A 57671-nucleotide genomic window follows, 5' to 3' on the forward strand; every position below is an offset into this window, starting at 1 on the left:
TCGGCCACTTTTTTCCTGATTTCGGAATGGCGCTCAGGCCTGTCGGTGACGGATTTATCCGCTTGATTAAAATGATTGTCGTGCCGATTGTATTTTCTACCATTGTCATCGGAGCTGCTGGAAGCGGAAGTATGAAAAAGATGGGCAGCCTCGGCGTAAAGACCATTATCTGGTTTGAAGTGATCACCACTTTGGTGCTGGGCCTGGGACTTTTATTGGCAAATGGCTTAAAACCAGGCGTCGGGCTGGATCTTTCTCACTTAGCGAAAAAAGATATTCATGAACTTTCCGGCTATACAGAGAAAGTCGTGGATATCAAACAAATGATCCTTGATATTATCCCGACAAACATTATTGATGTCATGGCCAGAAACGATTTACTCGCTGTCATTTTCTTTGCGATTTTATTCGGTGTTGCCGCCGCTGGCATCGGCAAAGCCTCTGAACCAGTGATGAATTTTTTTGAATCGGTCGCTCAGATTATGTTTAAACTGACGCAAATCGTCATGGTGACCGCTCCTATCGGCGTGCTTGCCCTGATGGCCGCCTCTGTAGGCCAATATGGCATCGAGCTCCTCCTCCCCATGTTTAAATTGGTCGGTACTGTTTTTCTTGGTCTGTTTCTGATCCTCTTTGTCCTCTTTCCGCTTGTTGGTCTCATCTTTCACATTAAGTATTTTGAAGTGCTGAAAATGATATGGGATCTGTTTCTGATTGCGTTTTCTACAACCAGCACCGAAACCGTTCTTCCTCAGCTTATGGATCGAATGGAGAAATACGGCTGTCCGAAGCGGGTGGTATCATTTGTCGTTCCCTCCGGCTTATCGCTGAATTGTGACGGATCAAGCCTATACTTATCGGTTTCCTGTATATTTTTGGCACAGGCCTTCAATGTAGACATGACGCTGTCACAGCAGCTTCTCATGATGCTTGTGCTTGTTATGACCAGCAAAGGCATCGCCGCTGTTCCGTCGGGCTCCCTTGTCGTTCTTTTGGCGACTGCAAACGCTGTGGGGCTGCCTGCCGAAGGCGTCGCCATTATTGCAGGCGTGGACCGCATCATGGATATGGCCCGAACAGGTGTTAATGTACCGGGACACGCGGTCGCCTGCATCGTGGTTTCTAAATGGGAAAAGGCCTTCCGCCAAAAAGAATGGGCCGCCGCAAACGGACAAACGGAAAGCATGTAAAAAAAGAACACCTCTCTGCATGAGAGGTGTTCTTTCCATATTATTCAGCAGCAGCGTGCTCTTCTTTTTCAATCGCTGCAAGTCTGGCGCTAACTTCTTCCGCAGTCATATTGTGTTCTTGTACATATAAGTTTCTTGGGTTCGTGCGGCATTCGTGGCTGCAGCTGCGCATATATTTGTATTCATTTTCCGGTGTGCATATGATTTTCTTATTGCATGATGGATTTGCACAGTTGACATACCGTTCACACGGTTCACCTGTAAAGTAGTCTTTTCCGACAATGACATGCTCGACACGGTTGACCGGCACGCTGATTCTTTCATCGAATACGTAGCATTGGCCGTCCCAAAGCTTTCCTTGCACCTCAGGATCTTTTCCGTATGTGACGATTCCGCCGTCAAGCTGTGATACATCTTCAAAGCCTTGTTTCATCAGCCAGCCTGAGAATTTTTCACAGCGCACGCCGCCCGTGCAGTATGTCAAAATCTTTTTGCCTTCAAGCATCTCTTTATTTTCTTCGATCCATTCTGGCAATTCACGGAACGCCTCGATGTCAGGACGGACAGCTCCTCTAAAATGGCCGAGATCATATTCATAATCATTACGCGCATCAAGGACGACTGTATCAGGATCCTGCATCTTTTCAAAGAATTCTTTAGGCTTCAAATGCTTTCCTGTTGTTTCATTTGGATCCACATCATCCTCAAGGCGAAGCGTCACAAGCTCTTTTTTATGACGGACGAACATTTTCTTGAACGCATGATTTTCTTCTTCATCAATCTTGAACACCATATCCGCAAATCGTGGATCAGCTTTCATGGCTTGCATATATTGTTCAGTCTGCTCAAACGTACCTGATACCGTACCGTTAATCCCTTCAGCTGATACAAGAATACGGCCTAACAAACCAAGCTCCTTACAAAAAGCCAGATGCTGCTCTCTAAACACCTCCGGCTCTTCAATCGGAACATATTTATAGTAAAGTAATACTCTGTATTGTTTTTCCATGATATAAACACCCTGTTCAATGATATAGTTAGTTGTTATGCACACTCTTACTATATCATACAGGAAAACACCTCAAAGATGAACACATCCGCCCAGACTGATAAAAATATCCAAACTCTTACAAACCCAAGAGGCGAGCGGGTTTGAGGAAAACCAATAGTATTTTCCATTCATTCACTAATAAAATTGCATGTATTTTTCAGATAACTACACTTATAATTCTTCCTCAAACGATAAATTAACAGGCTCATCTAAAAGCTCTCCCGGCATTTCAAGATTTGTTGAAGGAACGCTCTCATCTACCTCTTCAAAAACAACATGATCCATCCACACTTGGCCTGGTCCCGATAACTGAACGCCGAATGAAATGACAGCACTATTTTCAGGAACATCCAAAACAACAGCGTAATGATTCCAATTGGTTGTTCCTGTAATTGGCCTGTTGCTCATATTATCAAATTGAAGAACATCTTCAGCCGCACTGTCAACCCGCATCCAAAGCGATGCGAAATGCTTTACGCCTTTTGTTTTGATAAAACATGATAGACGCAATCTTTTCCCGAGATAACGGTCCGCCTTAAATTGCTGCATCATCGTCGCAAATTCCCCGATGTCATGCACCATTGTTGATTTTAAATACCCCGACGCCTTGCCCTGATGCACATTTTCCCGATCAACCCCTATTTCAAATTGAAATGGATGACTGCCGCTTAATACCCAGCCCTTCATTTTTTTCTCCATCCAAGATTCCTCCTTTTTTGCAGTAAAACGTTTCATAAATGTTCGATATGCTCCCGGCGGCATGTGATACATTTTTTTAAATGCCCGAGTAAACGCCTCTTGAGATTCAAACTGATAATGCAAAGCAATGTCGATGATGCGAACATCTGTATAAAGCAAAGCAGCTGCTGCATTCGCAAGACGTCTTAAACGAATATAAGAAGCAACCGACATGCCAACTTCTTTTTGAAAAATCCGATGAAAATGAAATTTAGAAAAGCCTGATACGTTTACAATATCCTTGCCAGATATCGGCTCATGCAAATGTGATTCAAGCCAATCAATGGTTTGCTGAACAGCTTTTTCATAATACATGGAACACTTTAATCTCCTTTCTGTTTCAGAATAAAAGATCCCGCCTTAAATGTTTTGATTATTTTTGCGATATGTAAAAATCCCCTGTGTGTTTACACAGGGGATCTTCTTTCCTCACTTTATAATAACAGAAGGCGTTATATGCTCCAGCCAAATTACACCGTCATATTGTTCCTTCAATATCATTTGCTCCTCCTTGAAACCCCAATACAGCGCTGTACGCGGCGTATACATCCATGAAGTTCCTTTGCTTTTTTTGGTATGGAGAAAATCAACAAAGACCGATGGATGGTTCGCAGCTTTCAGCAAGTCTTCAAGACTTCCAGTCGGCGGCGGGCTTGTTACCGGATTAACGGTCTTATTATCGGAGCTATCCAGACTGGCTCCAGAGTACGCATAGATTCCAATGGTATAGGTCTGTTTTTTCAGCCGCTCAGGCAAATAATCACCCATGTTAGGTCCGTTTAGCTGTACCCAGTCCTTTATCATTTTGGTATTCTGTTTGCGAAGATGGTAATTGTGCCCCCAGACGATAATCTTCTTTTTTGGATAAAGCGTTTCTGCAACCCACTGAAATTGTTCAGCCATCATGCGGTCTCTCATAAAGAATGAAAAATCCTCCATATTCTCCGGATAATCCATTAGCTTTTCTTTCATTTCTTCCAGCATGTATGTTTCCATTACGTCAATTCTCAGCTGAAGGGAATGCACAAAGATCTCATAAGCTTTCGGCTCTTTCGGAAGGTGCGCTTTTAGCGTTGAAGCATGTGTGTCAGCGAACTTGATAAGCTCCCTGTAGTTTGTCACAAGCGCTTCTTTCTTTTGCGTAAATTCTTCCATCGTTTTGCTGTTTGACACTAAGCTGAAAAAATCATTTTCTGATTGGGAAAGCAGCTCGGCTTTTTCAGGGTCCACCGCCTTTATCCATTGATTCGCAGCACCGTCGAATGAATTCTTCAGGCTTTGAATATCAAATCCAGTGAGAATAAGCGGATCACCTTTCTCTTTTTGCTCTTTCATATAATCAAACAGTTCAACCACATCTTCTGTGTGCCATATGGGGTAAATGGATTGTTTCATCATGCTCTTCGGGGTTAATTGATCCATGTGAAGGTAGGATGCATTTGCTTCGGGAAAGCCAGACTCAAAGGCCAGTACATCATATCCCAGTTCTTCGTGGAGGTATTTGATCATGCGGACCTTTGTTGCATTCATCTCACCTGAGCCATGTGTGGTTTCTCCTAACTGGACGATTCGTTTTCCTTTCAGCACTTTCTTCAGAAATCGAAGATCTTTGTTTGAAGCATCGGAAGAATCCAGCGGATGGGCATTCCGTTCAATCCAGCGATCCCAATGTTTTTCTTCAGAAGCAGCACGGGCGGGCGCCGCAAAAGAAGAAAACGCCAGACAGACGATCAGCAGCGGCAAAGTCATTTTTACTAACTTATGTTTCAATTCTATCTCTCCTTTTCTGCTAGGTTCTCTAGTGGTTACGAGATAGTTATAGAAAAAGTTTCCTTTTTAGTTATAAAAAAAAAAGCTTCTGCTGATAGAAGCCATTTTTTTAAGAGCCTTTCATTGCCTGATGAAAATAAAACCGATACGTATTTCTCAAAAACGTTTCAACCGGAAGCTGCACATCCGATTGGTATTTGCTGATGATGAATGGAAACCGCTCCAATCCTTTTTGGCGCAAATCGTTCACTTGCTCTGCATCAGTTGCCGCCTCTTGCAGAACTGTTTCCACAATCGGCCAGCACGCTTCCTGCACCTTGTGAAGAGCCGCTCCATCTCCGGTTTGCTGATAATGTGTGATCCAGCTGACGATTTGTTTTTCCATCACTCTCACCTTTCTTCAAAAAAAGAGGCGCCGCTTCCATTTGCGAGCTCCTCTTCTTTACTCTCCATAACCTATCAGTTGCCCGACTTGGACTTCTTGGCCTTCTGTTACATCAGCAGACGGCCGGAACGCGTCTTTTTCAAAGATCAAAATGACGGTTGAACCAAATGAAAAGTACCCCAGCTCCTCGCCGATCTTCAATTGATCACCTGTGCTGGTCTGCACGATGGAGTTAATATTCATCGCGCCGACAGGAATCATCAGCACGTTTCGATTGCCGCTATTCAACTCATAAACAACTCGGTAATTTTTCGACAGTACATCTTTTCCGTATTTTAATCCTAACTGATTCACCGGGTATGAACGGTTCCCGAGTTCTGCCAGCTTTTGATATGTGCAGCTGATCGGGGAATGAAAACGGTGGTAATGCCGCGGGCTTAAGTACAGCACGACGAAATATCCACCGTTGTATTGATGATCAGCGCTTTTACAGCCGGTCAATTCAGCAAATGAGTAGTCTTTTCCCTTTACCGTAAAGGTTTGATTATGATTGATAGTCCCTATCGTCTGAACGACACCGTCAACGGGGCTGACCACAGCATGCGCCTCTTTTGAAACAGGGCGCCGCTCCAAATTAATATTCCGAATAAACAATTCGGAAAGCGAACCGTAGTCAGCAGCCGTTCCGTCTACATCATTCCAGTTAATCTGAAAGTGTTTAGAGAAGAGCGGAATGACCGGCTTACTGATTTTCGATTCGCAAAATCCTTTGATCAGGCAGGATGATAATCGATGGTTTGTCAGTTCTATCAATGATCGGTACAGAATCTTTACAGCCGTATTAAACATGAATAATCCCTATAACCCTTCCGATTGTAATAAAAATAAAGCACCACAAAAAGGCGCCGATCGCCGCGTACGCGATATACGTTTTCAGCTCCATTTTGCCGATTCCCGAAAAGTAACACGTCACATGCCGGACGCCTGGAATAAAATAACCTAATATAAGAGAATACGGTCCGTATTTCTTCATCCATTTTTCTACTTTCAGCATTCTCTTTTCTTTCAAACCGACCCATTTGCCATACTTATCGATAAACGGACGCCCGGCCTTTCTGCCGATCATGTAGCTGATCATCATCCCTAACAGGGCTCCGACAAAGCTGATAAAAATGGCAAGCTCATAATTCAGCACATCAATATGCGTAAAATAACCGACGATTGTCATCATGACTTCGTCGGGTATCGGCAATCCAATAATTCCAAGAACAAGCATTAAAAAAATAGCGAGATAACCATAATCCGCTATCAGCTGCTGCACTAATTCCATCTTTCGGACTCCAGATTTTCTGCTGCGTGTTTTTTAAAATGAGGAAATTTCACTTTGCTCACCATTAAATAAGACAGCCCGCATGTGCCGAGCGCCAGCAGAATCGGGTTATTCACAAAGCATAAAATGACGAGACACATTGCCGCAAATGGAATCGGCATTCCGATAAACGTCGGAAGCTTGCTTTGTTCAACATTAAATTTAGAGAGCCGAAGCATTCCGCAAATACTGTAAGCCAGCGCGCATAGTATCCCGATAAACGGCAAGGCATATAAAGCGACACTGTAGGCGAGCATGGATGGCGCCACACCAAATGTAACCAGATCCGCAAATGAATCAAGTTCTTTCCCCATATCCGATACAGCATTCAGCTTACGAGCAGCCATTCCATCGAAGAAATCGAGAAACATGCCGGTAAAAATGAAAATCACTGCTGAATGGATGTTGTGAAATATTAAGGAATGAACCGCCAAAAGCCCGCAAATAAAGTTTCCTATCGTAATCATACTGGGTATATAATTCACAGTGTAACCAAACCTCCAATTGAAAAAAACCTTATATCAACACGACGTTGTATATCGAATCAGCGTTACAGGAAAAATCTCTCTATTAAACATGATAACATAGACTGCCAGAAAAAAAGCAGCACTCAAATTCTATTATTATACAACATTTGTTACCTTTTGAACAATGAATGCCAGTCTTTTCAATTTATGTACTCTTTTCATTTTCGCCTAAAAATGACATTACACGTTTATTGACATAGTCCGGCTGCTCCAGAGGTAACAGGTGTCCCGCATTCTTGACCATTTCCGTCTGAATCCCCGCGACTAATACAGAAGCTCTTTCTAAAGCCATTTGCTGATGGTACATCACCTCATGCTCACCGAACATCACCAGCATCGGAACCGTGATCGACTTTAACTCCGCGTCTGTGAACACGTACGGGAAGCCATTTTCTCTCGGTGTCAGGCTTCTTTTCTCATCCTGCCACTTGACTCCAGCCTTTATCTGCTTTTGCAGCATGGGATGAAGCTGATAGCGGTCAGCTGTCAGCCACTTGATGTAAGCATCAGCCCCGCTCGGCTCACTAAGGCCTGCGGCATATTTATAGACATCCGGATGAAATGATATAAACGCTTCAGCAGGACTCATGACAACCGCTCGTTCCACTCTTTCAGGCATATCAAGCAGAAAGTTCACTGTATGAAGCCCGCCAAGGGAAAATCCGGCCAGATGTGCTGTCTCCAGTCCAAGCGAATCAAAAACATCTTTCAGCCAGTGAGCGCAATCAGCTCTCGTATTCAGAGAGGCTGATGGTATACTTTTATTTTTGTCTCCTATTATATCGACTGCATATGTACGATATTGACCGCTCCACTCGGCGATATTCGGATACCACATGACAGAGCTGAAGAGCCCCCCGTGAAGCAGTACAAGCGAAGGTGCGTCCTTTGGCCCACTTGCCATGATATGTGTTTTTCCGAAACGAGTAGAAACATAGAAAGCTTCCGAATCAATCGGCCACAAAGAAAGGCTTTCATCATAAGCCTGGTAAAAGCATGTACCGCCTTCAGCCGCGGCAAGCTGCATCGAATCCTGTTTCATCTTTTTCTTTTTCCTCCGACTTTCATTTATATATAGAGAAAGGAGACTGCCCTTTCTTGTAAGAAAAAATACCCATTCTTATTATCTCATATAACAATTTTCCAGTATATAGTTTGATCATATACGAAGATCAATAAAAAAAAGACGCTCTTCCTAAACTTGAAGGAAAACCGTCTATTCTTTAAAGACTAATGGAATAACCTTATCTTTTTTGTCCTTTGTTAATGACACTTGATGTGTCACAGACGTTTCATTCTTCGTCAAGGCGATGGAATAGTCACCCTTTTTCCCGGTATTCCATGTGATGTCTCCGTTTTTGTCTGTCAAACCGAGAATCTCACCGATCTCTGTATTCGGCTCCTGATCTGATGCCGGCGCTTTGACAATCGTCACTTGAACGCCTTCCATCGGTAACCCGGCATCGTCTTCCACATGAAGGGTCACAGGAATCGTTGTTTCTTTCTGAGCAGAATCTGAATGCTCCTGAGAGCTGCATCCGCATAAAAACAAAATAGAAATGAAAACGGCCAGTTTACCGTATTTATTGCTTTGCCCAATATTGAATATTGTTGAATACATCATTCGTCACCCTTGTTCCCAAGTTATATGACGATCCTCCGTTGGTATGGATTGCAATGGCCGTCTGCCCCGTATCACTATAATTGCGGTAAACAGGCGAGCCGCTTTGGCAGCCGTACGTATCAGTTGTATAGGTCAGCTTATACGTTTCCGCAGAGCGAATCGGCTTTGTATCAGACCACATGGTGCCGAAAGTCTTGTCACACGGAAATCCTGTAACTGATGTAGAGAGGCCGACGGGGCTGCTGCTGTTTGTTGTTCTATAACCATACCAGCCAACCGTGTTGCCAGGAGAACCATTTAGTTTTATTGCACCGTAATCATAATTGGTATCTTTGCTTTCCGTCCATCCTTTAACGGAGTAAAACATCGTGCCGGAATAAGTGCCGTATGGATAGGATGAACCATTGCGGCCCGGCGCAGCAGTGATCGAAGAAGCCCACCCGTGATCCTGGCTGTACACACAATGTCCGGCCGTTACCACAGTGTTCGGGTTCACTAAAAAGCCTGTGCACCCATAAGTGCTTGAGGTATTGGGATATTTGACAGATAGCTGAACCGTTGCTCTGTAAGGAAATGACGTAGTGCCTGAAATTCTGACACGTTCATCTGATCCAATTACACTTGAAGGCTTTAAGGATTTAATGTTTTTTTCTGATTCTATGAGCTCGTGTAATGTTTTGCCTGTTTTTCCAGTTCCTTCATAAGGATCAGAAACCAATTCCGCTTTCGACGTCTGGTTATTGCTGACTTCAGCTTCCTTTCCCGTATTGGAGACAGAGGTTTGCGGGTTCTCCGCCGCTTCTGCCGGCGTTCCGAAAGATACCGCCGCTGCCGTTGCCAAACACAAAATCATAAACCCTGTAAAGCATTTTTTTCTGAATCTTGAGACTACTCTCATTTTAGTCATCCCCCTCCTTTTGTGTCAACCAGCCTTTTCATTGGAAGACTTTTACATTATAATCAAGAATTTGATTCTTATGATACAATTTTTGGCGGGATGATAAAAAAACGGGCCATGTATCAAGACAAGGCCCGTCTGTTTCATGTTTATTGAATCGATAGTTGATCCAGCGCTTTCTTTGCGTTCTCTCGCGCTTTTCCAACAGTGTCAGCCGCAGAAAGCGCAACCGCCATACGGCGTCCGACCTTCGTTATCGGCTTTCCAAATACGCGCACTTGCGTCTTTGGCACTGCCAGCGCGTTTTCCAAACCTTCAACAGTGTAATCCGCTGACTCTTCCGGTGCTTTGAGGGGCCGGCTGGCGCCTGGAGAAAGCTGTGTGATTTCTGTAATCGGAAAGCCGAGAATCGCCCGGACATGCAGCGCGAATTCCGACAAATTTTGCGTCACCAGCGTCACAAGACCTGTATCATGCGGTCGAGGAGACACCTCACTGAAATACACCTTGTCTTTCGCAAGGAAAAGCTCAACACCAAACAGACCGTACCCGCCAAGCTCATCAGTAATGGCTTTCGCAATATGCTTCGCCTCTTCAATTTGCTGCTCTGTCATATGATGAGGCTGCCATGATTCGATATAGTCTCCATCCTTTTGCTCATGGCCGATCGGCGCACAAAATACCGTACCGTTCACTGCACGCACAGTTAAGAGTGTAATCTCTGATTCAAACGGGATAAACTCCTCGACGATCACGCGTCCGTTCTTCACTCGTCCGCCTTCCATCGCCGTCTCCCAGCAGCTCTCCAAGTCCGCTTCTGAGCGGCATACGCTTTGGCCTTTTCCCGAAGAACTCATCAACGGTTTGACGACACAAGGGAAGCCGATATGAGCTGCAGCCTGTACAAATTCTTCATATGTATTCGCAAATTCATAGTCTGCCGTCGCAAGATCGAGCGTTTCTGCCGCAAGCCGCCTGATGCCTTCCCGATCCATCGTCAGCTTTGCTGCACGCGCATTTGGGATCACGTGAAATCCTTCCTCTTCAAGCTTCAGCAATTCATCCGTCGCGATTGCCTCAACCTCAGGCACAATCAAATCAGGTTTTTCTTTCTCAATAATGTGTCTGATCTGCTCACGATCCAGCATGTCAATGACATAGCTTTTATGCGCCACCTGCATCGCCGGAGCATGCTCGTAGCTGTCTACCGCCACCGTCTCTACCCCGAGACGCTGGGCTTCAATCACAACCTCTTTCCCCAGTTCACCTGAGCCTAACAATAAAACCTTCTTTGATTGATACATCTTTGCCCCTCCTATCTGTTCAAAAACCATTATAACTGAAATATTCAAAAAATAAATTTCGCAATAAAAAAGCTAAAATAAGAAAACCCTTATTTTAGCTTATGATTCCAATACATTAATTGCCGCCACAACATCCGCTTCACAAAAAGAACCCATCAAACATAACGATTCTTCCGGCTTGCACGCATGAGCCGCAATGACTATCTTCGCTTGCTCTTGATCCTTATGAATGCCTAAATCACTCAGTTTCACAGGGAAGCCAAGCTGCTGATAAAACGGAATCAGCTCTTCAATTTCCTGATTTCTCTTCTCAAGCGCAAGCTGAATCAGTATGCCGTACGCCACCTTTTGTCCGTGCAGTACATGATGGGTTTCCGGGATAAAACTCAGACCGTTGTGAACCGCATGGGCACCCGCCATCCTGCCGAAGCGTCCGGCATAACCGCCTACAGTTCCTGCCAAAGTAATAATGGTTTCTGCTACAGCTGTGAAAGAAGCCGAGGCTTCCCCTCTCTCAAGGCTTTCAACAGCCTTAAGGCTTTCCTGCAACAAAAGATCACGAATATAGACAGACTGCCTAAGCCCTGCTTCGACCATTAATGAAACAGGCTCCTTCGTATTTCTGATAATGGCTTCCGCTTCATACCACTTCGCAAGCGTGTCGCCAATTCCGCTTTTGACATATTCGATAGGAGAAGAAAGCAGCAATAACGGATCGACGAGTGTCAAATAGCTGGAACGTTTATGATAATCAACTCGGATAAAGTTGCCTTCTTGATCATAGATCACGCTCAGCGGCGTGCTTGCCGCGCAAGTTCCAGGGATTGTCGGAACAGTTATGACTTCGATATCCATATGATCTGCAACAGCTTTTGCCGTGTCTAACACTGTTCCTGCGCCAATCCCGATAATGAGATCAGCAGATGCCGTTTGTTCCGCAATCTCCCTTATTGCTTCAGGCGAGCTGTACCCTTTATGCTGAATCACTCTCCACTCTGGCGGAATCGCAGCATACGTTTGAAACGCCTCATACGACTTGATGCCCGTTACAACAACAGGATGCTTCCATTCCTTCACAAATGCCGGCAGCTCTTTTACAATTCCTTGTTTGCATATGTATTGATTCGGACCGCTTCGGACAATATCTTCTGGCTGCATCTCTCATCTCTCCTCCATTTTTTCATCAATCATCTCACTCTCCTTCAAATGGTGTCAATCCGCTTTCCCCGCAAACCACCCGCCAATGGCATAAGCGCTGAAAAACAGTGCAACCCCTGAAAATCCCGCCTCATAGAGCAGTTCCTCCACTATGCGGGAACTGGATGAGTACTCACGCTATGGAATCCACCCTGGGAAAGGTTAGTGGCAAAAAAATGTTCATCCACGCTTACATCTGTCATTGACACAAGGACGAATTAGAAGCGCCATTTTTGATGGCTTCGATTGATGGAGAACGTTAGCAGCAGGTAATGTAAATCACCTGCTTTCTCCTTGTCCTGCAGCAACATCATACAAGAAATCCCCAAAATTCATGCTACACTTAACCCAAGACCACCACACCGACAGGAGGCATCCCATGCAAAACGAAACCCGAACACTGCACCTTGACCCGCACCTTAATATAGAAGCCTACCGCTTCAAGGGGATTATGCAAAAATTCCCGAATCACTTTCACGATTATTATGTGATTGGTTTTATTGAAAAAGGGCAGCGGTACCTGGCCTGTCAAAATCAAGAATATATCATCAATCCAGGTGATCTTCTTCTCTTTAACCCCCGTGACACGCACAGCTGTGAGCAGATTGACGGGCGCACGCTCGATTATCGGTGTATCAATGTGATGCCGGATGTCATGAAGAAGGCGGTGGAAGAGATTACTGGCGCCGGGCATCTCCCTTATTTCTCCCACCATGTGTTATTCCGCCATGAGCTGACATCCAGTCTGCAGGAATTGCACATTCTGATTTCCAAGGAAAAGCAGGCTTTGCGCAAGGAGGAGCTGTTTCTTCATTTACTGGAAGAGCTGATCCGCCGTTATTCAGACGTTACGTTCCTCAACAGCATTCCTGAACCATCCGACGAAGTCAAAATGGTTTGCGGATTTCTAGAAGAACATTATGCCGAGAACGTCACGCTCAATGATTTGAGTGAACTAACAGGCTGGAGCAAATATCATTTATTGCGTTCATTTACAAAACAAAAAGGAATTACGCCTAATAGCTACCTGGAGACAATCCGGATTAATCAAGCGAAAAAACTCCTTGAACAAGGGGTTAGACCGATTGATGCTGCATTTCAGACAGGATTCAGCGATCAGAGCCATATGACGAAGTTTTTCAAACGACAGGTGGGGCTGACGCCGAAGCAATACATGAAGATTTTCGAAAGGGAGTTTCAAAAATGAGCATTCAACGAGAAACTGCCGGCCATACAGCGGCAATTGTGACCATTTTGATTTGGGGTACGACCTTTGTTTCGACAAAAGTTCTGCTGGCTGACTTTACTCCGATGGAAATATTATTTTATCGGTTTTTGATCGGCTTTATTGCTCTGATCCTTGTACGTCCTAAAATGATTCCGTTCAAAAGCTGGCGGCAGGAGCTGTTGTTCGCCGGAGCAGGTTTATTTGGCGTGACCTTATACTTTCTATTAGAAAATATAGCGCTCACGTATACATACGCATCCAATGTTGGCATGATTGTGTCCATTATTCCGATGATCACTGCGGTTCTGGCTCATTTTCTGCTTGAAGGGGAAAAACTGCAGCTGACTTTTTTCATCGGATTCGCTGCAGCGCTGATCGGGCTTTTATTGATTACTTTCAACGGTAATGTCGTGCTTCACCTGAAGCCGCTCGGGGACATCTTAGCCGCCGCAGCCGCTCTCGTGTTTGGATTTTATTCGATATTTATGAAGAAATTAAGCGCTCACCGTTATCACATCATCGAGCTGACACAAAGAGTATTTTTGTACGGCTTGCTGTTTATGATTCCCGCTTTATTCTTGTTTGACTTCCATCTTGACCCGAGCCGCTTTTCAACCGCTTCAAATGCACTCAACATGCTTTACCTCGGCATTGGCGCATCCGCTTTATGCTTTGCCACATGGAATTACTCGGTCGGCGTGCTCGGCGCCGTGAAATCCAGCGCTTATATTTACATGGTGCCGGTTATCACAATCATCTCTTCCATCTTGATTCTGCAGGAAAAAATGACATGGATTGCTCTTCTGGGAGGGGCGCTTACACTGTTAGGACTCTACATTTCAGAGCTGAAACCGAAAGCGAAATGGAAAGAGAAACGGGTTTAAAAAAGATGCCGTATCGGTATCCTTTTTTATTTCGTCCTACGTTTGCCACCTATAAATGAACGCGATCAAAAGAATGGAGGAATCGAAATGGATGAAATGGTTTTAATCACACAGCAGTGGCTGAACGAGACGTACAGGGGCAAACATGGGTATAACCCAGTAGAAGAAAGCGGGAAAACTGGGTGGGATACGATCTACGGTCTGACTCGGGCGCTTCAAATTGAACTAGGTATCTCAGAGCCAGCTGATAACTTCGGGCCGACAACACAGCGCTTATTTAAGCCTCTTAAACGCCAAGCTCCAGATTCAAAACCAAGCAACATGAATTTTATTTTACAGGGGGCTTTATGGTGCAAAGGCTTTAATCCCGGCGGTTTTACAGGCGTCTTTTACGAAAAAACAGAAAATGCGGTGAAGGAGTTTCAGAAAGCTGCAGGTCTGACAACTCAGGATGGAATTGTCACCACCTTGATTATGAAAGCCTTATTGGACATGAGCGCTTTTAAGCTAGTGTCTGGGGGCGATTCAAGGATCCGTCAGATTCAACAAAACTTAAACCGGGACTACAATGACTATATCGGTTTAATGCCTTGTGACGGACTGTATGCCCGCGATACCAACAAGGCCCTTATTTATGCTTTGCAAAAAGAAGAAGGTATGAGCACAAGTGTCGCCAATGGATTTTTCGGAAACGGCACAACAAGCTTATGCCCTACTTTAACTCCCGGTGATTCAAGAACAGGCTTTATTTTAATTGTTCAGTACGCCCTTTATTGCAACGGAAAATCATTCGACCCTGGTGAGTTTGACGGCAAATATGGCGTCGGTGTTGTTTCAGCCGTTAAAGCATTTCAAGAGTTCATGTGCCTGCCGCAAACAGGTTATGCAGATATGCCGACCATTAAAGCTTTATTATCAAGCTCAGGAGACACAACACGCGCCGCTTCAGCTTGTGACACCGCTACTATTATTACTGCAGAAAAAGCCCAAACACTGCGGAATAACGGTTATAAAACAGTTGGCAGATATTTAACCGGAAATGTGCGGACAAGCAGCGGCCTCACATCAAAAGCCCTGACATCTCAAGAACTTGCAGTTATTTTTGATGCCGGATTAAACATCTTTCCGATTTATCAAGACGGCGGCTATCAATCTTCTTATTTTGTAAAAGACCAAGGCACAAGAGATGCGTACAGTGCTGCTTCAGCGGCTCGAAGATTAGGTTTCCCGTCAGGCACGACCATTTATTTTGCTGTCGATTTTGATGCCTACGATTATGAAGTAACAGATAAAATTATTCCTTATTTCCAGGAAATCAAGTCAGCTTTTGCGAAAATGCAGACGTTTTCTACTGCGCCTAAATACGAAATAGGCGTATACGGACCAAGAAATATTTGTATCCGAACCCAAGAAGCAGGACTCACAAAGTATAGTTTTGTGGCAAATATGTCAACTGGCTTCAGCGGCAATCTCGGCTATCCGATGCCAAATAACTGGGCCTTTGATCAATTTTATGAAGTAACAATCGGAAGCGGTTCTGGAAGCATCGGGATTGATAAAGACGGCTTTTCAGGAAAAGACTCTGGAGTAAGCCATGTAAATCCACCGTCTGATCCGGTATATGATGCAAGACTGCGTACACTGACAGACATTTTATCTACCATTCCAGCTTTAGAAAATCTATCAGGTCTCGCAAACGCGATGTTTGAATTTGATACGACAGAAACCATTTTCACATCACCAGAGTTGGATATTATTCTATCCACATCACTTCTGGCAACCATACCAAGTGAAGGCTCACCAAACACAATTACCATTACAAATGGTAAACCAGGTGCCTATATCACGGGTTTATTGGGCGATACCCAAACGTCTCTCACTGCGTCACAAATTGATTCTTATCAAAACCTTTTAAACAGTCTCAGCTTATCAGTACGTAATGGATTTTTAGAAATTTATGTGAACCCGACAGCTCAATCATTAAATATTCAATTTAAAATCTATACGCCTGATATTCCAGTAGGTGACAGTGCCACAACTGGACTTACGACTACGATTACGTTTAAAATAAAACAGAAGCACTTTAGATTACCAGATACTGAGGAAGTATACTCACCAGATTGGGAATCTATTCTTTCTCATATAACATTTGGAGCAGCTGCTGTATTAGGAGTTGCTGTCTTGATAACAGCTATACCTGAAACCTTAGCAGTAGGAGGAGCCGTAGCTTTTATAAGTGCGTTTTTAGCTTTATTCCCTTCTGCAAATAAATAATATATCAGCACTACATGGGTCTATATCATTTCTCATGTAGTGCTTTACTTTTAAGGAGGATACTGGATGACACTAAATCAACAAACATTTAAAGAAACCGTAAAAACAGCCGAAACAATTACACAGTACAAGGAAAATGATAAAGAAATCTTGGCGTTTCTAAACAAACAGGATTCTATCATGCTGAATCAGCTAAAAGTATTCTTTAGCGAGCCCCAGCTGACTCTTATACATAGTATAAAAACAGTAATCTACGGCACATTAGTTACTCTATTTTTATATTTTACAACGAATGAATTACCACATGAATGGAGTTTACTTGCCAGACTATTTTTTGTTATTGTCGGTTTTATTTGGCTAGCCTCTTGTTTTAAAAACGCAAAAGCCATTCAAATCTCCCAAAACTTCAAACAAAAATCCGAAAACACCCGCATTGTTGGTATGATCGACTTCGTATTAGAACAAAAATACAAAAAAAGCATCTCTGAATAATCCTCGCCAGAGATGCTTTTTCTCTCTTATACCTTCTCCATCACAGCCGCACTGTCACGATTCATCGCCGCAGGCTCCCTCAGCAGCACGTTCATCACGCTTGCAAGCACAAGCATTCCAATCGATAAATAAAAAGCCAGCGTATACTCACCTGTTACGGTATAAATGACGCCGGGCACATACGCTCCGAGGGCAGAGCCAATTTGATGGGCAAGTGACAGCCAGCCGATCATGAGGCCGATCGAGTAATTCTGAAAGTACTGGGTGGCAAGCATTTGCGTCGGCGCTACCGTTGCAAAGTCCACCAATCCAAACAGAACCGCAAAGCCTAAAAGCAAGTAGGGTTCGTGGCTGTAAATCAGAATCACAATCGACAGCGCGCGCACCGCATATAAAAAACAGAGGATTTTCCGGCTGCTCCACCGATCCGCTATGATTCCGGACAGTAAGATACCAGCGATATTAAAACCGGCCAGCAGACTGACAGCGGCGCTCGTAACAGTCGTAGAAAAACCGTGATCATGAGAAAAGGGAATCAAATGGGTATCTATCAGCCCGACGGTCGTAAAGCCGCAGATTAAAAATGGAAGGATCAACAGCCAAAACTGCTTCATACGAAACATCGCGGTTACTGAGCCTGCTTTGGTTTTTGATCCTGTTTCTAACTCCTCCTCAGCAGTCCCGCCGATCGGCTCTTCATTTTTTTCTGAAGGATGATTTCGCAGCAATAAAAGGGCTGCCGGAAGGACAATGACCATTAACAGCAACCCCAATGCCACAACCGTCAGCTTCCAGCTAAACCAATGGATCAGCATAAGCGAGCCGGGAACCAGCAGCATTTGCCCCGCTCCAAAGCCCGCTTCCATGATTCCAAAGGCAAGGCCGCGCTTTTTGCTGAACCAATTCACCACCAGCACACTGGTTGCTACATTCGACGCTCCGCCAACTCCGAGTGACACCCCCAACCCGTAAAGCAGAAAGAGCTGCCACGGTGAAGTGATAAAACATGTCGAGAAAATGCTGATCCCGGTCAGTAACGTGCTCCATGATAAAACTGCCCGTGCGCCCCATCTGTCCACAAGCCGCCCGATCACAGGCTGGGATATCCCGTAAACGATAAAGCTCAGCGTTGAAATCAGCGAGATGGTGCCCCTATCCAGCGAAAACTCCCGCTCCCAAGGCTCGACAAACGCACCAAACGACAGGCGCACACCTTGTACGGCCAATAAAATCAAAAAGGTGATAAAAACGATGATCCAAGCATAGTGGAGTCTTTTCATGACAGCTCTAAATCCCATCGTTCTTCTGTCAGATGCTGTCCCCATAATGGCGTTTCTTCTTTCACTTCACTCAGTCTGAATCCAAATTTCTCGTAAAGCGGACGGGCTTCAGCCATACTGCTCACTGTCCAAAGAAAAATCCGTTCAAACTTCCTCTCTCTGCTATATGTAACGAGATGCTCAAGCAGTTGCGTGCCCAGCCCTCTGCCTCGAAACGCGGCATCAACCAAGAACCATCTCAGCTGCACCGTCTTTTTATCTTGTTTGACCAATCCCACACAGCCTGCAAATTTTCCGCCGCTTTCCGCGATCCATATCTTTTCAATTTCCGCGTCAAATGTCTCATGGAGATAAGCTAAAAATGTATCATCCCAGCCATGAGTCTCTGCATAAAATTGCCTTTGCTTTTCAATGAGAAGGTGAATATCATCCGAAAGATAATAATCTCTGATTGAAATGCCTGATGACCTGGATGAGAGCGACTGAGACAATATGGCTTCAATCTCCTCCATAGCCGTCGCAAGCTTGTGCTGCTCTTTGTCATCGATTTCCTTCAGCATCAGCTCAACCTGTTCATTCGCTTTCTTCTCAAGCTTTTTATAAATGGCTTCCCCCGTTTCCGTCACATATATATAATGATGGCGGGCATCAGCTTTGCTCTTCTCTTTATAAATCAAATCTTCTTTTTCAAACTGTTTCAGTATTCTGCTGACATATCCCCGGTCAAGCCCCAGCTTATCCTGAAGATCTTTCGCCGTACAATTTGGCGTATTGTAAATCTCAAATAAAATCCGTGTCTCCGTTAAGGAAAACGGGCTGTCATAAATGTGTTCGTTAAGGAAGCCAAGAACATTCGTGTAAAAACGATTGAACTTTCTGAATTTTAAGCCCGTTGCTGATTCATTGGTTTTCAAAACTTCTCCCCACTTTCTTATATCGTTGATTAAAGCAATTATAATCACATATAGTTGCCACAGTCAACGATATGTCAAAAAAGCGGAGGAAAATTTCATTTTCCAGATGCCTTCCTCTTCCTCAACACCATCAATGTAATATACGATAAAATCAGCGAAAACAAGCTATAGACAACGGCCCATCCCAAAAAAGATTGATTAAAAACCGTAAACGTAAGCACGAGAGAAATGATCAAACTAACTAACGGCATCATATATACATTTTTACAAACATAAGTCCCGGCGACCGATAACACAATAATTGCTAACGGTAAAATGCCGAATGCGATATCTAATTTATCCACCTGCAACAGCCTCCCCCCAGATTTTTATGTTATTTGTAAAAAAACATAACTACCAAAAGGATAACATTTACTTTTTCACACAATTTAAAATTACCCGTTTACATTCACTCCAGACTATGATAATTTAAGAAAGCGCTATCACGATAAGTTAATAGCTTGGATGGAGATGAGGAGAGCCAGGAATTCCACCCCTTTTGACAAGGGGGTGTTTTCTGGCTCTTTTTGTTTTTCAGAAGGAGGGCACGCCACACATCCAACACAAACAGCAAAGGGGATGATTTGATGTTTCACTTATTTAAACCGGCTCCGCACATTGAGAGACTGGATGATTCAAAGACGGATGCAGCATATAAACGGCTCAGGCTGCAAGTATTCTTAGGTATTTTTATCGGCTACGCAGGCTATTACCTGCTGCGGAAAAACTTTGCTTTTGCCATTCCTTATCTGCAGGAACAAGGTTTTTCAAAAACCGAGCTTGGATTGGTGCTGGCCGCCGTATCCATTGCATACGGCTTTAGTAAATTTATTATGGGCATGGTGTCCGACCGCTGCAACCCGAGGTATTTTCTCGCGACAGGCTTATTTTTATCTGCAATTGTTAATATTCTTTTTGTTTCTATGCCCTGGGTAACTTCGAGCGTCACCATCATGTTTATTTTTATGTTTATCAATGGATGGTTCCAAGGAATGGGCTGGCCTCCATGCGGCAGAACGATGGCCCATTGGTTTTCTATTAGTGAACGCGGCACGAAGATGTCGATTTGGAATGTCGCTCACAACATTGGCGGCGGGATCCTGGCTCCGCTTGTCACTCTTGGAATTGCTATGTTTGTCACTTGGAAAAGCGTGTTTTTCTTCCCTGCCATTATTGCGATTCTGATTTCATTTTTAATTGTCCTTTTGGTGCGGGATACCCCTCAATCTTGCGGGCTTCCGCCAATTGAAGAGTACCGGAACGACTATCCAAAACACGCTTTCAAAGATCAAGAAAAAGAATTAACGACAAAAGAAATCCTTTTTCAATATGTACTTAATAATAAGTTTCTTTGGTACATCGCATTTGCAAATGTATTTGTTTACTTTGTGCGGTACGGCGTAGTGGACTGGGCGCCTACTTACTTAACAGAAGCCAAAGGGTTCTCTCCTGAAGACTCCCGGTGGTCGTATTTCCTTTACGAATACGCCGGCATACCGGGAACGATCCTGTGCGGCTGGATCAGCGATCGCTTCTTTAAGAGCCGCCGCGCACCGGCAGGCGTTCTGTTTATGGCAGGTGTTTTCATTGCCGTATTGGTGTACTGGCTGAATCCGGCCGGCCATCCGCTGGTAGACAACATCGCTCTGATCAGTATCGGCTTCTTAATCTATGGACCTGTGATGCTCATCGGTCTGCAAGCCATTGATCTTGCTCCGAAAAAAGCAGCCGGAACTGCAGCTGGTTTGACCGGGTTTTTCGGATACATCGGCGGGTCTGCTTTCGCAAACGCGATTATGGGATTTGTCGTTGACCGATTTGATTGGAACGGCGGCTTCATCATGCTGATCTCATCTTGTATACTGGCCATCGTGTTCTTGGCTTTGACATGGAATACGGGAAAACGGGCGGAGCATGTTTAAGAAAAGATTATAAAAGATTAATATTTTTCCAACATGCCATTTACATCCGTTTTCTAACATAAAAGCTGTTACTGCTTGTTCATAAGGAGGAAGAAAAGATGAGAAAAAATAGATTACTAGCTTTGGTTCTGCTATCTTTTGGTTTGCTGTCGTTTATGGTTACACCAGTTTCAGCAGCCTCAAAAGGAAACCTGCTGTCTCCTGACCGTATCCTGACAGTCGCGCACAGAGGGGCTTCCGGATATGTGCCTGAGCACACGATCCTGTCTTACGAAACCGCTCAGAAAATGAAAGCCGATTATATTGAGTTGGATTTACAGATGACAAAAGACGGGCAACTCATTGTTATGCACGATGAAAAACTGGACCGCACCACAAACGGCACGGGCTGGGTGAAGGATCATACGCTCGCGGAGATTAAGAAACTTGATGCCGGCTCTTGGTTTAATGAAGCTTACCCGGCAAAAGCGAAGCCGCAGTACGCCGGCCTTAAAGTTCCTACATTAGAAGAGGTATTAAACCGTTTTGGCAAACATGCGAACTATTACATTGAAACAAAATCGCCTGACACCTATCCAGGCATGGAGGAAAAACTGATCGCTTCCTTACAGAAGCATAAACTGCTAAGCAAGCATTCAAAGCGCGGCCAAGTGATCATCCAATCGTTCAGCAAAGAAAGCCTGTTAAAAATTCATCAATTACAGCCTAACCTGCCGACTGTTCAATTGATGGAAGCAAAGCAAATAGCTTCAATGACAGATGCTGATTTGGAGGAAATCAAAACCTACGCTGTCGGCGCAGGTCCGGATTATAAAGCGTTGAATGCAGAAAATGTCCGCATGATCCGCAGCCACGGTCTGCTTTTGCATCCTTACACAGTCAATACAGAAGCAGATATGCGCCGCCTGCTGGACTGGGGAGTGACAGGAGTGTTCACCAACTATCCTGACCTTTTCCACAAAGTAAAAAAGGGTTATTAAAAGAAAAAACCTTGCGCCCACAGCGCAAGGTTTTTCTTCATTTATTCTTTTCCCGCAGCAGCTTCTGACTGTGCGCTTATCAGCTGGCTATTAATCTCCTTCGCATCTTTCAAATACTCTGTCTTGAATCCGCTCTTCAGCGCCCACACATAGAAACCGAGCGATACAAAGGCAATCAAGGCCATATCCCAGCCATACGTAATGACGTTCAGACCGCCGAATTTGTCACTGCCCAAATAGGAAATCATCATCATGACAAGCAGGTAAAACACCATCCATATGCCACCTTTAAAGTTTTGGCCAAATCCTTTCCATTTCGCCTTGGCCTGGTAATAGAAATAAATCGGAAGTCCGATCAAAATAATAAACAGAACCTGCCCTGTTAACGGCCAGCGCGCCCAATACAGCACGAGCGACGCAAAGATAAATCCAAGCGGCGCAATCACGCTTAAGCCTTTTAATCGAAGAGGCCTGTACAAATCCTTCCCTGTCCGTCTCAATGTCATCACTGTAACCGGGCCGGTGATATAAGAAATTAACGTGGCTACAGAAATAATTTCCGCTAACACACCCCACCCCCTGAACAGGAACAAAAAGATAAACGAAACAATCAAGTTAAAAAACATCGCTTGGCGCGGAACGCCGTAAATCGGATGAAGCTTGCCAAACACGCTCGGCATGTATTTGTTCTTCTCCATTCCGTAAATCATGCGGGAAGTCGTTGCCGTATACGTAATACCTGTTCCGGAAGGTGACACAAAAGCATCCGCATATAATACGATGACAAGCCAGTTAATATTTAATGCAATCGCCAAATCAGCAAAAGGAGAATTAAAATTAAGATGGCTCCAGCCGTGAGCGATATCAGACGGATTCACCGCTCCGATGAAAGCAATCTGCAGCAGCACATAAATGACTGTCGCAACTAACAGAGAACCGACAACCGCAATCGGGATCGATTTCCCGGGATTTTTGGCTTCTCCCGCCATATTGATCGGGCTTTGAAATCCGTTAAACGCAAACACGATACCTGAAGTCGCAACCGCAGTCAGAACACTTGCCCAGCCATTCGGTGCAATGCTTTGGCCCGCTGTAAAGTTTTCTCCATGAAATCCGACAAAGAGCAAAGCGCCAATTGTCAGGCCTGGAATAATGATTTTAAAAATCGTAATTAATGAATTCGCTTTCGAAAACAAATTGACTGTCCAGTAGTTCAGCAGAAAATAAATCAGCAGCAAAACAGAAGCGAACACCAATCCTTCTCCTGTCAGCGTTCCGTTTTTCACCAAACCGCTTGTCCATTTCGCCCATTCCCATGGCCACGAACTCATATATTGAACAGAGGCTACAGCTTCAACAGGAATAACGGATACAATTGCAATCCAGTTGGCCCAGCCTGCAATAAATCCGATAAACGAACCGTGTGAATATTGCGTATATTTCACCATTCCTCCTGCCTCAGGGAACATAGAACCTAATTCACTGTAAGAAAGAGCAATAAATAAAATAACAATCATGCCGATAACCCATGAAATAATAGCAGCAGGCCCCGCAATTTGGGCAGCGCGCCACGCCCCAAATAACCAGCCTGATCCGATCATCGACCCGAGCCCGACCATCATAAGGGCAAACGTTCCCATTCTTCGATGTAACTGATTCATATCGTAAACACCTTTCATGTATGATGACATTCTGTTGCTAAGTTATATTATTATTCTGATTACTTTACTTTGTCAATATTTATCGAATGATAGCTAAAATAATAAAAAATCAATGTATCTCGCCTTCCAATATAGGAATTTAGTAACTAGCTTCACCTAAAATAGAATTTACTGTAAAACAATTGATAAAATACACAGAGGTTTAGCCTTAAGCAGAACGGGAATGATACAGGAAACATTATTTTTAAAATAGAAAGGAGTTATTACCATGAAACAAAAGCTGTTACTTTCCGGTCTCGCTGTTTCAACTGTCGGCATCACTTCTTATCTATTAAAAGACCCGTCAAACCGCCAAAAGGCAAGAGAATTCATTCACAGCATGAAAATGAAGATAACAAAACAACCAGATATGGAAACGTTCCCAGTCGATAAAGCCGGTCACCCGCACCCGCATGACATTGAGGACAACAAAATGGTATCCGAAGGCTCCATGTATCCTGTTCAATACTACGATGAAAAAAAGAAGTAATCAAAAAGCTCTCTTCGAAAAGGAAGAGAGCTTTTATATTTAGCTTTTCCGTCTAATGCTGCTCATCACAAATCCGCTTTCAGGCAATGACGGCATTCTGGCAAGACTGTAATGCAGCGATTGTTTTGGCACGTCATATTCAACCTGATTCACGAGAAAATCCAGGCTCGCTTTCATCACTTCAATGGTAATCCCTTCCCCCGGACAGCGGTGGCCCTTCTCCGCGTTGCCCCCGCCTTGAGGGATGAAATCAAACGGATTGTCCTCCCGCTCTTTAAATCGCTCAGGCCGGAACTCATCAGGCTTGTCCCACATACGGGGATCATGATTCGTTCCATACACATCAAGCAGCACTGATGCACCCTTTTTAAACTCACAATCATTCCATATAAAATCCTTTTTGACAACGGCTCCTAAAAACGGCCCAAAGGGATAAAATCTGCGCACCTCCTGCACAAACATTTCTCTTTCCTGACTGCCTCCAGAACGAAGCCATTCCTTATACTTCGGGTGTTCATGCAGCGCCAACGCTGAAAACGAAATAAAGTAAGCTATCGCTATAATCGGACGCAGCACATTAATGAGCTCGATGGCTGCCATGCGGGCATCAAGCCGGCTCCCATTCTCTTGCGTATAAAAAGCCATTTCATGCAGCGCTGAACCATTTTCAGTTTTCAGCCTGCCGCCGCGGACCTCTTCAATCATTTTTTCAATCCACTCTTCTGTTCGGGGTCTTGCTCTTCTTCCCTTCCAATGCCGCGGTCCCACAGCACCGAACGCGTCTACCATATCAATGAAATCGTCCGCTCTCTCTTTCACTTCCGTTTCCGTCAGCGGAACACCCGCCCAATAGCAGGCCACCCGGCATAAGATTTCTTTTGCTTCATCAAACAACACAACCTGATCCACCATTTCCCATCTTGTTACAGCCGCTTCCCACTGCTCTGTCATCAGCTCAGCCAGCCGTTTTTGATGCGGCGGTGTCATTAATGACAGAAAAAGCAGCTTCCGATGAATATGAGCGTCGCCATCCATTGTCTGGATTGCATTGACGCCAAACAGCGATTTCTGCACTCGTTTCGGGAGAGCACCCTGCCGCTGAAACCGTTCGGTATCATAAAATACCTTCGCAGCCTCCGCGCCGCTCATACAAATAAATGTTTTTCCAAGCAAGCGTGCCTGGAACAAATCCGAATGGTAATGCTCTTTTCTATTCTTTATAAACAAATATCCTTCCCGCATCAAAGCCACACTGTTATCGAGGCTTTTGTCATGTGGAATCTGCTCATTCATCCCGCAACCCTGCCTTCCTTTTTTACTTCTGTTTTCACGTTATCTCACGAAGATAAACCCCATTACAGTATTTGTCTCCAAGCATTTTTTCATTACTTTTAAAGGTAGAAAAGCAGAAATGGAGAAAAGATAGATGATCAAAACAAAGGGGAGATCAAAGTGAAGAAATGGATATATGCTTTTCTTGTGCTCGTCATTGCCGTGACAGGAGGTTTGTCCGTTCATGCAAAAGCGCCCGCCAATGAAACAAAAAAGCACCTGAATGTCAGCCGGATGAATGTGGATAAGGAGTTCAAGGATACTGACGGAACCTTCATCCTTCATGATCTAGAAAAGGATAAGACATTTGTCTACAACAAGGAACGGGCCAACAAAAGACAAACTCCGCAATCTACCTTTAAAGTGACCAATGCCTTAATCGGCTTGCAGGTAAAAGCCGTCCGGGATGAATACGATGTCAAACGCTGGGATGGCGTCAAACGCGAATTCGAATCATGGAACCGCGACCATACACTTGGCTCAGCCATGCGGGAATCTGCCATATGGTATTACCAGGCATTAGCGAGGGACATCGGCGAGGAAAGAATGAAAACATGGCTTCATACCCTGTCATACGGAAACGAAGATATCAGCGGCGGAATCGACCAGTTTTGGCTGCAAAGCTCTCTGACAATTTCTCCGTTGGAACAAGAAGCCCTTATGGAGAAGCTTTACAAAGAGAAGCTCCCGTTTGACAAAACGGTCATGAAAACGGTCAAACGCATGATGATTCAAGAAGAAGGAGATCATTATACGCTTTACGGTAAAACCGGAACCCGCCTGACAGACATGGAATTAGGATGGTTTGTCGGATTCATCAAAACAGAGCACGGCTCCTATACGTTTGTCACAAATGTTGATGACTCCGGTACAACAGCCAAAAACATCACAATTGATATTCTAAAAAAATATGGCCTGATCACTTCATAAATGAATGAGCCCTGCAAACGTACAGGGCTCTTAAATGTCATGCTCAAAGCAATAATGATTCACAAGCTCTTCAATCAAATCATGACCCGGGTAATTTCCGTTAAACTCGAATTCAATTTCTTCAACAAATTCTCCATGATGATACACGTGGATCGCCCCATTTTGCCGGACGACACTAAACTCCGGCTGAAACGTATATCCGCTTCGTTCAATCGCACCCAATTTCATTCCCGCCTTTCTCAAAGCAGTAATTCATACACCTCATTTAATTCCTTGGCCCGTTTTTGATCCTGTTCGTCTTGGGCATACTTAATTTCCTTTTCCAGCACCTGATTCAAATATGACATCTCATCGTCATCCAAATCCTTTACAAACTCCTCTTCATTGGCATAGCGCTTCGCCAGCATCTTCTTGCAAATCCGCAGACAGACTTCGTTTTCAAGATGATTTGAAAGTGACTCGCGCAAATAACCGAGTGTAACATCCATAGTATAAGCACCTTTCCTTTGCGTTCTATATCCTATAGGTTGCTGAAATGAGAAAAATCCATACGTAAAAAATGAAAAAAGAGACATCAGTCAATGTCTCTTTTTCCTGTATTATTCAGCTGCTTGATTTCTTTTTGTAAGATCCGCCTGCACGCGCTTCCCAATTCCAAAAGCATAATAACTGATGACCACAAGAGCTAAGAAAATAACCCCTACAATTAAAGATATCCGAGTATCATCATTAAACCACATGCCGACAAGAACCATCAGCAAGAAAGCAATCGTCAAATAATTTGTGAAAGGTGCAAACGGCATTTTGAACGGATGTTTATCTAACGCCGCGCCCTTCGCTTTTCTGAATCCGAGGTGGCTGATCAAAATGATAAACCAAGGAATCATCCCCGGCAGCACGCTTGCGCTGTATACATAAACGAAAATCTTCGGCGGCGCAACATAGTTCAGCACAACGCCCACAGCTAATCCGATCAGCACCGCGATTGTGCCATACAGCGGCACACCATTGCGAGAAATCTTCGCAAAGAATTTCGGTGCCTGTCCATTGACACCTAATGTATAAAGCATACGTCCCGCGCTGAATATCCCGCTGTTGCAGCCTGACATCGCCGCCGTGATAACGACAAAGTTAATAATGCCAGCCGCTGCTGTAATTCCAACTTTAGAAAACGTAGACACAAACGGGCTTCCAAGTGAATTCAGCTCATCCCAAGGATATACCGTCACGATCACAAAAATAGCACCGATATAGAAAATCAAAATACGCCAGATAATGCTTTGAATCGCGTTGCGCAGCGTGTTTTGCGGGTCCTTTGCTTCTCCGGCAGTAATCCCGATCAGCTCAACCCCTTGATAAGCCGCAATAACCAGAGACAATGCAAAGAAAAATCCTGAGAAACCGCCCGCAAAGAAGCCTCCGTGAGACCACAGATTAGACAAACCGATAGCATCTCCGCCGTTGCCAAAGCCAAAGAAGATAATCCCGATTCCGGCAATAATCATTAAGATAATCGTCACGATTTTAATCATCGCAAACCAAAACTCAAACTCGCCAAACGACTTAACAGAAATTAAGTTCGCCGCACCGAGAATTGCCATAGCTACGATACCAGGTATCCAAGCAGGCAAATCCGGGAACCAATATTTCATATAAGAACCGACTGCGATAATTTCTGACATGCCGACGATAATCCACTGGAACCAGTTGCTCCACGCCGTCATATAACCAGCAAGGGGATGAATGTATTTATGGCCGAATGTTGCAAAAGAACCGGTACTCGGCTCCACATACAGCATTTCACCCATTGCACGCATGATAAAAAAGATAAAAATTCCGCAAATCGCATAAGCCAGAAGGACAGAAGGGCCAGTCCATGAAATCGTGCTGGCAGAACCCATAAATAAACCAACACCGATCGTACCGCCCAAGGCAATCATCTGAATATGACGGGCGCTCAAACCCCTCTTCAATTCTTTATTTTCCACTCCGCTTCCTCCTCTTAAAAACGAATACATGTACAGCTCAACCGAAATAGGATCAAGGCCGGCCAGCCTCCAAAACGTTCTTCATTTCTTATTAAGCTACAAATATCAGAAAATTCAATCATAAAATTGTTAGATAATCTCCAAAATTACTTATTTCATCATAATAAATTTCTCTGGAAAATACAATTGTTTTTTTCAGGTAAACACTTTCATTCAATGGGTTTGATCTATCACTTTAATTAAAATCTTTTATATGAATATAATGAAATCATGACAATATTGAAAACGATGCATGATACAGCTGCTTTCATGAAATGGGCATAAAAAAATAAGCTGTTCAAGATGAACAGCTTACCTAATAATTCACGCCGGTTTGACGTTTTAATGTTTCAAGCCACTCTGTATCACCTGTCCCATAGCCCTTGCTTTGCCCCAAATCTCTCAATGACCCATTCCTGTAGCCAATTGACAGAATGAAATCAGGGATAGCATCATACCCGATTTCCGCAATGTTACTGAGCTGTGAACCATAGTGAGATATAGCATAGGAAGCAGTTTGTTTTTGCATAGGATCATTCTCAAGTTTTTCTTTATATACCTCTAATAGATCTCGTCCGTCAGGTGTGATGTATCGGCCATCGACAACTTCTAAATCCTTCAAATGGTAGCCTGTGACTTCGTACATCTCACGAACTGCTTGGTACTTTTGATACGCCGCTTCGGAATATTGTGCTGAATCGCTGGTCTGGCTTTTCAAGATATGTAAAAACAGCTCTTTGCTGTTGTCTCCAGATTGCAGCAATCGCTCAATTTGACCGATGAGCTCCTTGTCGTCTGTTCCGCTCACCTTTACCTTATAATCGATGGGTGTAATGGTAAACGTAAGTTCTGTACCCGCCGGGATTTGAATATGGTTCCGATTCAGGAGCATTTGAAGCTGTTGGTTAACCTGGCTTCGCTGGAACACCTTTGCATTCTCCGATTCCGCTTCCCCATTAAACGTAAGATTGCGAAACGCTGCATCCTGGAGGTTATAGTTTTGCGCCTTTCCTTTGAATAGCCATTCTGTTTCATTATCGTAAGCAGCCTGTCTTTCTGCAGCTGACAGATCACTTCTGAAATAAGGAGACTTCGAATTTTGATACTTATCCTTTATATAACCTAAAGGATCGGACTTCGTTTTGTTTATCGCATTCATCCGGCTGTACTTTTCATCTAGAATTTTGATTCGGATATCGCTCTCAGATTCATAAGGATTATTGGATCGAATCACAGTTTCTTCCCCTGTGTCTGTCACTGTTCGGTCATTTGCTGATTGAAACACTTTGCTGAAAGTCCCGTTGTTCCCCGCTACACTGGTTTTTGAGTAATTGAGCTGATCGATTCCCTTCTCAGAGGGCCGTGTCTCAAGCCGGCTGTATGCCTTTTCCAGCACCTCTGCAGATGTACTCCTGCCTTTATCAGCCGAAACCTTTTTTGTGATATTCTGTGCCATGAGCTGGGTGCGGATATATTGACGATTCAGACGCATTCGATTCCCTCCTGAATAATTCTCTCTTCTCTATTTATCGGCAAATCTCTTGTATATATTAACCTCTTAAAACATTTATTTACACTTGAAACTTTATTATGTATGATGGAAAAAAAAGGAGGTTTTCTCATGGCTAAAAAATGGATCCTTCAATTCGCTATCATGCTGTCAGTTCTATTTACTTGTACTTATTCTGCTTCCGCGGCCGGAATCACTGCCATTGCAGGGAACAATTCATTTGATACAGCAGCCCCAATCGGATATTGGAAATATAAGAATATAGACACAACGATACTGGAAGCCGGACAAGATGAAGCCTATTTCACATTTACAGCCAATAAGGGAGAAAAAGTATACGTAAGAAGTACATACCAGAGTGCGTACACAGGGATGAAAATCGAAATTTACGATAAGAACAGAGTACCTGTTTCGCAAGGCACAGAAGTCATTAATCCTAATACATTTTCTTCTTTTATTTATGCAAATGCCGACGCCCAAAACACCACTGATACATTCTATGTGAAAGTGTCCCGCGGCACCTATACTGGAAACATGTATTTCACACTTTCGATTGAAGACCGGATCAAATCCGGCAGCGGAACGTTCCAATTCAGCGGCGTGGCTGAAAATAAAGGAAATACAAGCCTTAGCCCCTCAGGTTCTGACTCCAGCGTCATCAAGCTTGACTTAACAAACCAATCAGGAATTCCTCGTGATGCCACTGTAACAAGAGTCCAAACAACCGCTACTCAAACACCAAGCCAGGGAAATACACGACATATCATCATGACGAGTGAAAACAGCGAATGGCGCCGTGCTCTTGTGAATAGCTCAACTTCGGGATCTTATGATATATCCTTAACAGACCAACTCAGTGCGGCAAAGGTATGGAGTTTTAAATACAATACATTAGCGACTGCGAAATCAACGATGAGTAATGTAAAGGCAAAAATAGATTATCAATACGATGTCACAAAGCAGTTTTAATGTCATACTGAGCTGGCTCAGATTCCATGATCCGGCTCTTTTTTATGCTAAGCTTCCATAGAATAGACTTAGCCCAAGATGCAATTGTTTTGATAAACTATAATCAGTACAACCAAGGGAAGTGCAGCGCAAATGGCATTAAAACAGTTAAAAAAGCTATTATTTGACCGCCCACTGAAGAACGGCGTCATACTGAACAACCAATACAAAATCGAAGAATGCCTCGGCATGGGCGGCTACGGCTTGGTTTATGTGTGCACCGATATCCATACGCAAACACCGTACGTCTTAAAACAGCTCCGTCCGACAAAAGCCAAAAAACAAAAGGAAAGAGTCCGATTTCAGCAGGAAATTAGTCTGCTCAAAAGCATCAGCCACCCGCAAATCCCGGCCTTCATAGAAGACTTCATCATAGACGGACAAGCCTACTATGTCATGCAGCTGTTCGAGGGCGATAATATAGAGGAATTGTTATTTTTTCAAAAACAGCCGTTTACAGAGCTGATGGCATTACAGCTGATGTCTCAGCTGCTGGACATTGTAGAATACCTGCATGAACGTCTCATTTTTCACACTGACATCAGAACGCCAAACATTATGATGAATCACGGTAACGTATGTCTCATCGATTTCGGCCTTGCCAAACAGTTATCTCATGAAGAAGATGAGGAATTAAAGCTCAGAAAACAGGATGACTTCTTCGATCTCGGAGAAACCCTATTGTTCCTGCTGTACTCTCAATATAAAGGGAAAAAGAAGAAAAACGCCACTTGGCTGGAGGAATTAACGCTGACAAAAGAAGTAACCCTGCTGTTGAAAAAATTATTGGGCATTGATGAAGAGTATCAGCACACGGCTTCCATTCGCGAAGACCTGAAGCGTGCGATTCAATCAGTGACATAAAAAAACCCTTGTCCCAATGCGGAACAAGAACTTTTTTTGCGATTAACTGCTGCTGTAGCTCCGGCGTTTGTAGCGGTGGCTGCCGCCATAACGATCATAATGTCTTCTTCTGCCAGAGCTGCTGCTGTAGCTCCGGTAATGGCGGCGCCGGCTGCTGCTGTAATGCCGGTGTCTGCGATGGCGATCACTCGAGCTGCTTGAGAGGTACTTGATCGTTTTGATGATTTTTTTAAACATATGCTGTTCACCCCTTTTCTGCTTCCTATTATATATAATTGTTCGGAAGAAAGAAAAACATAGCCGGATCACTTTTTTGAAAACAAAAACGCAGTCCCATTTTCATTTGTCTGCAGCTCATAGCTAATATGAAGCAACCGGCATATATCCTCAATAATCTTCAACCCAAGCCCGTTACTATCTTGATCTCTATCAAATCCAATGCCATCATCGCGAATCGAAACAGCTCCTTTTTCTATCGTGACTTCCAGCTTTTCAGCTTTCGAATGCTTTAGCGTATTTTGAAAAATGTTATCGAATAACCTTTGGATCCATAAACTGTTGCTCATCCATATCAAACTTTGACCTGACGGCTTAAATTGCAATTCAATGCCATTGATACTGTATAAATAATCCCACTTTTTCACTGTGGTTTCTAATAGATTAGAAATATTGACTTCGTCATTTACAATATAAGAACTCTCTAACGTTTCGGCTGAGTAATGATTGAATTCATTCGTTAATTCCGCAATATATTCAATTTGCTGGTACAAAGATTCAAATGCGGTTTGATCCTGGCACTGGCTCTCCAAATAAAATAACTGCAGCCTGAGAGCTGTTAAAGGTGTATTGATATCATGCCTTAGTTTTTGCAGCAGCTCCTTTTTTATTTCCTCTCGCTGTCTTAGTTCCAGTTCCCGGTACGTTGTCCGTTCAATTAACAAGTTGACCGACTTGATCAATTCGCCAATTTCATCAGCGCGTTTCACTTCTATTTTATCGGGCACCTTTTGATCACTCGCCAGATGCCGAATGGTTTGATTCAATAGATTGATTTTACGCAGCAGAGAATGGATCGATTTTGAAAATAAAAAAGCTAACAATAAAAGTGATAATAAAAATACGGCCAGCATTGCCGGATACGCAAAAGACCTGTGAAAGGGCATGCCATGATTGATCGGTTTAAACATGCTGTCATAAATCACCGACATCAAAATGCTAACCGCCAGCAACAGTACCGGGACACTAATGACGGCCGTACATAATAACAACTGATATTTTGTCTTTAGCTTCATTTCTTCACAACGGTATTCAGCCGATACCCTTCTCCATAGATATTTTCAATGATCTCCCCCGCTAAATCATTAATTTTCGCTCTGATTTTTTTAATGTGCACATTCACGATATTCGGATTTCTGTCTTCAAGCTGCCATAGATAATCAAAGAAATGTTCCTTTGTTAAGATATTGTTTCTGTTTTCATACAGATAAAAGAATATTTTCCGCTCAATCGCGGTAAACAGCACTTCATGGTGCAAACTCCCATTGAATACCTTTTTGGTGTCTGCATCAATATACAAATGTTTGATTTGCGTAAGGGTGCCATAATGATGCTCAAGCATATTTTTCATTCTCAGCAGCAGCTCTCTCGGATCAAAAGGCTTTACCATGTAATCCTCGCCGATTTTCAACCCTTGAAGCTTGCTGTCCATATCATTGCGGGCGGACAGAAAAATAATAGGAAGGTTTAACCCCAAATCTTTTATTTTCTTAGACATTTGATACCCGTCCTCACCTGGCAGCATCACATCCATAATGACCAAATCTGCCTTCTGAATCACCGAAAACACATCCGCTCCATCTGTTTTCCACATCACATGATATCCCTCACGCTGCAAAATCTTCTGCAGCAGATCACCAATCATGACATCGTCTTCCACGATTAAAATATGATAACCCTTCATCTTAGCGAACCTTTCTAATAAACTCCATGGAAAGTTTATATATTTGATCGGGCTGATATAAATAAATACTGTGTGTTCCCCTTAGTTCCTTTATATCGGCTGTATTAAATTGAGCCGCAAACTCTTCATAATCTTTTCGGTTTTGTATGGCATACTTTGAATTTCTATTTTGGTCAGAGACCGCATCTAAAATGAGGACGGGAGTTTCTTTTGGCGCCGGCAAATTTACAGATTTGCTGCCATTTTGGTCAGACTGTAACAGCTCATGCTCCATATCAGCATTGAAAAATTGCATAAAATTAATGGCTTTATAGATTTCTTTTTCTTCATCAGTTAAAAATGACTGACGAATCACCTCAGGATTGTATACTGCGGAAGGCATAAATCGATGAAAACCAATCGAGGTTAACAGATGAAACCCTCTCACTTTCAGTCTGTCAATCTCGCTCATTTTATGCGTGACATACTGCTGAGGCAATCCAATATCCATCGCAACAATCGCCTTAATTTCCTCAGGATATTTCTGCGCCCAATAAATCGCTTCAATCCCGGATATGGAATGAGGCATTAAAATATAAGGAGGCTTATTCCCGCTTTGCAGAAGCGCTTTTCTCGTCTGTTCTAATATTGTATCAATATCTCTGTCATCATCATACACGTCGCTGTAGCCATAGCCCGCACGATCCACTACAGCAATCTTGTTTTCTTTTGAAAACTTGCTGTACAACCCCTTCATCTCATAAGCAGGCGCAGCAATCCCCGAACCAGACATAAACACAAACGTATCCTTCCCGCTTCCCTCTTGATACACATTCATCTTTTTACCGTCAACATCGACTAATGTGCCTTTTTCTTTAAGGAGTGCTGCTTCCTTATTTAGCTGGTAATGGTGGTAGATAAAGACCGAGACGGCTGCAAGCAAAATCAAAGCACCTATGCTGCCAAAAAAGATTTTTACGACTTTCCATAACGTTTTCATATGATGCTCCTTTCACGTGATACTGAAAGGATACGATATGAAAATAAATAACTGATTAACTTTGGAACAGTTTTATTTTCATATTTGACTTTGCCCTTACGGAAAGGTGTATATTTGGAGCATAGCAGAACATTTGATGAATATACCCACTAATAAAAAAATATTTCATGATTAAAAAAACCTTCCTGCTTATAGGAAGGACCGTTTGCCATACATACTGACAAGAATGTCAAATCATTCTGTGATTGATTCAACCAGGGCAAATGAATTGGCCATTCTTTTATTATTTGTTCAGCTTTCATCCTTTCAATCCTCCTTATCTTTAAGCTGAAAAGCAATCAGCTTTCCTAATGCCTCTTCAGCCGCAAACGGAGCAACCATTCCTGAAGGATGTTCATGCTCATGTTTTAGGCATTCATACATCTTCGGTTCAATGTAAGAAGGATCGATCCATGCAATACACCAGGATGCCCAAAAACGAGATTGTCCTTCACTTTCTTGAGCGATTTTGATGACAAAGGGCAGACTGGCCTTCCCGATTCTCATAAGTGAAATGGCCGCAGCCATCCTTGTATCTTCGGCATGACTTTTTAATAAACATGACAGTTCCTCCGCTGCTTCACCCGCACCTTCCCCAAACTCGCCTAAAACGGCCGCCGCAATATTACGCAAAGAACCTTCCTCTTTTAAGGCCTCAACCAAAACAGGTATTGCATCTTGTCCTGATTTCTTTAGCTCCCCTATCGCTTGAACAATTGTGATCTCATTTGTATTCGCTAAATTCTGAACAGACAACGACAATTCATCACCATTTGATTTCATAAAAGAGCCCCTCTCTCGTTTGATAACAGATACTCAGCATATTTTCCACAAAGATATATCAGTAAGCGCCTTAACTTTCAATTAACTTATAAATACCACAAACACTGTAAATACTCCTGTGAGGAGCTAATAAAACGACTAACAAACTGACCATTTTGACATCATATATACTACTGTTAACTTGTTTGTCAGTTAGTATCAGTAATACTACTATAAGAATCTCGGCTGCCCTTTGAGTGAGATGATGCAAGTGTTTACTCCCCAAGTGGCAACTTCCTTGACATTTACGCGGATGTTGAGGTTTACATGCTCTTGTGTTTCCAGTTTTCGAGCAAGGCAATCGTGCCGTACTTCACCTCGCCGTCGGCAAAGCCTTAAGAAATCTCTTTCAGCTTCAATGGCCTTTGACACATACAGAACGATACCGGCCCTTGGAAAGCTTATGGACTGACTTTGATAAAAAAACACCCGCTTGATAACAAGCGGATGTTAGATCTTTCGAAATGAACCCATTGAATTTTAAACAGTAAAACAAAGCAGTATATTATTGATTAATATCTTTTAGCGCCTGTTTCGGTTGTGAATGAAAAATCATCAATGATGCAATAATTGCAATCATAACCCCTAATGCACCAATCCAGGTAATCGAGGCCAATGATACGTTTTCTACAAAAACTCCCCCTATTCCTGCGCCGACTGCCATGGCGAATTGCATCATTGACTGATTCATGCTAAGCAAAACACCTGACATTCCCGGTTCTATTGTAGCCAAGTGAAATTGCTGTGTCGGACCGGTAGACCATGCGGCAAACGACCATAATATCAGAATCACCAACACTCCGATATGGGAATGGGTGACAAGTGACAGCAGAATCAGTGTGACGATATGCAATGTCATCCCGCCAACGAGTGTAAAGGGCACTCCCCATTTATCGGTGCTATATCCCCCAAACTTTGATCCAACCAAACTGGCTATTCCAAATATAAGCAAAACACCGCTAAGCAGCTTGCCGCTTATTCCTGAAATGTTCAAGAGATACGGTGACAGATAGGTATAAGCAACAGAATATCCCCCAAGCCAGAAGAAAGTGATTGATAATCCCATCGCCACTTTCCGTTTTTTGAAAAGAGCAAGCTGTTGAAGCAAAGGTACAGGTTTATCCCCTTCAGTATGCGGAAGAGTAAAGAATATAACGGCCATTGCGATCAATCCCAACAAAGCAATTGCACCAAATACAGACTTCCAGCCTAATGCTACTGCTATCATTCTTCCAAGCGGAACACCAATGATTAAAGAAGCGGTAAATCCCATAACGACCGTAGCGATGGCACTGCCCTGCTTCCCTTCCGGCGCAATCTTAGCGGCAATCGTTAATGCGGTTACAACAACCACACCTGCTCCCATCGCCATAATGATCCGCGCTGCAATAAACCAACCATAACCAGGCAGAACAAAGGCCAAGATATTGCCGAACACAAACAAACCGAGAGCATAAATCATCAATCTGCGTCTATCCATACTTGCTGTCAACGCCATGAGTACGGGTGTTAAAAGAGCATATACAAGTGAAAAGATCGTAATGAGCTGGCCCGCGGCGGCCAAGGTGATCCCGAGTGTATGCGCAATGTGATCCAAAATACCGGAAATGATGTACTCTGAAGTTCCGACTAAAAAGCTGACAATGGCTAACATATAAATTTTCCAGGTGTTAGACATAAACATTCACTCCTTAATTTTTATTAAAACAACATATCACGAATTATCGATATGTTAATTTAAAAAATAAACACATCGCAATATGTCGATATGTATGGCGTAAAAATAAACATCTTTTGATGTTTATTTTTATATCTCTGTTTTAAGAAAGTCCGCAAGTTTCCCAATGGCTTCTTCATCTCTTTTGTAATAAGTGTACTTTCCGATTCGTTGAGCCTTAATCAGGCCGGCTCTTAAAAGGATGGTGAGATATTGGGAAGCCGTTGATTGCGTCATTTTCAATTTGTCTGTTATTTGACTGACACATACCCCGATTGTGTTCATATCAATCCCTTCATGGGGTGAAAAATGACGATCAGGTTCCTTCAGCCATTGCAAAATTTGCAGCCTTGATTCATTTGATAAGGCTTTGAATACTTCAATTGGTTCCATATCGTTTATTATATCGTTATATTCCGATATGTCAATTCGTTTTTTCGTTTTTGATGACTGACTTCTTTTTAGACATTAAAAATCTGAAGACTTATTTCAGTTCAGTTGGAGGTATTACAGAACTTAACTTTCGCATATCTACTGTTAGATTGACCATTAGAAAGCGCTGCTTTATATATACTTTGCTCTCATTCTGCTTTTTTATCTCTCCAAATATTATAGATTTTTCTCAAGATCATTACATAATTTAAATACCATCACTCGTTCGCCTGTCCGAGAGCTTAAATCGGTATGAAAACTTTTCACTTCTTCTCCAGTTATCGTTAGGATAATATCCTTTAGACCCTCTATCCCTGATTCAACTAGCTCCGAACGAGTTTGTTTGATAGATAACATACCCTCTTTTGATCCACAAACTGCATATTCTGCTGGTGTTAAAATTCCTTTTAAATTAACGATGATCATATCCCGCAGTATATCAGTTTTAACAGATACAGACCCACGCCCAAGATAATCCTTCTCCCATTGCGTAATGGACTTACTGATCTCTGATTCAATAGAACCTTTCGTTTTTTTCATATATAACACATCTCCTGGCAAAAAAATTGGCATATTCTATTAGTTATTTCGTCTCATTAATATTCTCTTACAACATATCCTTCATATACACCTTCAATATCCAAATCAGTTGTGCCGTTTCTTGTGACCGCTACAATTTTGGATAACATATTTTCTTCCATCATAGAGTGTACATGCAAAAATCGAACGCTCCCTAAATGGGTTTCCTCAACTTCTTCATAAGATTTTAAATGATAAAAATGAATTGCTTTTCTTATTACTTTTTTCATACATTCCATATTTTCTCGATCAAACGAGCTCATTTTCTCTATTGTTTTCGTGACAAAATCAGTTATACTAGCGCCCATTACATTCTCCTTAAAACTGCTTTCTCCCCATATATGGGTGTAGAAGCTGACCACTTCACTCCATCATGACAAGCAATGATCAGGTAAGGCTTGACCTGTTTTAATAGAAGGAACCTCCACAATTGAGGATTCCCCATCCTTATGATCAACGATTAAACCTCTGACTTTAACATATGACGGCACCAGTGGATGTTGACGAATGATATCAACACTTTTTTCAATACCATTGCTTTTTTCATTTAGCCATTCATCGACTGTACCGCCTAAAAATTCAGGCTTGCAATTTTGAAAGAGATAATCCAATGTTTGTATTTTATCTTTCATTATTTCAAGTTGAGTTAGTCCATGACCTGTTGAAGTCTGCTTATCTTTTGTTCCTACTACAAAGACCTCCTCAACATCTTCCTGGTAAATCGCAAAAATAACAGACCTCATGATTTCTCCATAAGGGTGTGAGATAGCGGCACCATAACTTTGGATAGTCAGCATATTTTCTGCTGGAGTATTAGTCACTTCTTGTAAAATAGGCTCCAAGCCGTTTTCCATGTCCGTCAAAAATAATACTTTTTTATTTACATTCATATAACACACCTCTTCCTTATATTTATCATTTTTATATTAAGTAACAAATCCATTTGAGAAATGTTTAGATTCATAATTACCAGCTTTCCCAACATCCTTCTGGATCAATACTAGCCAGTCGAACCCATCCATTTTGAACTTTTTGCAGAAATACTGGGTCATTATTTAATAACCGTTCTACATGTTGTCTAGGCGCTTGGATAACAATCAACAAACGAAGAGGAGAATGATAAGCCTCATGGTCTGATTGCATGACCGATTGCCAAGGCAGTCCGGCTAACAAGTCACTTGCATTCCCCTGCATCACTCCGAGACCTGCAGTAACGGTTTGAGTTGCTTTATTTCCGCTGCCATAATAATGGGGTGCTACTGTTGATGCGTAATATTGTAAATTAATCCATTGGGCCACAGTTCCAGGTCCTGCAATAATATTTGCTAGGAGTTCACCGCTTTCATCCTGCTTCCAATCATAATTATGAAGGAAAGCTCTTCCTTCCAAATCACAATCCTGTGTTAGTTCACGTTGGCCGATAATAAAAGCGGCATTACGAGCCAGTCCCCATTCCGGACGTATCTCACTCCAATCTTCCGCAAATCGGTGTGCCTCAGCCTTCGGGTTTTTAAAGTTCGATTGGACATTCGGTAATTGGGCCAGTCGTTCTGCATTTGCATGATGTTTTACTTTCGGCATAACAGCTTCAATATGATCAAATGCTTCCTGTGCAGCTTCAGAAAGCTCTGGCACATAAATCCAATGTAATTCATCCACCGTTGTATTATGTTCAGCGGCAGCGAACACCGTATTCTCAGGGATTTTCATTCCTTCAGTTAATAGAGCTTCTCTTACCTCTGAAAGATTACATAAAGCAGCTAAAACTCTTGCATTGAATCCGCCGGCCGCTCCACCGCAGGCACCACAATCAAGAGCCGCGGCATAAGGATTATTGGTGCTTTGACTGCCATGTCCGCAAATCACGACTAAGGGTGCAAAATTCTCTGTTAATCCCATCATTTTTAGTGCTTGCCGAGCATAGTTCACTTTTTCTTCTTCAGTAAAACCCACAGGAATCTCTGCCTCTGTATCATTAACATGATGAAGCGAGAGTTTTGTATCAGGTTTCCGTAACCAAGTCTCACGAAGATTACGAATAAAACGATCTGCTCTTCTCGGCGCAAAGCTGCGTGCCACCATTTGCAAACTAAGCCAAGGTCCACTTAGCTCAGGTAGAAGTAAGCTCGTAAGTACATTCTGTTTCATCTTTTTAAATGTATAGCTTAAGGAATGAACTGCCTGCTTGCGTTGGTTGTATTTTTCGAGTACATCTTCATCTGCGAACTCTTTTATTTTGTTTTGCGGTTTTTGTATGACCGGCAAAGAGGCATGACTGTGTTTACTGCCAAGTTCACAAGTTGCAATCGGCACCCCGAAGAAACCAGCAACACCAATCGTTTCAAACGGGCCTGCTTTTTCCAGTTGACGACGAAAAGGCTCTGATCGTACATCGATACAGAATGCTAATTGAGCTAATGCAGATTTTTTACCGTTGGTTTCACGTTGTTTCGAGATGATCTTCTGACTTAATCGATCAGTGTGTGTTTGTTCCCAAGCTTCTAGCCAAAGTTTCCTGCGAAGTTTCTCATCAAAGCTGTAGGCAAATGATAAATATTCGTTTTGTTCATTGGCCGGCATCTGTGACCATTCCTCTAATGTAAGGCCCCCCCAATGAATCCAAGCTGCTATAAGGGGAGTAATTGAAATTTTATTCTCAAATCGTTCATTATTAATAGGTAAATATGGCTTTATAAGAGCCCACTCCATGGATATCCGAACTGCTAAATATTCTGTTAGAAGTGCATGTTCATGGCTCGATTGTTGGGAGCGCCAAAGCATCATCCCTGCCCATCCGGGTAAGGAAAGTAAATGGCCTTCAAGATAACGCTGTATTTCTGATTCGGGGATTTCTAGTGCGAATAACGCTTCTTGTAAAGCCACATGTGCCTCTTGCGGCCAACCTTTTAACCTTTCACGCTGCTTTTTACTCAGTGCTGGATCATACTGAATGAGATGCTGCCAGGCACGATAGAAACCTTTCTCACGGTTAGGCATTGTCCAACCTGCTTGAGAGTCATCAAGATATAATTTACTCCACTTAATGACATGATGATCTAGTATATTGACTACCCTTTCACCCTCTTGAGTCTCTATATCTGAACTTATTGGTTGCATATAAAAACTCTCGATATGATCCAATCCACTACATTCATCTGCCAATTTCTCCAGCTTATGCGATGATAAGAGACTGGAAGGCAATGGATCTAACTTTAATCCAGCATGACAAAATCGCTCTGCCGCGTCCCGCGGGATGGTAAAGGAATGTGAATCAAGCCAGCGCTGCAGCCCCATTTCCACAAAATCTTCATCAATCTCACCTTTATTCTTTGCTGAACGAATCATAGACGCACTAGGATATATATCAACATCACGAGTATGTTTCAGCCAACTTGCAACCTGATCAAAAGGTTGGTTTTCAAGTCCCATCCACGGGTTACGTGCAGCGAATGTTGAAATAGGCCAAAGTGGTGCAATGACTCGGCTGGCAGATTCAATTAAAACGTTAATATCTCTTTCTTGAACATCAATATCTGTCCCTTTCTTTTTTACATTTTCTTTCGTTAATACGGATGTAATGCCCAACACTATTACCTCCTTATGATAAATATTGTTTAAGGTAGTCTGGATGACTCTCTACTGTCTTGGGTTTTGCTTCACCTAATCGTACTAACCAAAGATAGAGTACTGCGAAGAAAACTGAAGAACGATGACGAGCAACCCAAGTACCTAAAGCACTGCCAAATAGCAATAGACATACGACAATGATGACAGCTGACATTGGAGGTTGAACACTTTGAAAAACGCTTGTATGCAGCCACTTATAGAAGAGGTTATGAATGATAAAATATACAAAGGCTGCTCCTCCTAAACATGTTAAGCCGGCAATTCGACCCATTTTCCCCTCTCCAAAAGCCACGAGCTGAGTCCAAGAAACGGACAATGACCACCCTAAGATTAAGGCACTAATGAATTGATATCCCTCTCCAGGAGCAATAAGCCAAAAAGCAACACCTATCATTAAGGCTAACGTCCGGCCAGCCATGATCCATAAATAGGTTGATCTTTCATTAACACGAGTCGATACTTCGAAACGCCGTACCGCCGAACCAGCCTGTAAAAACAACGTAGCTTTGAATAAACCATGTAAAATAAGATGAATAATGGCTGCGATATAGGCTCCTAATGCACACTGAATGAGCATAAACCCCATTTGTGCAACCGTGGAGCCTACTAGCTGGCGTTTATAGTCAACCTGGACCAAACTAATACCAGTTCCAATCAATACAGAGATGCCAGCAAGCAGAAGTAAAATAATCGATGCTATACCACCATTAAATAGAGGTGAAAATCGAGTTAGTATAATCCCGCCTGCATTTACTAAACCTGCGTGCATAATCGCAGAAACAGGAGTTGGAGCAACAATAGACTCAATTAACCATCTGTGGAATGGCCATTGAGCCGCAGGAATGATCACTGCTAATACAATCAATAGATTAATCCCTGTTCTCTCCCATGCCCCCAGTTGAGCTAAGCTTTCATTTGTTAAAACCAATGATAACTGCCATTGACCTGTGACTTGAAAAAGCCAAACTATCGCGAAAAACAAAGAAAGCCAGCTTAACAAAAATAATCGGCCAGTAACCTTTGCTGCTTCACTAGCGACTTGCCAAGCACTGTTTAACCTAATAAGCAGGGTTAAACCGACAAGAGTTGCTCCCCAAGAAATAACCATCAAGCGGAGGTCACCACTTAACCACGCAATTGAAGCAGCACCTGTAGTGAAAGTAAAAAGCGTAAAATATTTTCGATAAGATCGATCACCCATTAAGTAACGTACAGAAAAACGCTGAATGATTAGGCCAATTGTCAAAACAAAGAAGGTCAATAACCAAGCTAAGGAATCGAAGTACCAAGGGCCAACATTCCCATTCACACTCCTATTGGCAAGAATCACTAAGGAAACCAACGGCGGTAAAGCCAAGATACCAATATGAATGCGAACAAAACCCAAGGATACGCGAGGATGTAAAAACAATAGTCCACTTATCCCAGAAGCAATAAGCGTAATAAAAAATAATGTTAACAATGATGACAAACTCAGCGAAACTAACATTTCAAATTCTCCCTTTTTAAAAGTCGTTATTGCTCAAAAGACCTTTAGATCAGATCATATTTTCTATAATTTAATACAAATTTTATATATCTCTATTTTTTTCCAATAAAAAAGCCGACAATTTCAAAATTTCAATGATGTTTTTAATCATTGAATCTTGAAAATTGTCGGCTTCACTTCAACTAACTTCTGCGAAGTTTTTTGAAGAGCTACCTTATTATTGGTCATTTTACTATATGCTATGTTTTAACTTCCTTCTAAAGGAATGAAATCATCGCTACATTTTAATATAGTGCTTAATTATCAAATAAAATCGACTTATGTTTCTCCTCCATTTAAATTAGGATACTTTTTCATCCTGTCAAGATTAGTTGAAAGAATGCTAAAGACCTAATAATTTAACAAACGAAAATAAACATCTGGGCCGATTATTAAGTTAAGTATAAGATATGCTAAATTTTAAGCATTGTCAAGATGTTGGAATACAGAGAAAGAAGTATCAAATCCTTCTTTCCCTTTAAATATACATCCTGAATCTTTATCCAAGGCTTATGATATCTATCACTTTAATTTTTTGTAGAAATACAAGAAGAATTTTATAATCATTTTTCTATTTTCTTGTTTAGTAAATAACTGAGTTCAATTAGGAACTATAAATGAATACTGGTTCCTACTTTATTTTCAACAGCCTTAACAACCAAGAAATTGAACTAGCTGTTGTGGATATTGTTATAGCTAGAATTCCCCAATTTCTCCGTAGATGTCACTTTCCTTAAAAATACCTTCTTTAATATTTTCATATTCTTATGGCAATCCTAAATATCTGAAAAATTAAACATAGCCATCTTTAAAACAAAAAACCCCTTTGGCTAAAACTGTAGCTTTAAAATATAGGTTGATCAAAAATAACACATGAACCTTCAGTTTACGGCAAATTTAAAGAATCCATAGAAAAAAAGATAGATCAAAATGGATTCTACAGCTTTGAATACAGGTGGAATCTTTATAAAAGAGTTTATCATTTTAGGTTACGATTTTTTGAACATTAGCACCCGATTGTTGAATAAATCTAAAGGTTTTTTGACTTGTTTTCCTTTCTTTTGAAGCGATAAAGAAGTATGTTTTCACATTTTTCATAAATTTTCATGGTAGTTTGAGTAATATTTAGTTTAGGGAATGTTAAATATATAAAAGTTGAAACTGCTAGGCTTATTAATACTCCTGCTAAAACATCAAAAGGATAATGAACCCCAACCCATATACGGGAGACTCCCACAAGAACAGCTAACAGTACCCATAAAATTGACCAGCCTCTCTTAAAGAGCCAGAATGAAATACAATATGAGAAGAATAAAATTGTATGGTCACTTGGAAAAGAATTGTCTTTTTCTTTATGTATCAGTTTATTAACCTCTCCCAATTCAACAAAAGGTTGATAATTCGAGTGAAATACCCCTGAAACCTTCCCTATCGTAAAGGCACAAATGAAAGCGATAGATGCACAAAGAATCATAATTCTATTATCCGTATCTCTTGTAAACCAAATAAAAAGAACACTTAGTGCAAGTAAAAAAACCATATATTCAGCAATAAAACTAAATACAGGATTCAAAAAGGGATGTTCTTTTCCTAAGTCATTAACTAGTCTAAACAGTGATATATTAACTTCTGAAATATCCAAACCTAACACCATCCAATCTCTTTTTAGAACATAATAAAAGAAAATTAGATGACCTGCCATCGAATCAAATTACATTATTTGAGATTAAAGTTACATTTTTGTAAGATTAGTGTCACATCATTTATGTAAAAAGGGGGTCCAAAATCAATTGGAATCCCCTTATAATTTTTAGTTACCTGCCTCTTTAGTTAAAATAGAAAAATACCCTTAGACAAAAATTATCTAAGGGAAAAAGCATCGCAACATTTTTATAAACGTCGTAACTTTATTTTAAAGTCGGCAAAAACAACCAAAGGGGTTAAACATTTTACTCCACAGTAACACTCTTCGCAAGGTTACGCGGCTTATCAACATCACAGCCGCGATGCAGTGCGGCATAGTAAGCGATCAGCTGCAATGGAACAACAGATACCAATGGAGCAAGCGCTGGGTTTACTTCCGGTAATACGAATCTGTCATCCGCATCGTCTAGGCCTTTCAGTGAGATGATGCATGTGTTGGCTCCGCGAGCGGCAACTTCTTTGACGTTTCCGCGGATGCTTAGGTTTACGTGCTCTTGTGTTGCCAGTGCGAATACTGGTGTTCCTTGTTCGATCAAGGCGATGGTGCCGTGCTTCAGTTCGCCGCCGGCAAAGCCTTCTGCCTGGATGTAAGAAATCTCTTTCAGCTTCAATGCGCCTTCGACACATACGAAGTAGTCGAGGCCGCGTCCGATGAAGAAAGCGTTTCTGGATACAGTCAGGTATTCACGAGCGATCATTTCCATTTCGTCTTTCTGGTCGCAAAGGGCTTCCATTGCGTTTGCTGCAATACCGAGTTCTTTGACAAGATCAAACCCGATATCGATGCCGTTTTTGTCAGCAGCTACTGATGCAAGAACCGCAAGAACTGCGATTTGTGCTGTGTATGCTTTTGTTGACGCAACAGCAATTTCAGGGCCTGCATGAAGCAACAATGTATAGTCAGCTTCACGGGAAAGCGTTGATCCCGGTACGTTTGTGATCGTCAGCGCTTTGTGTCCGAGTGCTTTGACTTGAACAAGAACCGCGCGGCTGTCTGCTGTTTCTCCGCTTTGAGAAAGGAAAATGAAGAGCGGTTTCTTAGACAGAAGCGGCATGTTGTAAGAGAATTCACTCGCTACATGCACTTCAACCGGCACGTTTGCCCACATTTCAATGTATTGTTTACCGACAAGTCCTGCGTGATAGCTAGTTCCGCAGCCAATGATATAGATGCGGTCCGCTTCCGCTACAGCCTCAGCGATATCGCCAGGCACAGACAGTTTGCCGTTTTCGTCTTGGTACGTTTGGATGATTTTGCGCATCACAACTGGCTGCTCATCCGTTTCTTTCAACATGTAGTGAGGGTACGTGCCTTTTTCGATATCACTGGCATCCAGCTCAGCGATATAAGACGCACGTGAAATAACGTCGCCATCAAGGTTTTTGATAACAACTTGATCATCAGTCACGATGACCATTTCTTTATCCATCAGCTCTACATATTCGTTTGTAACTTGAAGCATTGCCATCGCGTCAGACGCCACGACGTTGAATGTATCTCCAAGTCCAACTAATAGAGGGCTTTTGTTTTTCGCTACAAAAATCGTTTCTTTGTTATCGTTATCGAATAAAGCAATTGCGTAAGAGCCTTTTAACAGTGTAAGTGTTTTGCGGAACGCTTCTTCTGTATCAAGTCCTCCGTTGACAAATTGCTCGATTACTTGAACGACTACCTCTGTATCGGTATCACTTTTGAGCTCTACATCTTGTAAATAGTCCTGTTTCAGCTGAACATAGTTCTCGATCACGCCGTTATGAACAAGTGTAAAGCGGCCCAGTGCGCTTTGATGCGGGTGAGCGTTCAGATAGCTTGGTTCGCCGTGTGTTGCCCAGCGAGTATGGCCAATTCCTGCTTTTGCTCCTACATTGGCATCCACAACTTCACGAAGATCGGCAATGCGTCCTTTTTCTTTAAACACATGGATCCCCTGTTCGTTGGCAACTGCGATACCCGCAGAGTCATAGCCGCGGTACTCAAGCTTCTCCAATCCTTTTAACAAAATTTCCTTCGCATCAAGCTGACCGATATAACCTACGATTCCACACATAATTTCTTCCTCCTAAGATTGTAAAAGGAGACGAAGAAAGTCATTTTTCAAGGGGACTTTCAATCGTCCCCTCCTACATGTTTTATGGAAGATCATGTGATTTCCCTTTGTTCAAGGAGTCGCCTCCTTGGTTTGAAGAAATCCTTACGGCTGTGATCTGCATACTCAGCCGGGAGGCATCCGCCGAAAAATCGATAACCTCCATCCTCGTCAACTAAGCCTTTTTTCGGGCGCTTAGTTCGGGCGCTATAATTATAAGTGAAACAAAATCCCGTCTTTCCTGCCTCTAGAAAACAAGAACAAGACAAGCTTGATTTTACAGCATGTGCCAAGAATGGTCAATTGTTTTTTAAACAACTTTGCCGCCTGTCTCACAATTATTATATGTGAGTCGCACTTGTCTTGTTCGCTCTCTGTTTATAGATTTCGTTACTCTAATCCCATTTCTGACCGGACGACTTCAACAATGCGATTAACATATTCATCGCACAGTTCTTTCGTCTTCGCTTCAGCCATCACACGAACGAGCGGTTCAGTGCCAGATGGGCGCACTAAAATCCGGCCGTCGCCGTTCATTTCTTTTTCAACCTCAGAAATAACGGCTTTTACTTTTTCGTTTTCTTCGACTTTATATTTATCAGTTACTCTCACATTGACTAAAAGCTGCGGAAACTTCTGCATTTCAGCCGCAAGCTCTGACAGCGGCTTGCCTGTCGCTTTTAATGTATTCATCAGCATAATGGCGGACAATAATCCGTCACCTGTTGTGTTGTAATCAAGGAAAATTAAGTGGCCGGACTGTTCACCGCCGACATTGTAGCCGTCTTTTTTCATCGCCTCTACCACGTAGCGGTCGCCGACAGCCGTCTGCACGCTCTTTATCCCTTCTTTTTCAAGCGCTTTATAGAAACCGAGGTTGCTCATGACTGTGGAAACAACCGTATCATCCTTTAAGCGGCCCTCTGATTTCAGGTATTTTGAGCATATGTACATAATTTGGTCGCCGTCAACGATATTTCCTTTTTCGTCGACTGCGATCAGTCGGTCGCCGTCACCATCGAACGCAAGGCCGATATCAGCATTTTTCTCTTTTACAAACGCACTGAGCGCTTCGGGATGAGTCGATCCAACTCCGTCATTGATGTTTAATCCGTTCGGAGAAGTTCCCATTGTCGACACGTCTGCGTCTAAATCGGCAAACAAGTGTGTCGCAAGCGATGACGTCGCTCCGTGTGCGCAGTCAAGCGCAACATGAATGCCTGTAAAATCTTCGTCGGCAGTCTGTTTTAAGAATTGCAGGTACTTTTGGCCGCCTTCAAAATAGTCGTTTACAAGTCCCAAGTCAGCTCCAACCGGTCTTGGCAGCTTATCCTCCGGTTCATCCATCAGACGCTCAATTTCAGCCTCCTGTTCATCAGAAAGCTTAAATCCGTCTCCTCCAAAGAACTTGATTCCGTTATCCTGCACTGGGTTATGAGAAGCAGAAATCATGACGCCCGCCTCTGCATCCATCGCTTTTGTTAAATAGGAAACACCAGGTGTAGAAATGACTCCCAGACGCATGACTTCTGCGCCAATTGATAAAAGTCCGGCGACAAGGGCTCCCTCCAGCATATGGCCGGAGATGCGTGTATCGCGGCCTATCAGCACTTTTGGACGTTGTTTGTCTTTTGTCAGCACATACCCGCCGAAACGTCCGACTTTAAAGGCCAGCTCAGGCGTAAGCTCGCTGTTGGCAACACCTCTTACACCATCTGTTCCAAAATACTTGCCCATTTTATAATCGCTCCTTTTTTATTCTGATGAAGATTGTGAACCTGTATTTGATTCATCTTCATCCTGATCCTGATTTTGATCTTGGTTTTCGTCTTGATTTTGATCATCATTGTTTTTATCGCTGTTCGTTGTATCTTCTCGCTGATTATTCTCTTTGTCATTCGTCTTGTCATCAGTGTCATCCTGGTTCCCTGACGTCGTATTGCTGTTATCTTTTGTTGTCGTATTCGTTTTTTTAGACGTAAGCTTGATTTTTGCATTTTTCTGCCCCAAGGACCAGGTTACATTTTGAGGCCCGTTTACTTCAAGCTTCACACTGTGCTCTCCGTCATCTAAATCAGATACATTCACATACAATTCTATGTCTGATTTCTGCAGTTTTTTTATGTTGCCGGGAGAGCCTTTGGCCGTAACATCTATCGTTTGTGATTCCGGATCCAGAAATTCAATGTTCTGTGAGCTGCTCAGCCCTACAGTCTTAATAGGGACATTCTCAAACGTCTGATCCGCTTCACTATCTACTTCTATATGCAACGTCACCTTTGACGGCGAGATTTTTTTGACGCCGTCAGGAAGCGGAATATCTGCCTCGATATCAGAATCCTTTTTGATTTTGCTTAAATCTAAGCTGACACCATCTATAAATTCAAGAGAATCCAAGACATCCTGCGAGCCGTAAACCGTCACCTCACTGGGACTTGATTCGATATTCGCTATGCTGACCCCGTCAGGAAGGCTTCCTGTCCGCTCAATTTTAAAGGGCACTTTTTTACTCGGACTTGTCACCGGAACGGTAATTTTGATGACCGAGGGCTCCACATCGACAGGAAGCGCGTTTCCGTCTTTATCATAGACAGTCACTTTCGCTTCCTTTTCAATCGTTTCATCTGCATTTTCCAGGTTTATCGAAGCTTTCACAAGAGAAATATTATCAATCACGGCTTTAGAACCAGTAATCTGTACATTTTTAGGACTGACAATCGGCTGCTCCGGAGAATAGCCTTTTTTCATCTTGCTTTTGTTGTAGTACTCCACTTCAACAGGAAAGCTTTCTGTCGTGCGTTCTTGAATGGTGACGGTCGTCACGGACGGATTAATGGATATCGTCAGCCCATCCGACACGTTTTTGGCCTTAAGCTCGACCTTATGCGTGCCGGTTTTCAGCTTCTCCATATCCGCGTATATCTCAAAATTCTTTGTCTGTCTCGCCTTCTTCACGGCGCTTGTCGGACCTTTTATCGTGACATTCACCGTTTGCGGAACGCCCGTCACGACATAATTTTCATCATCGTAATATGCTTTAACCGGTATATCAGTCAGTGTTGCCTCATCAGTTGTAGATGTTGGAAAAAATGATTCACCTGGTTTTTTCGGAGTTGGTGCTTGGTTGCTGTTAACCGCTACATAAAGCAAGAGCGCGAAAAGCAGCGCAATGACTTTCACAGCCCAGCGGTTGTTTAAGAATTTATCCATTTTTCTTGCCCCTCCAATACCAACGGTTAGAAGAAGTCTCTCTGGTGTTCTTCTTAAACTCTGCTTCAAGCATTTCTTTCAGCGCTTCTTCCGTCAGCTCTCTGTGAAGGTCACCATTCCTCGCCACACTGACGCCGCCGGTCTCTTCAGACACGATAATCGTCAAACTGTCTGTAACTTCACTGATTCCGACAGCCGCCCTGTGCCGCGTTCCCAGTTCTTTTGAAATGAACGGGCTTTCAGAAAGCGGCAAATAACAGGCGGCAGCGGCAATTTCATTATTTTTCATAATGACCGCTCCGTCATGAAGCGGTGTATTCGGGATAAAAATATTGATCAAGAGCTCAGAGCTGACCTTTGCATTCAAAGGAATGCCCGTTTCAATATAATCCCCCATACCCGTATCCCGCTCAATGGTTAAAAGGGCGCCGATCCGGCGTTTCGCCATATAATTGATCGCTTTCGTTATAGCCTCAATTGTTTTCTGCTGCGCCTCCTCAACCGGCGTGCCGCTCCTCGAGAAGAAACGGCCCCGTCCAAGCTGTTCAAGCGCTCTTCTCAGCTCAGGCTGAAAGATAATAATAATTGCTAAAAATCCCCATGTTATCGCTTGGTCCATCAGCCACTGAAGCGTGCTGAGGCCCAAATATTGACTGGCCATACGGACAAGCACGATCACAACGATTCCTTTTAAGAGCTGAACCGCCTTCGTGCCGCGTATCACCATAATCAGTTTATATATCACATACCAAACAAGGAGAATATCAACGGCATTGCCGAGGTACTGCAAAAAAGGGATATCCTCAAAAGCCATTTCCTCGTCCTCCAAGAATTCAGTCATTTCGTATTTTGAAGTTTAATGTGTTACGCATATGTACTTTACATAGCGAGCCCATTATACCACATTTCGTTTTGGCAAGTGAAATATGCCAGCCGTTTGAGAACCTAAAAAAAGAGTAAAGCGCACAACACGCTTTACTCTTCTCCGTTCGGGTCTAATGCATTGAATACACTTTTCCCCGCAGACTTCATTTTATACCATGTCCAGTCGAATAATTGATTAATCTCCTCAATTTGACCGGTGACTTGTCCAGCAGAGGCCATATACTTTTCTCCGTTTACAACGGTTACATCCCCGTCTATTTTCCCTTTAATAATCAGCTTGCCGTTTTTGACGGTGACATCACCTTTGACCGTCTCACCTTCAGGCACGATCACAGTGTTGTTTTGCACGACCAGATTCGGCTGCTTCGACACGCTGAAGTTGTGGTCATTGTGCCAGCTGTTTAACAATCCTCCGCCCATCAAAATGATGAATACCGCAGCAGCCGCGATAACCGGATGGGATCTGAACCATCTTTTCACAGAAGCTCTTTTCTTCTCCTTAGGCAATTTTGCCATGACGTTAGCGGTAAAATCGGCGGGGGCTTCGACATGCGATGTGCTCCGGACGAGCGCAATGGATTTTTCCATCTCATAAAAATGCTTTCTGCATTCCTCGCATGCCTCCAGATGTTCTTTTAATACTTGTTCATCTTTCGGAAGGATATCTCCATCAAGATGCATATGCATAAGCTGCACAATTTGTTCAGGACAGCTCATTTCATCACCCCACTTAAAGATCCCTTAATTGTTTTCTAAGAGCCTCTCTGCCTCTGTGAATCCGCGTTTTTACAGTCCCCACAGGAATGTTCAGAATCTCGCCGATTTCAATTAATGAGAGTTCATCAATATACTTTAATACAATGACAGTTCTGTATTTGTCAGGAAGCTTTAATATTTTCTGCTGAATCGTGTGTGAAAGCTCCAGCGATACGACTGCATCTTCAGGCAAAACTCCATCTGCGGCGATTTGGGAATACATCGTCAAGCCTTCTGTACCCGCCACTTCTGCATCGAGGTAATAATCCGGCTTCTTTTTGCGAATGCGGTCAATGGTCAAGTTGGTCGCAATTCGATAAAGCCAAGTTGAAAATTTCCGGTTGATATCAAAACTGTCGATATTGACGTACGCTCTGATGAAAGCCTCTTGTGCGATATCTTCCGCCTCATGCACATTGCCAAGCATACGGTAGCAAAGCTGATAAATTTTATCCTTGTAAATATCTACGATGTCCGCAAATGCATTTTGATCGCCTTTTTTGACTTGCTTAATTCTCTTTTTAATCATCATTTCCATATTTATCTAACCTCTGCCTTCACCGGTCTGTATGTATACGAGCTTCGTTTCTAAAGGTTTCAATTTTTTTATAAAATAAGTTTAACAAATTTTTGGCAGGGTGTAGATGGCAATTTGTGAATAAACTACCTTAACATATTTTTAAAATTATTATACAGACTGAACAGTTAGAAGTTGGAATGATTTTTTCAAAAAGAAAAAAGACACCTTTGATCAAAAGGTGTCTGTGACTGGGCTAGCTGGATTCGAACCAACGCATGACGGAGTCAAAGTCCGTTGCCTTACCGCTTGGCTATAGCCCAATGATGGTGGAGGGGGGCAGATTCGAACTGCCGAACCCTGAGGGAGCGGATTTACAGTCCGCCGCGTTTAGCCACTTCGCTACCCCTCCATATTTTTAAGAAAAACAGTGCCGGCAAGAGGACTTGAACCCCCAACCTACTGATTACAAGTCAGTTGCTCTACCAATTGAGCTACACCGGCAAGATGGTGGAGGATGACGGGCTCGAACCGCCGACCCTCTGCTTGTAAGGCAGATGCTCTCCCAGCTGAGCTAATCCTCCAAATGGTGACCCGTACGGGATTCGAACCCGTGTTACCGCCGTGAAAGGGCGGTGTCTTAACCGCTTGACCAACGGGCCGTTTGTGTTCTCGTCGAGCTGACAAAAGTTATTATATACAGGTTCCCCCCCTTTTGTAAAGAGGAAATTTAAATTTTTTATTTTCAAACTTTTTAACCCCTTTTTTAACTGAAAAAGCCTCCTAACATTTATCATTTATTTTAAGATAGATATAGATCGAATTAAGAGAGGAGAAACCAATATGATACTAGTCAGCTCTTGCCTCGGCGGCATTGAATGCAGATACAACGGTTCGCATGCCGCATCAGAGAAAATCCGAAAACTGATTGAAGAAAAACAAGCAGTGATGGCTTGCCCTGAACTTCTCGGCGGCTTCTCCACTCCCCGAGAACCAGCAGAAATCATCGGAGGCACTGGTGAGGATGTTCTTAGTGGAGCCGCGAAAATCATAACGTCTTCAGGAGAAGATGTAACAGATTTATATATGAAGGGCGCGGCCCAAACATTGGCCTACGCAAAAGAAATCAACGCCTCTGCCGTCATATTGAAAGAAAACAGCCCATCATGCGGAAGCAATTTCATCTATAATGGCTCATTTTCAGGCAAAAAAATCGCTGGAAACGGAGTAACCGCCGCGCTATTAAAACAAGCGGGGTACCGTGTAATTTCTGAAAACCAGTTAGACGACATATTGTAAGGAGGCTCATCATGATGCAAGATATCTCTTTATCCTTCTATAAGCCTGAGCATTTGCCGGAGCTTTACGCATTTACTTTACACAATGATGACAAACGCTTTACCGCTCTCCCTAAAGAGGTGCTGACTCATGCTCTAAGCATACAGGAGCGCTATCCGGTTGTTATCTTAAAAGGTGATCTGCCAATAGGCTTTTTCATTCTACATACGTCAAAAGAAACCATTGCTCCCTATTCCAACAATCCATTTGCTTTATTGCTCAGTTCCTTATCATTAAACTCTGCCCACCACGGACAAGGCTATGCGAAAAAAGCCATGCTTCAGCTCCCCTCTTTTGTTAACGGGTATTTCCCATGGTGCGATGAAATCATTTTAGCCGTCAATCACCTGAACACCCGTGCAAAGCAGCTATATATGAAAACCGGATTTCTTGATAAAGGACGCCGAAAAATCGGGCCGCTTGGCGAACAGCTGATACTTCATTATTTCTTATAGCCTCTTTTGAAATAAAGTTTCAAAAATTAAAAATGATAGTTGAAATATCATAACAGAAATGAATATACTGAATATTGAGATATATTTATTTTTACACAGGGGGCATCCTCATGTCAGAACAATTGAATCTTCACAATCTTACAACGGAATCACGCAATAGCCAAACATCGGAAATACACAAAGCTAATACCCTCGATATCTTAAAAATGATTAACAATGAAGATATCAAAGTCGCTGCCGCCGTTCAGCGTGTCCTTCCCGATATCGAAGCAGCCGTCGAATGCGCGTATGAATCCTTTCAAAATGGCGGACGGCTCATTTACGCAGGTGCAGGCACTAGCGGCCGACTCGGTGTGATGGACGCAGTTGAATGTCCTCCGACCTACAGCGTCAGTCCTGATCAGGTAATCGGATTAATGGCCGGCGGTCCCAACGCATTTTTGCAGGCGGCTGAGGGGATTGAAGATCATGAAGAAGCAGGGGCCGAGGATTTACGATCCATCCATCTCACCTCAGCCGATACAGTGATCGCGATTGCAGCAAGCGGCCGTACGCCTTATGCAGCAGGTGCGCTGAAATACGCCCGCAAAATCGGAGCAAACACCGTCTCCCTTACCTGTAACAGTCAATCTGCCATCAGCAAACACGCTGATCACAGCATTGAAGTCGTCGTCGGGCCAGAAGCCATTACAGGCTCGACACGTATGAAAGCCGCAACCGCTCATAAAATGATTCTAAACATGATATCCACCGCTGTAATGGTCAAAATCGGCAAGGTCTACGAAAACTTGATGGTGGATGTCAATGTCAGCAACAAAAAACTAAAAGAACGCGCCATCAGCATCATTCAAAGCCTTACAGACGTTTCTTATGAGAAAGCGCAATACACACTTGAACAGGCGAATCTTCATGTCAAAACAGCAATTGTTATGCTCAAAACCAGCACAGATCAAAACAAAGCGAAGACATTGCTTGATGAAGCGAACGGTTTTATAGACAAAGCAATTGAAAACTACCATTCATGATAAGGAGAGACAGTAATGGCGACAGGCGGTTTAGCTATCATTCAATCAATGAAACACAAGCTGCCACAATCAGAGCGTAAGCTTGCGGACTACATATTAGCCCATCCCCACAAAGCGATAGAAAGCACAGTCAGCGAAATCAGCGCCTTAGCTAATTCAAGTGACGCTGCCGTCATCAGGCTCTGCAAGTCACTGGGACTAAAAGGATTTCAGGATTTAAAAATGAGGGTAGCGGGCGATCTGGCAAAACCTGCTGTTCAAGGCTACCGGGACATCGCTCCTCATGAATCGCTGCCTTCCATCTCTGAAAAAGCAGCCGGCAATGCCATTCAAGCAATTCAAGACACCTCAGATCTCATGGATTATCAAGAGCTTGAGCGCGCTGTTTCTCTGCTGCTTCAAGCGAACACTGTACATTTCATCGGCCTGGGCGCCTCGGGAATTGTCGCCAAGGATGCACAGCAAAAATGGCTTCGAATTCATAAACAGGCGACTGCTTTCACGGACACTCATCTTGTGGCATCTTTAATCGCAAATGCAGATAAAAAAGACATTGTATTTGCCATTTCATTTTCAGGTGAGACACATGAAATCATCGAGCTGCTTTCGATGGCAAAGGAAAAAGGCGTCACAATCATCAGCCTCACGCAATTCAGCCAAACCTCCGTCTCTGCATTATCCGACGTTTCATTATATACAGCCCATTCCAACGAGGCCCTGATTCGAAGCGCAGCCACTTCCTCCCGTCTCGCCCAGCTTTTTATGATTGATGTTTTGTTTTTAAGCATGGCGGCCGAGCAGTATGAAGAAACGGTCGGCTGCATTGATAAAACGAGAGAAGCAATCAAATCTATGAGAAAGTCATAAGGCATCTTGAAAGGGAGGGGTTTGTATGAGCAAAGAAAAACACTACAATACTCTGGCGGAAAAAATCCTTGAGCTATGCGGGGGAAAATCCAATATTTCTTCCTATACGCATTGCATGACCCGCTTGCGCATTACGCCTTACGATGTCAGCAAAACGGATAGTAAGGCGTTAAGAGAACTTGATGGCGTCCTTGGAGTCGTCGAAGCTGAAACCCTGCAGATTATCCTCGGCACTGGTGTCGTTAATCATGTCACCGCCGCTTTTTCGAAGCTGGTATCATCAGAAGAAGATTTTAATCTAAAAGAGGCCGCCGCCAAAAAGAAATCCGATATCAATCGTAAGAACGCCACCCCGTTTAAGCTTTTTTTACGTAAAATAGCCAGCATCTTCATACCTCTCATTCCCGCACTCGTCGCTTCAGGCTTAATTACCGGGATTACCAAAGCGATAATCCAAGCCGGCTGGCTCTCTGCAGAATCACAAACGGCTATTGTCCTCACAGTCATCGGATCAGGCCTGTTCACTTATCTCGGCATTCTCGTCGGCATTAACGCGTCAAAAGAATTTGGCGGGACGCCCGCTCTCGGCGCTCTGGCAGGGATTCTGATCATTAACCCGGAAATCGCAAAGATCAGCTTATTCGGAGAACAGCTTCTTCCCGGCAGGGGAGGCCTCATCGGCGTTCTATTCGCAGCTATATTCATTGCTTACACAGAACAATTCGTCCGCCGCTTTATTCCTCAATCACTCGATATTATCGTAACTCCAACAGTTTCACTTTTGATCACTGGAATATTGACGTATGTCGTTTTCATGCCTTTAGGCGGGTTCATTTCAGATATCATCACATCCGGTCTTCTGTCCATCTTAGACATCGGCGGAATCGCTGCAGGCTTTATTCTGGGCGCGACCTTCCTCCCTCTCGTTGTCACCGGGCTACATCAAGGCCTGACGCCGGTGCACATGGAACTCATCAATTCGATCGGTGATGACCCGCTTCTCCCTATCCTTGCTATGGGAGGCGCGGGACAAGTGGGCGCAGCCTTCGCCATCTTCGTTAAAACAAAGAAAAAAACGCTGAGAAAAGCGATCACAGGGGGTCTTCCTTCAGGACTGCTCGGCATCGGTGAACCGCTTATATTCGGTGTAACGCTGCCGCTTGGCCGTCCGTTTTTGACAGCGTGCTTAGGGGCGGGTATCGGCGGAGCTTTTCAAG

The 57671-nt window shown here is 43.0% G+C and carries 55 protein-coding genes, 5 tRNA genes and 3 pseudogenes (2 of these 63 running past the window's edge); 16 read left to right on the forward strand and 47 right to left on the reverse strand.

All coding sequences use genetic code 11. The features are described 5' to 3' along the window. A protein-coding gene (gene gltP / locus ACQVGS_RS20780) for a glutamate-aspartate/proton symporter GltP (RefSeq protein WP_106021182.1) crosses the window boundary here: on the forward strand, window positions 1-1190 show its 3' portion. 55 nt of this gene lie to the left of the window's left edge; only the last 1190 of its 1245 coding nucleotides appear in the window; the start codon falls outside the window, past its left edge; its stop codon occupies window positions 1188-1190. Window positions 1191-1230: 40 nt separating this feature from the next. On the opposite strand, the gene trhO is transcribed toward gltP, so the two are convergent. The 12 genes from trhO to ACQVGS_RS20840 form a co-directional block, all read right to left on the reverse strand. Continuing rightward, window positions 1231-2199: an oxygen-dependent tRNA uridine(34) hydroxylase TrhO gene (gene trhO, locus ACQVGS_RS20785; RefSeq protein ID WP_024120071.1), complete on the reverse strand. Its 969-nt coding sequence runs from the start codon at window positions 2197-2199 to the stop codon at window positions 1231-1233. 213 nt (window positions 2200-2412) lie between these two features. After that, complete coding sequence (locus ACQVGS_RS20790) at window positions 2413-3294, reverse strand: helix-turn-helix domain-containing protein (protein WP_255004827.1); 882 nt, start codon at window positions 3292-3294, stop codon at window positions 2413-2415. Window positions 3295-3408: 114 nt separating this feature from the next. Further along, window positions 3409-4728, reverse strand: coding sequence for an erythromycin esterase family protein (locus ACQVGS_RS20795; RefSeq protein ID WP_491831859.1), 1320 nt, complete (start codon window positions 4726-4728; stop codon window positions 3409-3411). 130 nt (window positions 4729-4858) lie between these two features. Further along, the gene (locus tag ACQVGS_RS20800; protein ID WP_024120068.1) at window positions 4859-5134 is read right to left on the reverse strand and encodes a hypothetical protein; all 276 of its coding nucleotides are present in this window, start codon (window positions 5132-5134) and stop codon (window positions 4859-4861) included. Window positions 5135-5191: 57 nt separating this feature from the next. After that, window positions 5192-5983 (reverse strand): phosphatidylserine decarboxylase, encoded by a 792-nt coding sequence (locus ACQVGS_RS20805; protein WP_024120067.1) that lies wholly within the window; start codon window positions 5981-5983, stop codon window positions 5192-5194. Then, on the reverse strand, window positions 5976-6464 hold the full coding sequence (locus ACQVGS_RS20810; RefSeq protein WP_024120066.1) for a DedA family protein: 489 nt from the start codon (window positions 6462-6464) through the stop codon (window positions 5976-5978). Before ACQVGS_RS20810 ends, ACQVGS_RS20805 begins: the two co-directional genes overlap by 8 nt. Beyond that, entirely contained in the window at window positions 6455-6988 is a 534-nt protein-coding gene (gene pssA / locus ACQVGS_RS20815; RefSeq protein WP_095714500.1) for a CDP-diacylglycerol--serine O-phosphatidyltransferase, read from the reverse strand. The genes ACQVGS_RS20810 and pssA overlap by 10 nt, the downstream gene beginning before the upstream one ends. Window positions 6989-7175: 187 nt before the next feature. After that, window positions 7176-8072: an enantioselective carboxylesterase CesB gene (gene cesB / locus ACQVGS_RS20820; RefSeq protein ID WP_127696097.1), complete on the reverse strand. Its 897-nt coding sequence runs from the start codon at window positions 8070-8072 to the stop codon at window positions 7176-7178. 174 nt (window positions 8073-8246) lie between these two features. After that, window positions 8247-8651: a DUF2606 family protein gene (locus tag ACQVGS_RS20825; protein WP_283912762.1), complete on the reverse strand. Its 405-nt coding sequence runs from the start codon at window positions 8649-8651 to the stop codon at window positions 8247-8249. Next, a complete protein-coding gene (locus ACQVGS_RS20830; protein WP_491830548.1) occupies window positions 8614-9552 on the reverse strand; it encodes a trypsin-like serine peptidase in 939 nt (312 codons plus the stop codon). Before ACQVGS_RS20830 ends, ACQVGS_RS20825 begins: the two co-directional genes overlap by 38 nt. Before the next feature lie 149 nt (window positions 9553-9701). Beyond that, complete coding sequence (purT, locus tag ACQVGS_RS20835; protein ID WP_127696099.1) at window positions 9702-10856, reverse strand: phosphoribosylglycinamide formyltransferase 2; 1155 nt, start codon at window positions 10854-10856, stop codon at window positions 9702-9704. A 99-nt stretch (window positions 10857-10955) separates the two neighbouring features. After that, window positions 10956-12014 carry an iron-containing alcohol dehydrogenase family protein gene (locus tag ACQVGS_RS20840; protein WP_491830550.1) on the reverse strand — a complete coding sequence of 353 codons (1059 nt, stop codon included), beginning with the start codon at window positions 12012-12014 and terminating at the stop codon, window positions 10956-10958. A gap of 418 nt (window positions 12015-12432) precedes the next feature. Here ACQVGS_RS20840 and ACQVGS_RS20845 point away from each other — a divergent pair, with 418 nt between their 5' ends. From ACQVGS_RS20845 to ACQVGS_RS20860, 4 genes and pseudogenes are all read left to right on the forward strand, one after another. Further along, window positions 12433-13260, forward strand: coding sequence for an AraC family ligand binding domain-containing protein (locus tag ACQVGS_RS20845; RefSeq protein ID WP_106021172.1), 828 nt, complete (start codon window positions 12433-12435; stop codon window positions 13258-13260). After that, window positions 13257-14220: pseudogene (locus tag ACQVGS_RS20850) on the forward strand (DMT family transporter). The gene ACQVGS_RS20845 and the pseudogene ACQVGS_RS20850 overlap by 4 nt, the downstream one beginning before the upstream one ends. 32 nt (window positions 14221-14252) lie before the next feature. Continuing rightward, window positions 14253-16439: a glycoside hydrolase domain-containing protein gene (locus ACQVGS_RS20855; protein ID WP_254518006.1), complete on the forward strand. Its 2187-nt coding sequence runs from the start codon at window positions 14253-14255 to the stop codon at window positions 16437-16439. A gap of 66 nt (window positions 16440-16505) precedes the next feature. Next, complete coding sequence (locus ACQVGS_RS20860) at window positions 16506-16931, forward strand: hypothetical protein (RefSeq protein WP_106021168.1); 426 nt, start codon at window positions 16506-16508, stop codon at window positions 16929-16931. 26 nt (window positions 16932-16957) lie between these two features. Here ACQVGS_RS20860 and ACQVGS_RS20865 read toward each other — a convergent pair whose 3' ends face one another. The 3 genes from ACQVGS_RS20865 to ACQVGS_RS20875 form a co-directional block, all read right to left on the reverse strand. Further along, window positions 16958-18211 carry an MFS transporter gene (locus ACQVGS_RS20865; protein ID WP_286109238.1) on the reverse strand — a complete coding sequence of 418 codons (1254 nt, stop codon included), beginning with the start codon at window positions 18209-18211 and terminating at the stop codon, window positions 16958-16960. Beyond that, complete coding sequence (locus ACQVGS_RS20870; protein ID WP_198097834.1) at window positions 18208-19125, reverse strand: bifunctional helix-turn-helix transcriptional regulator/GNAT family N-acetyltransferase; 918 nt, start codon at window positions 19123-19125, stop codon at window positions 18208-18210. The genes ACQVGS_RS20865 and ACQVGS_RS20870 overlap by 4 nt, the downstream gene beginning before the upstream one ends. 95 nt (window positions 19126-19220) lie before the next feature. Next, complete coding sequence (locus ACQVGS_RS20875) at window positions 19221-19469, reverse strand: YbeF family protein (RefSeq protein ID WP_024120055.1); 249 nt, start codon at window positions 19467-19469, stop codon at window positions 19221-19223. Between the two features lie 282 nt (window positions 19470-19751). Here ACQVGS_RS20875 and glpT point away from each other — a divergent pair, with 282 nt between their 5' ends. Both glpT and ACQVGS_RS20885 read left to right on the forward strand, forming a co-directional pair. Next, complete coding sequence (glpT, locus tag ACQVGS_RS20880) at window positions 19752-21086, forward strand: glycerol-3-phosphate transporter (protein WP_024120054.1); 1335 nt, start codon at window positions 19752-19754, stop codon at window positions 21084-21086. A 98-nt stretch (window positions 21087-21184) separates the two neighbouring features. Beyond that, a complete protein-coding gene (locus ACQVGS_RS20885; RefSeq protein WP_095714522.1) occupies window positions 21185-22066 on the forward strand; it encodes a glycerophosphodiester phosphodiesterase in 882 nt (293 codons plus the stop codon). Between the two features lie 41 nt (window positions 22067-22107). On the opposite strand, the gene aimA is transcribed toward ACQVGS_RS20885, so the two are convergent. After that, on the reverse strand, window positions 22108-23727 hold the full coding sequence (gene aimA / locus ACQVGS_RS20890; protein WP_106021164.1) for a glutamate/serine transporter AimA: 1620 nt from the start codon (window positions 23725-23727) through the stop codon (window positions 22108-22110). A 268-nt stretch (window positions 23728-23995) separates the two neighbouring features. On the opposite strand from aimA, the gene ACQVGS_RS20895 reads away from it, so the two are divergent. Next, complete coding sequence (locus tag ACQVGS_RS20895) at window positions 23996-24256, forward strand: YbyB family protein (protein WP_024120051.1); 261 nt, start codon at window positions 23996-23998, stop codon at window positions 24254-24256. A 39-nt stretch (window positions 24257-24295) separates the two neighbouring features. On the opposite strand, the gene cypC is transcribed toward ACQVGS_RS20895, so the two are convergent. Further along, entirely contained in the window at window positions 24296-25549 is a 1254-nt protein-coding gene (gene cypC / locus ACQVGS_RS20900; protein WP_491830556.1) for a CYP152 family fatty-acid peroxygenase CypC, read from the reverse strand. A gap of 159 nt (window positions 25550-25708) precedes the next feature. Between cypC and blaOXA the strand changes: the two genes are divergently transcribed. After that, on the forward strand, window positions 25709-26518 hold the full coding sequence (blaOXA, locus tag ACQVGS_RS20905; protein WP_326374621.1) for a class D beta-lactamase: 810 nt from the start codon (window positions 25709-25711) through the stop codon (window positions 26516-26518). A gap of 30 nt (window positions 26519-26548) precedes the next feature. Here blaOXA and ACQVGS_RS20910 read toward each other — a convergent pair whose 3' ends face one another. The 4 genes from ACQVGS_RS20910 to ACQVGS_RS20925 form a co-directional block, all read right to left on the reverse strand. Next, window positions 26549-26740 carry a DUF5370 family protein gene (locus ACQVGS_RS20910; protein WP_024120048.1) on the reverse strand — a complete coding sequence of 64 codons (192 nt, stop codon included), beginning with the start codon at window positions 26738-26740 and terminating at the stop codon, window positions 26549-26551. Window positions 26741-26757: 17 nt separating this feature from the next. Continuing rightward, window positions 26758-27006, reverse strand: coding sequence for a sigma-G-dependent sporulation-specific acid-soluble spore protein CsgA (locus ACQVGS_RS20915; RefSeq protein WP_010332841.1), 249 nt, complete (start codon window positions 27004-27006; stop codon window positions 26758-26760). A gap of 111 nt (window positions 27007-27117) precedes the next feature. Next, the gene (locus tag ACQVGS_RS20920) at window positions 27118-28506 is read right to left on the reverse strand and encodes an amino acid permease (protein WP_024120047.1); all 1389 of its coding nucleotides are present in this window, start codon (window positions 28504-28506) and stop codon (window positions 27118-27120) included. 355 nt (window positions 28507-28861) lie between these two features. Further along, entirely contained in the window at window positions 28862-30037 is a 1176-nt protein-coding gene (locus tag ACQVGS_RS20925) for a DUF4885 domain-containing protein (protein ID WP_106021158.1), read from the reverse strand. A 129-nt stretch (window positions 30038-30166) separates the two neighbouring features. Here ACQVGS_RS20925 and ACQVGS_RS20930 point away from each other — a divergent pair, with 129 nt between their 5' ends. Continuing rightward, window positions 30167-31024, forward strand: a complete 858-nt coding sequence (locus ACQVGS_RS20930; protein ID WP_283912758.1) for a hypothetical protein — start codon at window positions 30167-30169, stop codon at window positions 31022-31024. A gap of 132 nt (window positions 31025-31156) precedes the next feature. After that, entirely contained in the window at window positions 31157-31927 is a 771-nt protein-coding gene (locus tag ACQVGS_RS20935; protein WP_188323484.1) for a serine/threonine-protein kinase, read from the forward strand. Here the strand turns inward: ACQVGS_RS20935 and ACQVGS_RS20940 are convergent. The 26 genes and pseudogenes from ACQVGS_RS20940 to ACQVGS_RS21065 all read right to left on the reverse strand — a co-directional run bounded on the left by ACQVGS_RS20940 (window position 31912) and on the right by ACQVGS_RS21065 (window position 53431). Continuing rightward, entirely contained in the window at window positions 31912-32175 is a 264-nt protein-coding gene (locus ACQVGS_RS20940; protein ID WP_038954136.1) for a hypothetical protein, read from the reverse strand. The two genes, ACQVGS_RS20935 and ACQVGS_RS20940, sit on opposite strands and share 16 nt — an antisense overlap. 57 nt (window positions 32176-32232) lie before the next feature. Next, the gene (gene ybdK / locus ACQVGS_RS20945) at window positions 32233-33219 is read right to left on the reverse strand and encodes a two-component system sensor histidine kinase YbdK (RefSeq protein WP_188323483.1); all 987 of its coding nucleotides are present in this window, start codon (window positions 33217-33219) and stop codon (window positions 32233-32235) included. After that, window positions 33216-33887, reverse strand: a complete 672-nt coding sequence (gene ybdJ, locus ACQVGS_RS20950; protein WP_106022458.1) for a two-component system response regulator YbdJ — start codon at window positions 33885-33887, stop codon at window positions 33216-33218. The genes ybdK and ybdJ overlap by 4 nt, the downstream gene beginning before the upstream one ends. A gap of 1 nt (window position 33888) precedes the next feature. After that, the gene (locus ACQVGS_RS20955; RefSeq protein WP_487446207.1) at window positions 33889-34866 is read right to left on the reverse strand and encodes an alpha/beta fold hydrolase; all 978 of its coding nucleotides are present in this window, start codon (window positions 34864-34866) and stop codon (window positions 33889-33891) included. A gap of 218 nt (window positions 34867-35084) precedes the next feature. Beyond that, a pseudogene (locus ACQVGS_RS20960) lies at window positions 35085-35168 on the reverse strand (TlpA family protein disulfide reductase); the annotation flags it as partial. A 4-nt stretch (window positions 35169-35172) separates the two neighbouring features. Then, a complete protein-coding gene (locus ACQVGS_RS20965) occupies window positions 35173-35688 on the reverse strand; it encodes a HEAT repeat domain-containing protein (protein ID WP_101860228.1) in 516 nt (171 codons plus the stop codon). A gap of 228 nt (window positions 35689-35916) precedes the next feature. Beyond that, window positions 35917-36062: pseudogene (locus ACQVGS_RS20970) on the reverse strand (hypothetical protein); the annotation flags it as partial. A 170-nt stretch (window positions 36063-36232) separates the two neighbouring features. Further along, complete coding sequence (locus tag ACQVGS_RS20975) at window positions 36233-37405, reverse strand: MFS transporter (protein ID WP_103672228.1); 1173 nt, start codon at window positions 37403-37405, stop codon at window positions 36233-36235. A 129-nt stretch (window positions 37406-37534) separates the two neighbouring features. Then, entirely contained in the window at window positions 37535-37837 is a 303-nt protein-coding gene (locus ACQVGS_RS20980) for an ArsR/SmtB family transcription factor (RefSeq protein ID WP_024120036.1), read from the reverse strand. A gap of 216 nt (window positions 37838-38053) precedes the next feature. Beyond that, window positions 38054-38416 carry a Na-translocating system protein MpsC family protein gene (locus ACQVGS_RS20985; RefSeq protein WP_003241432.1) on the reverse strand — a complete coding sequence of 121 codons (363 nt, stop codon included), beginning with the start codon at window positions 38414-38416 and terminating at the stop codon, window positions 38054-38056. A gap of 56 nt (window positions 38417-38472) precedes the next feature. Further along, entirely contained in the window at window positions 38473-38763 is a 291-nt protein-coding gene (locus ACQVGS_RS20990) for a DUF6407 family protein (RefSeq protein WP_101860230.1), read from the reverse strand. A 63-nt stretch (window positions 38764-38826) separates the two neighbouring features. Continuing rightward, window positions 38827-39345, reverse strand: coding sequence for a carbonic anhydrase (locus tag ACQVGS_RS20995; RefSeq protein ID WP_106021150.1), 519 nt, complete (start codon window positions 39343-39345; stop codon window positions 38827-38829). 76 nt (window positions 39346-39421) lie between these two features. Then, window positions 39422-42040 carry a DUF2309 domain-containing protein gene (locus ACQVGS_RS21000; protein WP_106022457.1) on the reverse strand — a complete coding sequence of 873 codons (2619 nt, stop codon included), beginning with the start codon at window positions 42038-42040 and terminating at the stop codon, window positions 39422-39424. A 13-nt stretch (window positions 42041-42053) separates the two neighbouring features. Continuing rightward, complete coding sequence (locus tag ACQVGS_RS21005) at window positions 42054-43571, reverse strand: NADH dehydrogenase subunit 5 (protein ID WP_106022456.1); 1518 nt, start codon at window positions 43569-43571, stop codon at window positions 42054-42056. A gap of 1069 nt (window positions 43572-44640) precedes the next feature. Next, window positions 44641-45264 carry an undecaprenyl-diphosphatase gene (locus ACQVGS_RS21010; RefSeq protein WP_083504421.1) on the reverse strand — a complete coding sequence of 208 codons (624 nt, stop codon included), beginning with the start codon at window positions 45262-45264 and terminating at the stop codon, window positions 44641-44643. A 295-nt stretch (window positions 45265-45559) separates the two neighbouring features. After that, window positions 45560-47362: a glutamine--fructose-6-phosphate transaminase (isomerizing) gene (glmS, locus tag ACQVGS_RS21015; protein ID WP_024120031.1), complete on the reverse strand. Its 1803-nt coding sequence runs from the start codon at window positions 47360-47362 to the stop codon at window positions 45560-45562. 429 nt (window positions 47363-47791) lie between these two features. Further along, complete coding sequence (gene glmM / locus ACQVGS_RS21020; protein ID WP_044162156.1) at window positions 47792-49138, reverse strand: phosphoglucosamine mutase; 1347 nt, start codon at window positions 49136-49138, stop codon at window positions 47792-47794. An 18-nt stretch (window positions 49139-49156) separates the two neighbouring features. After that, a complete protein-coding gene (gene cdaR, locus ACQVGS_RS21025; protein WP_127696131.1) occupies window positions 49157-50611 on the reverse strand; it encodes a CdaA regulatory protein CdaR in 1455 nt (484 codons plus the stop codon). Continuing rightward, a complete protein-coding gene (gene cdaA / locus ACQVGS_RS21030; RefSeq protein ID WP_024120028.1) occupies window positions 50604-51425 on the reverse strand; it encodes a diadenylate cyclase CdaA in 822 nt (273 codons plus the stop codon). The genes cdaR and cdaA overlap by 8 nt, the downstream gene beginning before the upstream one ends. A gap of 161 nt (window positions 51426-51586) precedes the next feature. Beyond that, on the reverse strand, window positions 51587-52213 hold the full coding sequence (gene rsiW, locus ACQVGS_RS21035) for an anti-sigma-W factor RsiW (protein WP_059292084.1): 627 nt from the start codon (window positions 52211-52213) through the stop codon (window positions 51587-51589). Between the two features lie 13 nt (window positions 52214-52226). Next, the gene (gene sigW, locus ACQVGS_RS21040; RefSeq protein ID WP_010332813.1) at window positions 52227-52790 is read right to left on the reverse strand and encodes an RNA polymerase sigma factor SigW; all 564 of its coding nucleotides are present in this window, start codon (window positions 52788-52790) and stop codon (window positions 52227-52229) included. Window positions 52791-53020: 230 nt separating this feature from the next. Further along, window positions 53021-53092 (reverse strand) — tRNA-Gln (locus tag ACQVGS_RS21045). A 4-nt stretch (window positions 53093-53096) separates the two neighbouring features. After that, window positions 53097-53181: transfer RNA gene (locus ACQVGS_RS21050), tRNA-Tyr, on the reverse strand. 19 nt (window positions 53182-53200) lie between these two features. After that, window positions 53201-53273, reverse strand: a tRNA-Thr gene (locus ACQVGS_RS21055). Between the two features lie 4 nt (window positions 53274-53277). Further along, window positions 53278-53353, reverse strand: a tRNA-Val gene (locus ACQVGS_RS21060). 3 nt (window positions 53354-53356) lie between these two features. Beyond that, window positions 53357-53431 (reverse strand) — tRNA-Glu (locus ACQVGS_RS21065). A gap of 181 nt (window positions 53432-53612) precedes the next feature. Between ACQVGS_RS21065 and ACQVGS_RS21070 the strand changes: the two genes are divergently transcribed. From ACQVGS_RS21070 to ACQVGS_RS21090, 5 genes are all read left to right on the forward strand, one after another. Beyond that, window positions 53613-54068: a 2-thiouracil desulfurase family protein gene (locus ACQVGS_RS21070; protein ID WP_024120027.1), complete on the forward strand. Its 456-nt coding sequence runs from the start codon at window positions 53613-53615 to the stop codon at window positions 54066-54068. Window positions 54069-54079: 11 nt separating this feature from the next. Further along, a complete protein-coding gene (locus ACQVGS_RS21075; protein WP_151174704.1) occupies window positions 54080-54562 on the forward strand; it encodes a GNAT family N-acetyltransferase in 483 nt (160 codons plus the stop codon). A 110-nt stretch (window positions 54563-54672) separates the two neighbouring features. Continuing rightward, window positions 54673-55587 (forward strand): N-acetylmuramic acid 6-phosphate etherase, encoded by a 915-nt coding sequence (gene murQ / locus ACQVGS_RS21080; RefSeq protein ID WP_151174703.1) that lies wholly within the window; start codon window positions 54673-54675, stop codon window positions 55585-55587. A 15-nt stretch (window positions 55588-55602) separates the two neighbouring features. After that, window positions 55603-56454 carry a MurR/RpiR family transcriptional regulator gene (locus tag ACQVGS_RS21085; RefSeq protein ID WP_151174702.1) on the forward strand — a complete coding sequence of 284 codons (852 nt, stop codon included), beginning with the start codon at window positions 55603-55605 and terminating at the stop codon, window positions 56452-56454. A 25-nt stretch (window positions 56455-56479) separates the two neighbouring features. After that, on the forward strand, window positions 56480-57671 hold the 5' portion of the coding sequence (locus ACQVGS_RS21090; protein ID WP_095714753.1) for a PTS transporter subunit EIIC. 176 nt of this gene lie beyond the right edge of the window; 1192 of the gene's 1368 nt are visible here — the first part of the coding sequence; its start codon is at window positions 56480-56482; its stop codon lies off the right edge, out of view.

Source organism: Bacillus sp. SD127, from assembly GCF_058566445.1.

What these genes read in the sequence shown, in the direction of transcription:
- trhO (WP_024120071.1), bottom strand. Translation starts at nt 2,199, where the DNA reads ATGGAAAAACAATACAGAGTATTACTTTACTATAAATATGTTCCGATT.
- ACQVGS_RS20790 (WP_255004827.1), bottom strand. Translation starts at nt 3,294, where the DNA reads ATGTATTATGAAAAAGCTGTTCAGCAAACCATTGATTGGCTTGAATCA.
- ACQVGS_RS20795 (WP_491831859.1), bottom strand. Translation starts at nt 4,728, where the DNA reads ATGACTTTGCCGCTGCTGATCGTCTGTCTGGCGTTTTCTTCTTTTGCG.
- ACQVGS_RS20800 (WP_024120068.1), bottom strand. Translation starts at nt 5,134, where the DNA reads ATGGAAAAACAAATCGTCAGCTGGATCACACATTATCAGCAAACCGGA.
- ACQVGS_RS20805 (WP_024120067.1), bottom strand. Translation starts at nt 5,983, where the DNA reads ATGTTTAATACGGCTGTAAAGATTCTGTACCGATCATTGATAGAACTG.
- ACQVGS_RS20810 (WP_024120066.1), bottom strand. Translation starts at nt 6,464, where the DNA reads ATGGAATTAGTGCAGCAGCTGATAGCGGATTATGGTTATCTCGCTATT.
- cesB (WP_127696097.1), bottom strand. Translation starts at nt 8,072, where the DNA reads ATGAAACAGGATTCGATGCAGCTTGCCGCGGCTGAAGGCGGTACATGC.
- ACQVGS_RS20825 (WP_283912762.1), bottom strand. Translation starts at nt 8,651, where the DNA reads ATGTATTCAACAATATTCAATATTGGGCAAAGCAATAAATACGGTAAA.
- ACQVGS_RS20830 (WP_491830548.1), bottom strand. Translation starts at nt 9,552, where the DNA reads ATGAGAGTAGTCTCAAGATTCAGAAAAAAATGCTTTACAGGGTTTATG.
- purT (WP_127696099.1), bottom strand. Translation starts at nt 10,856, where the DNA reads ATGTATCAATCAAAGAAGGTTTTATTGTTAGGCTCAGGTGAACTGGGG.
- ACQVGS_RS20840 (WP_491830550.1), bottom strand. Translation starts at nt 12,014, where the DNA reads ATGCAGCCAGAAGATATTGTCCGAAGCGGTCCGAATCAATACATATGC.
- ACQVGS_RS20845 (WP_106021172.1), top strand. Translation starts at nt 12,433, where the DNA reads ATGCAAAACGAAACCCGAACACTGCACCTTGACCCGCACCTTAATATA.
- ACQVGS_RS20855 (WP_254518006.1), top strand. Translation starts at nt 14,253, where the DNA reads ATGGATGAAATGGTTTTAATCACACAGCAGTGGCTGAACGAGACGTAC.
- ACQVGS_RS20860 (WP_106021168.1), top strand. Translation starts at nt 16,506, where the DNA reads ATGACACTAAATCAACAAACATTTAAAGAAACCGTAAAAACAGCCGAA.
- ACQVGS_RS20865 (WP_286109238.1), bottom strand. Translation starts at nt 18,211, where the DNA reads ATGAAAAGACTCCACTATGCTTGGATCATCGTTTTTATCACCTTTTTG.
- glpT (WP_024120054.1), top strand. Translation starts at nt 19,752, where the DNA reads ATGTTTCACTTATTTAAACCGGCTCCGCACATTGAGAGACTGGATGAT.
- ACQVGS_RS20885 (WP_095714522.1), top strand. Translation starts at nt 21,185, where the DNA reads ATGAGAAAAAATAGATTACTAGCTTTGGTTCTGCTATCTTTTGGTTTG.
- aimA (WP_106021164.1), bottom strand. Translation starts at nt 23,727, where the DNA reads ATGAATCAGTTACATCGAAGAATGGGAACGTTTGCCCTTATGATGGTC.
- ACQVGS_RS20895 (WP_024120051.1), top strand. Translation starts at nt 23,996, where the DNA reads ATGAAACAAAAGCTGTTACTTTCCGGTCTCGCTGTTTCAACTGTCGGC.
- cypC (WP_491830556.1), bottom strand. Translation starts at nt 25,549, where the DNA reads ATGAATGAGCAGATTCCACATGACAAAAGCCTCGATAACAGTGTGGCT.
- ACQVGS_RS20915 (WP_010332841.1), bottom strand. Translation starts at nt 27,006, where the DNA reads ATGGATGTTACACTCGGTTATTTGCGCGAGTCACTTTCAAATCATCTT.
- ACQVGS_RS20925 (WP_106021158.1), bottom strand. Translation starts at nt 30,037, where the DNA reads ATGCGTCTGAATCGTCAATATATCCGCACCCAGCTCATGGCACAGAAT.
- ACQVGS_RS20930 (WP_283912758.1), top strand. Translation starts at nt 30,167, where the DNA reads ATGGCTAAAAAATGGATCCTTCAATTCGCTATCATGCTGTCAGTTCTA.
- ACQVGS_RS20935 (WP_188323484.1), top strand. Translation starts at nt 31,157, where the DNA reads ATGGCATTAAAACAGTTAAAAAAGCTATTATTTGACCGCCCACTGAAG.
- ybdK (WP_188323483.1), bottom strand. Translation starts at nt 33,219, where the DNA reads ATGAAGCTAAAGACAAAATATCAGTTGTTATTATGTACGGCCGTCATT.
- ybdJ (WP_106022458.1), bottom strand. Translation starts at nt 33,887, where the DNA reads ATGAAGGGTTATCATATTTTAATCGTGGAAGACGATGTCATGATTGGT.
- ACQVGS_RS20955 (WP_487446207.1), bottom strand. Translation starts at nt 34,866, where the DNA reads ATGAAAACGTTATGGAAAGTCGTAAAAATCTTTTTTGGCAGCATAGGT.
- ACQVGS_RS20965 (WP_101860228.1), bottom strand. Translation starts at nt 35,688, where the DNA reads ATGAAATCAAATGGTGATGAATTGTCGTTGTCTGTTCAGAATTTAGCG.
- ACQVGS_RS20975 (WP_103672228.1), bottom strand. Translation starts at nt 37,405, where the DNA reads ATGTCTAACACCTGGAAAATTTATATGTTAGCCATTGTCAGCTTTTTA.
- ACQVGS_RS20980 (WP_024120036.1), bottom strand. Translation starts at nt 37,837, where the DNA reads ATGGAACCAATTGAAGTATTCAAAGCCTTATCAAATGAATCAAGGCTG.
- ACQVGS_RS20985 (WP_003241432.1), bottom strand. Translation starts at nt 38,416, where the DNA reads ATGAAAAAAACGAAAGGTTCTATTGAATCAGAGATCAGTAAGTCCATT.
- ACQVGS_RS20990 (WP_101860230.1), bottom strand. Translation starts at nt 38,763, where the DNA reads ATGGGCGCTAGTATAACTGATTTTGTCACGAAAACAATAGAGAAAATG.
- ACQVGS_RS20995 (WP_106021150.1), bottom strand. Translation starts at nt 39,345, where the DNA reads ATGAATGTAAATAAAAAAGTATTATTTTTGACGGACATGGAAAACGGC.
- ACQVGS_RS21005 (WP_106022456.1), bottom strand. Translation starts at nt 43,571, where the DNA reads ATGTTAGTTTCGCTGAGTTTGTCATCATTGTTAACATTATTTTTTATT.
- ACQVGS_RS21010 (WP_083504421.1), bottom strand. Translation starts at nt 45,264, where the DNA reads ATGGTGTTAGGTTTGGATATTTCAGAAGTTAATATATCACTGTTTAGA.
- glmS (WP_024120031.1), bottom strand. Translation starts at nt 47,362, where the DNA reads ATGTGTGGAATCGTAGGTTATATCGGTCAGCTTGATGCGAAGGAAATT.
- glmM (WP_044162156.1), bottom strand. Translation starts at nt 49,138, where the DNA reads ATGGGCAAGTATTTTGGAACAGATGGTGTAAGAGGTGTTGCCAACAGC.
- cdaR (WP_127696131.1), bottom strand. Translation starts at nt 50,611, where the DNA reads ATGGATAAATTCTTAAACAACCGCTGGGCTGTGAAAGTCATTGCGCTG.
- cdaA (WP_024120028.1), bottom strand. Translation starts at nt 51,425, where the DNA reads ATGGCTTTTGAGGATATCCCTTTTTTGCAGTACCTCGGCAATGCCGTT.
- rsiW (WP_059292084.1), bottom strand. Translation starts at nt 52,213, where the DNA reads ATGAGCTGTCCTGAACAAATTGTGCAGCTTATGCATATGCATCTTGAT.
- sigW (WP_010332813.1), bottom strand. Translation starts at nt 52,790, where the DNA reads ATGGAAATGATGATTAAAAAGAGAATTAAGCAAGTCAAAAAAGGCGAT.
- ACQVGS_RS21070 (WP_024120027.1), top strand. Translation starts at nt 53,613, where the DNA reads ATGATACTAGTCAGCTCTTGCCTCGGCGGCATTGAATGCAGATACAAC.
- ACQVGS_RS21075 (WP_151174704.1), top strand. Translation starts at nt 54,080, where the DNA reads ATGATGCAAGATATCTCTTTATCCTTCTATAAGCCTGAGCATTTGCCG.
- murQ (WP_151174703.1), top strand. Translation starts at nt 54,673, where the DNA reads ATGTCAGAACAATTGAATCTTCACAATCTTACAACGGAATCACGCAAT.
- ACQVGS_RS21085 (WP_151174702.1), top strand. Translation starts at nt 55,603, where the DNA reads ATGGCGACAGGCGGTTTAGCTATCATTCAATCAATGAAACACAAGCTG.